The organism is Gemmatimonadota bacterium, assembly GCA_009838845.1.
Lineage (GTDB): Bacteria > Latescibacterota > UBA2968 > UBA2968 > UBA2968 > VXRD01.
Genome location: VXRD01000026.1, coordinates 1 through 57,671 on the forward strand (window position 1 = coordinate 1; position 57,671 = coordinate 57,671).

The following is a 57,671-nucleotide window of genomic DNA, read 5'->3' on the forward strand; positions in this document are numbered from 1 at the left end:
GCGTAACACAGACCCTCATAAAGGGCAAGAGAAATTTCTTGCGCGATAGCAACCTTCAAGTTTTTACACAGGCTTTAAATTTACCTATTAAACACGAAATCGGGCATATCGTATGACTTGATATGCCCGATTTATCATTGTACAACAGCTTATTGCATTCAAAAAGCCGTGGGTCTTCCCTGCGCGCCGTCAACGGGAATGGATGCGCCGTTGATCCAACTCGCGCGGTCTGATGAGAGAAATACGACGACATCGGCGACTTCAAAGTCCGTGCCGAGTCGCTGTGTGGGAAATTCGCGCGTGCGGAATATTTCGTATTCTTCTGGTGTTTCGTTTTGGAAGCGTTCCCAACCGCCGCCAGGGAAAAGGAGCGAGCCCGGGCAGACGGTGTTGACGCGAATGTTGTGTGCTGCCAATTCCCACGCGAGTGCGCCAGCGAGAAATATTTCAGCCGCTTTGGTTGCGCCGTATTGCGCGCCCCTGTTTGCGGGTTTCCAACCGGAGATAGAAGAGATGGTGACAATACTGCCGCCATTTCTTTTGGTCATGTGGGGAATAGCTGCGCGGCTGGCGCGAACCGCGTGAAAAAGGTTGAGGTCAAAGGTTTGTTGCCAGTCGGCGTCTGTGGAGGTGAGCAGTTCGCGCGATCCGGCTGTGCCGCCTACATTGTTGACGAGGATATCAACGCCGCTGAGAGCATCTGCGGATGCATTGACGAATCGCTCGGTTTCGCCGGGTTCGGCTACATCGAGCGCGAGTCCGAATGCCTCGACGTCGTGTGCGCGAATTTCTTCGAGTGTTTTGTCTATGCCCGCTTGCCCGCGCGCACACAAGGCGATGTTGCAACCTTCTGCGGCAAATCGCAATGCGGTTGCGCGACCAATGCCGCGACTGCCCCCGGTGATGAGGGCGACTTTATTGGTGAGATTGAGGTCCATGATTAATTCCTTCAATCCTGTTCAACCTTCGGTGGGTGGGCGAAGTCGTGATACCGCTCGCGGATATTGCCATCGGTGGCGTCGCCTTTGTGAAAATAATAGCGATAAATGCCGACGAGTGACTCGCCCTGCGAGAGTGTGTGATGCCCACGCCGGCTTTCATCGCCGTAAAAATACGAGTGTCCAAAAGGATTGGCTGTCATCAACCCGTAATTGCGTACGTGCCAGTGCGTGGGATGTCGAAAGCTGTTGGGATGATCCATGATGGCAACGCCCGTTATATTGCCATTTACTGGACCTGAATAATGGCACCACGGCGCGCGTTTTCCCCAGGTCTCATCTTCATCAATGCCGCCAATGCCGTTCTCGATTTTGCCGCCCAGGTCGCGTTTTACCTCCATTGTCTCTTCCACGCGAATAGACGCCAGACCGCCTTCTTTTGTGTCACCGAATAACACATCCATATTTCGGGCGATGAGCGTGAGGTGCAAATCCATGATTCGCACAGAAGAGGGTGTGTTGTACACAACCCACTCTGCACGCTGATCCAAAATCTCGCGATTTCTGCCCGGAGGCCCTGTCCAACCATCCATGCCCACCCAATCGCTATTTGATACAATGCGCCCCAGGACAGGTCCGCTTTCGAGCAATTCAAAGTCACGGTGCAAGATCCGTCCGTGAGATTCACCTTCTGACCAGTTGTCCGCACCGTTCACTTCTCCGTGTGCAATCCAGATTGATCGGTGGTGATGGTGATCCATTTCCCGTCCGTCTGCTGGCGTAGCCAACCGTCGCGTTACCGGATCGCCATAAGGCCCGATGACGGGATACAAAAGTGGTCGCGCGAGTTCTGTGCCATGACAATAGGTCGTAAAATGCTGGCCGCCAATCGAGACAGATACTTCATTTTCACCTTGTGTGACTTCTACACCGCGTCCGGAGTCTGCTGGTTCTTTTCCCAGTGTGAGTTCGTACTCGGCGGTTTTGCCCGCTTCGAGATGCTCGACAATGAAATTGACCTGCAAACCATCGCCCGCGGGTGTCACCTGACAGGGAACTGCGCCATTTCCCGCGCTCAAGGCCGCCGTTGTCACGCTTTCTGGCGTTTCGACCAACGCTGAAACCGGACAGTTGATCCGATTGTGAGGGCCTGCGTGAACAGTTAGTTTTACTGTTGCCATTGTTGTCCTCCGTAATAGTGATATAAGAATACATGTCGCGTATGAGGTTACGAAATCCATTGCCAAAGTCAAGCCTTTCGCACAAAGCCGTTGACATCCCCCATGGGGGCAATTATCATAGAGTCGAAAAACCGTCATTTTTAACCCTTCTGGAGATTAATATGTCCATTCTCGTCACTGGAGGCTCTGGCTTTGTCGGTTCATGGGTCGCCAAACTCCTCGCGGAAGAGGGCGAAGACGTCATCGCTTTTGATATGTTCGAACGGCGCGATGATTTTTTGTCACATGTGTCTGATCGCATCACCTTTGTTGAAGGCAATATTCTGGGGTTTGCACATATCAATGAAATTGTGCGCAATAATCCGGATCTCACGGGTATTGTTCACACGGCCGCGCTTTTGGGGGGAGATGTGCGCGATAATCCCCATTTTGCGACACAGGTCAATGTGGGGGGGACACACAATATTCTCGAAGTTGCGCGACAGGTGGGCGGGCTGAAAGTGGTATATGTATCCAGCGGCGCGGTTTATGGAAAGCAAGACGGACCGCTGACGGAAGGGACGCCCATGATTCCCAGCGATCCCTATGGCGCGACCAAGGCCATGTCGGAACATCTTTGCCACCAGTATTATGCGACTTATGGCGTCGATGTTCTGTGTGCTCGCCTCTTTTTTTTATATGGTCCTCCCAATGCCCCCGGTCCGGACGCGGGCTTTAATACGCGCATTTTTGCCGGGCTGAGTGGACAGGATGTAAGTCTGCCCAAAGGCCGCGAGCAAAAGGCCGATTGGACTTATATCGAAGATGCCGCGCGGGGTGTTTTGCTCATGCTCAGGGCGACAAATGTCGCCAGTCGATCTTTTAATATTGCCACGGGTACGTACAATCCCGTTGACGAAATTATCGAAGTCGTGCAGCGGCATTCGCCGGGCAATCCCCGGTATGAAGTTGGACCGGGCGTCAATCTCGAGCGCGGCGCGCCACTCGATATTACCCTTGCCAAAGACCAACTCGGTTACGAACCCAAATACGACCTCGAATCCGGCGTGCGGGCTTACCGCGCCTGGTTTGATCAACGGGGTGTGTAAATAACAGGAGAAGACAATGTCAAACAAAACGCTTCGTTACTTAGACGATGGCAGTATTGAACTGTTTGAAAGGGAAGTGCTCGATCCCGGAGAGAACGAAGTTCAAATTGAAGGCGGCGCGTGTGGGATATGTTCGTGGGATGTGGTTACGGCCAAACTCGGCAATCAGATGCATCCCATGGCACCGCCGGGACACGAAGGCGTTGGTTATATCGCCAAAATCGGTGCTGGTGTCACGGATTTCAAAGAGGGTGACCGGGTCGCTGGCGGTGGTTTTGCCAATATCCGCAACTTATCCGCTCAGCGCGTTTTCAAAATTCCGGAATCCGATTTGCCGGATGAATACTGGATTGTCGAACCCGTGTCCTGTGCTGTTACGGGTATTGACCATTGCCAGATTCAGCCCGGGAATCGCATTGTGGTCGTCGGCTGTGGATTTATGGGCTTGTTGATCCTGCAAGGGCTTCTGCGCTATCCCCTCGACGATTTGATCGTTCTGGATATTGTTCAAAGTCGTCTGGATCTCGCGCAACAACTCGGCGTTGGAGAGGTGTATAACACGGCTGAGGCTGATCTACAAGAACTATCGCGCGAACTCAAGAGCAGAGAGATTGACGTGGTTGTCGATACCTCAGGTAGCCAGGCCGGGTTGGATCTATCTACAGATATTGTGAAACGCGGCGGGCGCATCAATCTCTTTGGCTGGCTCAAAGGTCAGACCGCCTCTTTTGATCCCACAAAGTGGCATTTGGGGGGATTTACCGTTGTCAATTCCGCGCCGGCTTCAAAATTGCGAGATACTTTTGGCCCTGCGATTCGCCTTATTCACAAAGGTATTATTGATCTCAAACCGCTGGTGACACATACGGCAATGCTCGAAGATTATCCTGCTTTGATGGCGCAAATTTTGGCGGGTGATGAGAGCTATATCAAAGGGGTTGTGACGCTGAAATAGAATATGGGATGAGATTATGAATGCATTGCTGTACAATGGGATTGTGTTGCCAGAGACCTGGCCTCCTCGCGATGTGGATGAAGGCGGCACGGCACCTGTTCCCGTTCCCTATTTGGACGATCCGCCAGAGGTGATTTGCATCGATCTGGGCAGGCAGTTGTTTGTGGATGATTTTCTGATTGCATCTACTTCTCTAACGAGGGTTTTTGGCGAGGCAAAAATCCATGAGGCGAGTCCCGTTCTGAGTCCCGAGACGGATGAGGAAATGGACAATGGGTATTGTCCAATGGCTGCACCGTTTAATGACGGCGCGTGGTACGACCCCGAAGATGGGTTGTTTAAGCTGTGGTACATGCCGGGCTGGTTTCACAGTACGGCACTGGCAATAAGCCGGGATGGTATTCACTGGGAGCGCCCAGATCTCAATGTTGTGCGCGGTACGAATCTCGTATGGCCCAATCGGGATAGATACGATAGAGATGGGTGTCTGGTGTGGTTGGACCACGATGCGGAAAGACCCGAAGAACGCTTCAAGATGTTTCAGTATTATCGGTATGACACAAGGGGAAACGCGACTGTATCAGAAGGCTGGTTGCACACTTCGCCCGATGGGATTCACTGGTCTGATCCTGTTGTGACAACACCCGTGGGCGATAATACGTCATTTTTTTACAACCCATTTCGCAAAAAGTGGTGTATGAGCATTCGGCGGCAGAGTGCCAATTTACGCGCGCGATTTTATCGGGAGTGCGATGATTTTTTGCCTACGTGGGATCGGGATCGAGATGAGGTTCTCTGGCAGCGCATCGACAGTCTCGCTTTGCCCGATCCTGCACTGCCGGATCACCGGGTCGCGCTTTACGATGTGAATGCAACGCCTTATGAGAGTTTGATGCTGGGGATGTTCGCAATTTTTCGCGGGCCTGAAAATGATATTTGTGCGGAAAAGGGCGTGCCCAAAACAATGGACTTGGAACTGGGGTATAGTCGCGATGGGTTTCATTTTAGCCGCCCAAATCGCACGCCTTTTCTCGCCTCGTCGCGTCGTATTGGCGATTGGAATCGGGCGTATTTGCACGCGGTGGGCGGCGTTTGTATGGTGGTGGGGGATGAGGTGTGGATTTATTTCACAGGTTTCTCCGGCCAGTCGCCAAAGCTCGGCAAGACAGATGCGGGAGCGATCGGGCGAAGTCGGCGCGTGATGTATGCGGGCGCGAGTACGGGGTTGGCAACTATTCGGAGGGATGGTTTTGCATCTATGGATGCAGGGACGGAAGGCGGTGTGCTAACCACGCGCCCTGTGGTTTTTAAGGGGCATCGATTATTTGTGAATGCGGAGGTGCCGAAGGGTGAATTGCGGGTGGAAGTGCTTGAAGAAAATGGGCGGCCGGTCGAGAGTTTAAGTGCGGATCAGTGTGTACCCCTTTGTGTGGATCGCACCTGTTGCGAGGTTTTGTGGACTTCTGGCAAAAATCTGTCTTCGATTGTTGGGCGTCCTGTGGTGTTCAGGTTTTATTTGCGTTCGGGGCGATTATTTTCGTTTTGGGTTACAGATGATCCCAATGGGGCGAGTTCTGGATATATGGCGGCCGGTGGACCCGGTTGTATAAATGGCCGGGATTTGCCCGGAGGATGATCAGGTGGGCTTTGTCCAGTAGGATTCGAGTTTGTCCTGGGGCTCAAAGCCGAGTATTGTGCGCAGGCGTGTATTTGGGAAGCGGTTGTGCGGCAGGTCTGTGGTGATAAAGAAGACTTCAAAGCGCGATGGGAGCGTTTGAAGATCGACTTCTATGGCGGACTTAACGGCTTGTGCGGCATCTCTGGCCGATATGCTGAGGGTGCTGTCATCGGTGTTGTGCGGATCGGCGGTGGGATCTCGAAAGCGCGAGAAGATGAGCGAGAGGACGTGTAGCGGATGGTGTTCGCTGAAGAGTCGGCAGATTTCGAGGCCGAGGCCTTTGCTCATCGCATAGAGTTCCGTGCCGGGTTGTGGGGGGATTTTTTCAGAAATGGTATGGTCGTAATCGAGGTAGGAAGGGCCGACGAGTGAGAAGCGCGGTCCCGTGTTGATAAAGCGTTTCATGCCATACGCAACGGCGGCGCGGAGTGCGTTGTGCGTTCCCATTGTGTTCACGCCAAAAGCAATTTTGCGATGGGTGCGCTGAACAGAGCAGTTGATGATGACGTCCATGCCCTCTGCAGCGGACATGACTTGAGCAAAATCGGATACATCGACCTGCCGCGTGTCGTGCGGTGTATCGATGGGCATGAGGTCGGTGACGCGAAGCTGGTGGTGGTCTTCGAGGGCTTTGACGACATAAGGACCGAGAAAACCATTGCCACCGAGGATGAGGATGTTCATGGGATTATTGGGTGACGCGCGGGCGATTTGTGCGGTAAGGCGGCTCGAGCAGCGCGCGTTGTGTGGGTGTGAATTCATCGAGCGCGTTTTCAACATCCGGCGGCAAATACCGCGCTGAATAGGTCAGGGTGCCAGGCGAGTATTTGTAGAGAATGGATCTGCGTTGATGGTCGGCTGTCCAGGGGAGCGTGCCATGTGCGAGTGCTTCTGTGAAGATGATGGCCGATCCCGCTTTTGCCGAGACCTGTTGTACAACACCCATATTCCGGTCGAGAAGTGCGACATCGCGGGGTGTTTTGTAATTGGATTTGTGGCTGCCGGGAATGCAGGCAAATCCGCCCTCGCCGGGGTTGCAATCGGTGAGTACCCACGAGACGACGGTGAGGCCACAGCGCATGCGCCCGTTGTGAAATTGGTAGAAGTGCGTCAGGTCGTCAGCCGTGCCCCCGCCATGGATGACATGGCCCTCGGCTCCTTTTTCCATGATGATGCCATAGAGGTGGTCGAGGCGACAGTCTTCGCGTAGCAATTCCGCGAGGTAGGGCACGATATTTGGGTGGGCGAGTAAATCGCGGAAGGGTTGGCACCAGGGTTTGGGCCAGGTGAGCATGCCGCCCAAATCGGTGCGCCCGTGTTTGCCCTTGAGTGTTTTGGACTCGCCGGAGAGGGATTGCTCTGGCGGGCGAATGCGCATCCTGTCTGGGTTGTTGTCAATGGCTTTGTTACACGCGGTAATTTCGTCGGGTGTTAGAGCGTTTTCGACGACGAGGTAGCCGTTGAGGTCAAAGAAGAATTTTTCGTGTTCGTCCATGTTCGTGAGTCCTATTTGGTTTGGTGAGAAGGTCCCTTAATCGTCATCACCCTCATCCCGTCTCATCCGATAGCGACCAATCCGCCGTATCAAAATCCACACCAGTCCAATGAGTGCGATATACTGCACCATATCCCAGATCCAACCCTGCCAGCCCAGGATACCCGGCCAGAGTGCTCCAATGCACAGGATGATAAATGCGTCTTCCAGAATTAGCCACAGTGGTCGCTCATTCATTTTTGTATCCCAATGATATTTCTACCTCTGACTGCGCATCGTTGAGGTAAGAATAAACGCGATAATTGCGATATACGAGTTTCACATAATTGCGAGTTTCTTTATAGGGAATGCGCTCTATAAATTCATCGACGTCGTGCCTTGTCAGGGCTTTTGCCCATCGCTTTGCAGCATCCAGACCCGCATTATAAGCCGATAGTGCCAAACTGAGTTGCCTGTGTTTATCTTTTCGAAATGCCCTCATGTGGTCGGAGAGATGTTTTCCGCCCAATAAAATTGACGTTTGGGGATCGTAGAGGTCTTCGATTGAAAAATTTTTGAGCTTGACAAGTCGGGCCATGTCCCGTCCCGTTTGCGGCATTACTTGCATCAGTCCACGTGCGCCAGCGCGAGATACAGCGGTTGTATTAAACGCGCTTTCCTGTCGCATGATGGCGATCATGAGATTGGGATCCAGATTCATTTTTCGCGCTATCTGGTTGATCTCGCCCCAATAATACGTTGGATACAATCGACGGAATGAGGCCCGCGTCATGGATATCCCCTGTGCGCGTTCTAACATTACGATCTGTGCGGAAATTTGAAGTGCCTTGTGCATGGCGCGAACGCGCTCATAGCGCGGCTTCAAATCATCCAGCGCGAATAAATTGCGCCCGAGAATTTGCCGCGCGCGGTCGTATTCTCGCTCGGCATCTCGATACAACCCGATAGACGCCAATAGATCTCCTTTTGGGATATGCACCGAAGGCGTATAGGATTGACCAATCGATAGGTGTTCGCCCGGTTGGGGCGCTTCGATATAGGCATGTTCTGTTTTGCCCAGGACCGCATGTGCGCGTGTTGAGTAATAAGAGGTGGGAAACCCTTCTGAGGCGCGTTCAATCCAGAATCGCGCTTCTGATTTTTGTCCCAATTTTTGATAACTTTTGCCCGCCCAGTAATACCCCTGATCACGTAGATGACTCGCAGTGGTCTGGCGCGATAGACGTAAAAAGGCTTTGGAAGCAGCCGTGTATTGCCGCGTTTGATAAAGCGCGAAGCCCGCACGCCACGCAGCCTGGTCGGCATAAGTGCTTTTGGGGTAGGCCTTTGCCAGTGCTATAAATAGTTTGCGAGCATCGCTGTGCCGTCCCCGTCGCTCGTAGGCCATGGCCGCTTGCCAGAGTGCTTCGGGTGCGGTCTTTGCATTGGGATAGCGGCGCACAAATTCTCGAAATCGCGTTGTTCCCGTTAAATCGTGCCCGCGCTTGATGGCACATCGACCCAGGTAAAACAGTGCTTCGGAGATGTGATATACTTTGAAGGCGCGGTCAAATGTGTTTTCGGCTTTGAGATATTTTCGACTGCGATAATATACATGGCCCAGTTCGTATTGCGCTTTCCCGCGCCATGTGGCATCTTGAGATTCATCGATCACGCGACGCAATAAAGCGATAGCCTGTTGATATTTTCCGGCGTGCATACAGGCCACACCCGCGTAAAACAGTTCTTCAGCATCGCGCATATCACTGAGCGCGGGGAGCATTTTGTAAGCGGATGGATGTTTGGGATAATTTTTGATCAATTTCAAGCGCGTCTCGCGCGCAGCAACAGAATCGCCCAGAGCCGTCCAGGCCTCAACCATTCCGGCAAGTGCATCGCCTTCGCGCGGATGCTTGCCAACAAGTGTTTGATAATATGCGATAGCACCTTCTGCATTGCCCTGTGCAAGCGCGGTCCGCGCGGCATTGAGTGTCGCCTGACCGCCGAGTAAACTCACTGGTTTCATGTGCAGAGTTTTTGCATAGTGATTTTCAGCGTCTTTGGCTTGTCCCAAAGCCTCGGCGCATTGTCCCATCCAAAAAGCCACGTAATCGGCAATTTCTGGGCGCGTGGTGCCTGAAGACTGAAGAATTGTCAATGCGTCTGAGTATTTGCCCAGGTGCATCAGACAAATCGCGCGTTGTAACGCGGCGGTGTGCGTATCCCAGGTATCGCGCTGGGTAGTATCCATATTGTCGAGTGCAGATAATGCTTCGGAAAAGTTTTGCTGTGCAATTAGTTCTGCAACTCGGAAAATGGGATCGCGTTGTTCTCCTATTCCCAAATAGTCCACGATTACAAATACGGCGATAAAGGGGAAGGCGAATAACGCGATACGACTCACTAATTCGTTTTTGAAAAATGGCATTGTGAAAGCCTTTGCGATGAGGTCCTGAAAAAAATTGTAGTCCATAACGCACGCAATGTCAAGATACAAAAGACAGGGGCTGGGGGCACTTCACACTTCATTCCGGAGTTTTTATGAAAGCACTTATTCTTGCGGCAGGAAAAGGCGAGCGATTTTTTCCATTTAATGTCTTTCGTCCCAAGCCGATGTTTCCAATATGCAATCGTCCGCTTTTGGAGTGGACGGTTTCGCGTCTGGTCGATGCGGGTATTTCAGATATTGGCATTGTGGTGGGGCATAGAGGCGGTCGGGCGCGCAATTATTTTGGCAGTGGGCAGCGATTTGGCTGTAAAATTACTTATATTGAGCAACCGCAGCCAAAAGGCACGGCGCAGGCGGTGGGGCTGGCGTCTGATTTTATTGGTGCTGATGATGTTCTGATTATTTTCGGAGATGTTTTCTTTGGTGCGGATGCAGTCCCACACCTGTTAGATGCGTTTAGAGATAGAAACTGTTCTGGTGTCGCTGGCATTGTCCAGGTTGAAGATCTCACATCTCATATACGCGCACATGTCGAAAAGGACCAGAGCTTGTCTTCTTACACCTATAAACCCCGTGGTGGATCGGGACAGGCACTGTCAGGTCTCTATGTTTTTAAAAATGAAATTTTGTCCGATCTGGGCAATACCTCCGATTTTGTGCCGCGAACCCAATTTGGTATCTTTCCGCCTGAGGGTCAGGAAATTTGCGATGTTATCCCATTGCTCTACGGCGAGGGACGCGCGCTTATCGCGGTTGATTTGCCCGGACCGTGGTTCGATATGGACCTGCCATGGCATCCGAAAAATGTCTCGCTTATGGCACTTTCCGAAATGGCTGATGGACTTACAGAAGCGGTTGTTGCGCCAACGGCTACGGTCGATCCCGACGCCCGCATTCGCGGTCCCATCTTTGTCGATGAAAATACCACGATTGCCCGAGATGCTTATATTGAAGGACCGGTCTGGATCGGGAAAGATACGGAGATATTGGAAGGCTCTCACATCGCATCCCGTACTGTGATCGGCGATCGCTGCAAAATAGGTCCTTTTGCCAAAGTATCGGGTACAGTAGATACCAACTGCCACATTACCTATTTGGGCGAGTTTGGCGGTATTATGCTGGAAGAGGGGCGCGTGACCCATCAGATTCAGCTTTCGGGCATTTTTGGCGAGCGCGCAGAAATAGGCGCGGGTACACAGGTGGGCACGCTGCGCTTTGACGATGCGGAGATCGAGGTCGAGGTTCAGGGGATTCGTCGAAAAGCACCCGGTTTTACCGGGGTGTTGTTTGGGGATTACTCGCGCACGGGTATCGGTGCGATGATTATGCCCGGTCGCATTGTAGGACCATGTGCGATGGTGGGTGCGGGCGTGGTGCTGATGAAAAATGTTCCGCCGTACAAGGCCGTGCTCGTCAAGCAGGAACTCGATGTCGTTGACTGGTCGCCCGCTATTTATGAGCGATGAGCGATTTTAGATCGACTGATCGCCCGATGTTCACCAAACAAATATCCCCTGTCTGATTATTTTGGACAGGGGTATTTGTTTGCTTGCCCGCCTATCTGCTGACAGACAGCAGGCGGGCGGGATAGCGCGATCACAGATTGACCATTTCAATTTATCTTATTGGCTCGCCTCTATTTTTTGCCATTTTCCTCTTTCAATACAGAACGGATGGCTTCCATGTCAATATCTGGATACGTCTTTTGAATGGCTGCAAATATTTCTCTATGACCTTCTTCTCGGCCTTCTTCTCTGGCTTGTTTCATGATGTATTGTGCAAAAGATGATTCGCGCATAATCGCATCCATAAGACCCTCCTGGGATAAAATACGACTAATCGTGGCTGGCGCATACGCTAACCCACTCAATATCGTCAACCCACCCCAAATGTCAACCTTTATTGAGTCTTCCAACGGCAAAGCTCTCGCAGCATCAATACACGACTTTAACCACTCTTCAGAATCCATTTCATCAGGACGTTTCATCAATGGCGCAAATGGAAGCAAGCCTGCATGTCCTTCATTGAGAATGTGCTGTCCTTCAATCTCGATCAGTCTGATCACACTGTATTGGAAGATAAGATGGTGACCAGGCAGGTTTTGGATATAGTGTCCCGGATCGTTCTTTCCCGCATTGGGACGCAAGTAGATCACGCTGGAATAGATCGGCAAGTGATGCGTCTCAATGGCTCTGACGGTATAGCCAGCCATTCGGATGGGCATTGTCGGATCGGTAGTGGTTTGAAATTCGTGATGTACCAATGCCTCTTCGCCTGCAATCTGAACTTTGATGAGGCTGTCCATGTGGTGTGTTTGTGTTGTTGGTTGTTCTGTGTCGAGGATGTCGAGAAATTGGACGTCGTCTCGTTGGAGAGAGAGTTGGATGAAGTCTTGAGGGTAGGTTTGGATGAAGTGTTTTGAGATGGTGTCGTATTGGGGCATGTGCTTGCCTTTGGTCTGTGTGTTTCTGAGGCGGGCGAAAGATGTTTCGCCGCCACTACATGTAACCCTCAGGCCTTATGCAAACCTTATGCCAATGACTTGGAATTGGGCGATGAATGGCAGGATAAGACGCGCTAATCTCCTTATTTTTCTCCAGTTATTGATCACTCAAATTTAAGAATTATCTGTTGAAGTGGATCAGCCGCAGTGCAAATGTGAGGCAAAAAAGTGTACATTTTGAGCGATGAGTGAGTAGAGAAGTGAAAGATATGTGTTCGAATGTAGGGCGAAAAATGCCAGCCTTTATTGATTCATATTGTGCTGATATAGCGCAATGGCCTGTTGTTTTTTCCTATGACTATCGGGTTTATTTTTATAGGTTTATCATTATATTGCCTACCTTCATGTACCTTTATGCCGTGAACTGGTCTGGACTGCGACCAGTTGTACACCGCGCGTGGATAATTATCGCCATGCCAGAACTCGATCCCATTACATTAAACGCACGCCAGCGCGAAGCCGTTATTGCGCCAATAGGTCCCGTTCTCGTGCTGGCGGGGCCAGGCACGGGGAAGACGCGGGTGCTGACTGAACGCATTGCGTATCTGGTCTCGCGGCGCGGCGTCCATCCGGAAAATATCCTGGCGCTCACATTTACAAATAAGGCGGCGGCAGAACTGCAAATCCGCTTGTCGCGCACGTTGAGCAAAGAAACTGCGGAGGTTATTACCGCAGGTACATTTCACAGGTTTTGTATCTCAATTCTGCGGGAGCATCGAGAAACGGTTGGGTTGCCACCGCATTTTGGCATTGCCGATGAAGACCTTCAGCGCACGCTGATCTATCGCGCATTTCCTCGCCTGAGTCCCAATGAAAGCAATTTGAATAATGTGATGCAAAATGTGAATCGCCTGAAGTGGCAGCGGCGATACAAGGCGCATGTTCCGATGAAAAAAGGGGATGCGGCATTGCTCGATCAGTACGAAGCCGAACTGAAGAAAAATCGATTGATCGATTTTGACGATCTCATATTTCTCGCGCATGATTTGCTGCATTCGCATCGCCAGATTCTGGCGGATTATCGCGCGCAATTTCAACACATCCTCGTCGATGAGTTTCAAGATACCGATCCCGTGCAATACGCCCTCGTTTATTTGTTGGGCGCGGCTCACCGGAGTGTTTTTGTGGTTGCAGATGACGAGCAGTCCATTTACGGGTGGCGACATGCCAGGCCAGAACATATCGAACAATTTCGGGATGATTTTCTCAAAGGTCGTTCGCCCATTTTTTTGGAGGAAAACTACCGATCATCCGCAGAAATTTTGCGGCTGGCGCGCGTGTTTATCGCCAATAATGACGTGTTGTTTGAACGCAGCATCCATACCCAGAGATCGGGACGCCGCGTGCGGGGGATGGCTTTTGATACGTTTGAGGAAGAAGGCCAGTTTATTGCGGGCGATATCTGGGATCGCATCCGGGAAACGCCCGATCTGGTTCACCGGGATATTGCGGTGCTTTATCCCCAACACGCAATAGGCAGCGAGCTCGAGCGCATTTTTATGCGCGCCAATGTTCCCTGCCTGATGGCTCATCGCAGGGGCTTGTTCGACCAGCCCGTGATCCGTCGTGCCCTGTCCGTGTTGCGCTATGCTCTCGATGGCGCGAATGACGCGAGTCTCGAGTTGTTTTTGCGGCGCGAACTCGAAGCGGTGGATCCCAAATTATACCCGGCGGTGCGGGGATTTCAGAAACAAAAAAATATTGGGAGTTTCAAACAGGCGGCTTTTCTGTATCCGCGAACGGTTTCGGAAGAAGAGGGCGTGGATGTGGAACGCGCGCTGGGTCTGGCAGGTGTGGTACACAATGCCGTGCAAAGAGGCGCGGTCGCATCTTTGCCCCATCTGGTGGATGATATTCTGGACCAATTGAATACATCGGAGTTGCCATCTCTCAAAAATCATCTCGATGACATTGTAGATCCACTCGAACTTTCGGTTCTCAATATCGCTCTGAATCGCGTGTTGCCACTCTGGCGCAGGGGCGGCACCTTGTATGTGGCGTGTCGAGACGAGGTGCTGCGGCATATGCTCACAACTCTGATCCGGGATGCACTGGCGCGGCCGGGTCTCATCATACGAGAGGCTGTGCCCGGCAGCCGATTGGATGTTTTATCCGATACTCTAATTTTATCCTTTGACGAAGATCCGCCGAAAACCCCCGAACACTTTTTACATTTGGGAGGCATGGCGTGTGGTGCAATGCTCGCTGCTCTCAAATTGTGTCAGGCGATCCGCTGCGCAGATTTGCCAGCGTATATGCCGGAATACACTGCATTTGCGTTGGAAACGGCGGATGACGATCCCGAGCAAGCACAGATCACAGCTCTGGGTGCTGTGCGCGTGCGAGATGGGCGTGCTGTCGATACATTTTATTCGCCCGTACGCCTGCGAGAGGACAAAGGCACGGCTCCTACATTTCAGGAAATTTATCTCGCGTTTCAGGCGTTTGTCGGTATCGATATTCTGGTCGCACACAATGGCTATGCGTTCGATTTTCAGGTTTTGCACCGCGAAGCCCGCCGCAATGGCAGGTCTCGCATGCCCAATCCGACGGTTGATATATTGCCTATGGCGCGAAGCTATGGCGCGACTGCTACACGCGATTTGCGCCCTCTTTGCGAGCGGTATGATATTGCGTCAGATCCAAACGATCCGCCGGCACGCGCGCGTGCATTGGCCTTGTATCGCGTGTTTGAAGCTATGAAGAAAGAGCGCGCCTCTCGCTACCGGCGTATGACGCATGAACGCCTTTTGGATCACGTTGCTCTGGGCTTGCTTTTTCGCACGCGCGATGGGGTAAGGGATACGGAATTTTCCCGCGAAGAACACGTGCATTTCAATCTGGGGGCGCAGCGTCTTTTGGGGCCGGCCAATTTGTGCATTCGCAATCTCGTGCAGCACTACCCTCGATTGGATGCCGACCGGCTGCGGGGACAGACGCGGATGTTGCTCGGCGAAGATCCCCGTCCCGATGTGCTCGCGTTGCACGCTCCCGATCAGATTCAGCGCTTTCGAGACCTTTGCGAACGCCACGGTGCTGCTGCGCCATCTCTTCAGGAGGGCATTCGCAATTTGCTCGATTTTGCCGATCTCTACAAAGTTGAATTGGATACCCAAGACCGCGATGCTGTGCATTTGCTGACGTTGCACGCGGCAAAGGGGCTTGAGTTTCGAGAGGTCTATATTTGCGGTCTCGAAGATCGCATTTTGCCCAATGCCCGCGCCCTGAACAGCGCGGATTTAGCCGAACAACGCAGGTTGTTGTACGTGGGGATCACCCGCGCAATGGATCGCCTCACGCTTTCCTGTGTGCAGCATCGTCCGGGCCGAAATATGGCGCCTTCTCGATTCTGGGATGAACTCGGATTAGAACGCGATGATCGCGGTGTGGATGCCGCTCCAACGGCGTAAAATCTCTTTCTCTACTCTGCCGATGAAAAAAGACAAAGTTTATTTTATTTCTGACGCGCATATAGGCGGGGGCAAATATATTCGTCCACCGCGCGTTCGGGAAGATGCGTTGATCGATTTTCTACGCGCTATTCGCAAAGATGCCAAATGTTTGTATATTGTGGGGGATTTGTTCGATTTTTGGTTTGAATATCGTTCTGTCGTTCCCGCACACGGAGCGCGTGTGATCTTTGAGCTCTACCATCTCGTTCAAAGTGGAACGCGCGTCATTTATCTGCCGGGCAATCACGATAGCTGGCTGGGGGGCTATTTATCAGAGCAGGTGGGGGCGGAGCTTCCCGGGCCTTTTTGCGACATCTCACACCAGAATTGCCGTCTGTATGTGACACACGGCGATATTTTTCAGCAAAATTGGAAATTTGAATTGCGGCGGCGCATTTTGAAGCATCCACTGTGTATCGCCTTGTTTCGGTGGTTACATCCAGATATCGGCGCTTATCTGGCGCGTATTGTGTCGCGGTCTTCGGATCTCGATATCAGAGAAGGAACGCGAAAGAAAAAGAAAACATATTTGCCTTTGTATTTTATTAAAAGCGCGGCAGAGAAATTTGCCGAGGGATTTGATTTTGTGATTTGTGGACATTATCACGCGCTGAGTGTTGAGCCGATGGACGGCGGGACACTTGTTGTGTTGGGCGATTGGCTGAGATACGATGCTTATGCTGTGCTCGAAAATGGCGAGATTGCATTAAAGCACTGGCATACAGCACCGGAAAAGCCGCTGCTGACCGATGATACAGGAGATCTCAAATGATTTTGAGTATTGATCAGGGCACAACGGGGACAACTGCGTTGGTGTTGGATTCTCAGGGGGAAATTTTGGGGCGAGGATATTCGGAGTTTCGACAAATTTTTCCACGTCCCGGGTGGGTATCGCACGACGCAACAGAAATATGGGATACGACACTGAAAGTTATTGGCATCGCAATCTCAGAGGCGGGGATAGACGCCTCAGACGTAAAAGGTATTGGCATTGCCAATCAACGCGAGACGACCGTCTTATGGGATTGGAGAACAGGTGAACCCGTACACGACGCGATTGTCTGGCAGTGCCGACGCACGGCGGATTTGTGTGCCCAATATCGCGCAGATGGTCTCGAAGACATGGTGCGTGAAAAGACGGGATTGGTTATTGACGCTTATTTTTCGGCGAGTAAGATTGTGTGGTTACTCGACCGCGTCTATGGTCTGCGTGCGCGTGCGGAGCGGGGCGAGGTGTGTTTTGGCACTGTGGATAGTTTTTTGTTGTACAAACTCACAGGAGGGGCTGTTCATGCGACTGATTATACCAATGCATCGCGCACAATGATTTACAATATTCACGGGAGAGCATGGGATAGCAGATTATTGGAAATTTTTGACATTCCCGTGGGCATACTCCCCAAAGTGCGATCATCGGCTGGTGACTTTGGGACTACTGTGGATTTGGACATCTTGCCTGCGGGCATTCCAATAGGGGGGATTGCGGGCGATCAGCAAGCCGCGCTTTTTGGGCAACGCGGTGTTTTCAAAGGTGATATAAAAAATACGTATGGCACGGGGTGTTTTACACTTTTTCAAACGGGTGATCGGGCTATACAATCCGCGCATGGTCTGTTGACGACGCTTGCGTGTGGGCCTTCTGGGCGCGTATCCCACGCGCTTGAAGGTTCGGTGTTCAGCGCGGGGGCGACGGTTCAATGGCTGCGCGATGGCCTGGGGATTATTGATACTGCCGCTGAGACGGAGGCCTGGTCCCAGGCGATTGACGATACAGGGGGTGTGTATTTTGTTCCCGCATTTACCGGCCTGGGCGCGCCGCACTGGGATGCGGAGGCACGGGGGACGATTGTAGGGATTACGCGGGGCACAGGGCGCGCTCATCTCGCGCGCGCCGCACTGGAGTCCATTGCCTATCAGTCCGCCGATCTCGTCCACGCGATGGCTGCCGATGCCGGTCAGCCTGTGGCGAGTTTGCTCGTGGATGGAGGGGCTGTGGTGAATGATTTTTTGATGCAGTTTCAAGCGGATATTCTGGATGTGCCGGTGATTCGTCCAAAGCATGTGGAGACGACTGCATTGGGGGCGGGGATGCTGGCGGGATTGGCGACGGGGGTGTGGGATGATGCTGACGCGCTTGCCGATATTAACCCACCGCAACGCACCTTTGAGCCTGCGATGTCGCAGGATCGCCGCGAGGCATTGCTGGCGGGCTGGCACAAAGCAGTAGAGAGAACCTTGTTGACGTAATCTACAGACTTCTCACTGTATTTGTTCCAAATAGGCAAGATGGGTTTGGGCGGCTTTGTTTTGAGGATCAATGGCGAGCATATCGCGGTAGTGCTGACAAGCTACCGCGATATCGTTTTTTTGTTCAGCAATGATGGCCAATCCGTGTAGAATGCGGGTATTTTCCGGGTGCTGTTCTCGGATGTGTAACAGCAGCATTTCAATATCATCAATATAGTCGGGATAATGTAGCTGTTCATTATTTTCACGAGACAATGCCACGAGACTTAGCAACGGATTCACACTGCCAGCAACGCCACTGCCTCGACGCGGTTTGAGATCAATTTTATCCCCAATTTCGGGAAGGCCGAGAACGATGGCTTCGATCAGGGATTCAACCGCTTCATCTAACCGATCCAGTTCTATTAAAATATTGCCTCGGTTATAATGCACAGCGAGATTATCGGGCACCAGTTCAGATAAGATGTCGTAAATCCTCAGTTCCTGTTCAGAATTTTTTGTCTCGGCCAAATATTCAGCCCGATCGTAGAGTTGCTCAATTTTGGTATGATTTCTATCCGCGACCTCTTGCGCTTGCTTCTCAAATTCTGGATGCACCAGCAAGACGAGTTGTCCCTTTTGGTCTTGTGAAAACAGGGGCGTTTTGACTGTATGCAAAATATCGCCCAATTCCGAAATAATTTTGTTCAAAAACGCAGGGGATCGCGATTGAAAAATGGGTTTCCAGGTATTGAGATCATGCGAGACATCAACCGTCCACAATTCGAGAGATAAAAAACGTCTGAGCGTTGACTTCAACTGTTCTGTGGTTTCAAAAAAAAACGATGTTAGGTAACCTTCTTCTACATAGTGGTGAACGAGCCATTGACGGAATTCGCGCTGGATAACCCAGGCGTCCTCCAGGCAATTGGCGAGCGTGAGTATCGACCAGAGCGGAATATCCGAATGTACTTTTGCAAGCGCCTGATCAATAGTACACGACTCGCCTTCCTCATCATTCTGAGCCAGATGGACATCGTCGATAAAGTTTTCTATGGACAATGCGCGTTTTTCTCGTTCGCTTTCTGCGATAACGAGAAAATTCCCCTGGAAATTTTCCCGGTCAATTGTCAGTGTGCGCACAAGTTCTCGATCGCTCATCACAGCACACTGTTGTATAACCCGATCACTCATGTTCGTAAACTCAACGGTGATATTCGCGCAAAGACAAACGCTTTCGCGGTCGTTGGATCTCAATGGGTTTTTCAGAGACACTGACGTCATTGCGCATCTTGCGACCGAGCTTGCGAATCAGATAAACACCCCACCAGATTAGCGCCCCGATCACAGCCAGCACCATCCCAATGCTGCGACCGCTGGCACTTTCAAGACTCTTGAGCAAACTGTTAATCAGGTCTTCCACTGTTGATCGCTTCTTTTAAAAATACGGCTCGATATTTTTTTCAATGCGCTCGAGTATGGGCGTATCATCCACTTCGGTTTCAAATGGTTCGCCTGTTACGCGCTCGAACAGGTCTATGTATCGCGCGGAGACTTGTGTGCGAATTTCGTCATCTAATTCGGGAATATTATCGTCGGATATCCCCTTATCCACGAGCCAGAGGCGCAGGAATTCTTTGTCCAGACTCTCGGGTTCTTCGCCGCGCGCATGGAGGTCTTCATAAGAATCCAGGATCCAGTAGCGCGAGGAGTCGGGCGTGTGGATCTCATCGGCAACGGTTAGATTGCCATCTGGGTCCAGTCCCATTTCGTATTTTGTATCCACCAGAATCAATCCGCGCTGTGCGGCTAATTCTGTGCCGCGCGCGAATAATTCCAGAGCTACTTTCTCGACTTCTGCCCACCTGTCTGCATCGACCAAGCCGCGTTCGACAATTTCCTGTGGCGAGATTGATTCGTCGTGATCTTCTGCTTTTGTGGTCGGCGTAATAATCGCTTCGTCAAATTTTTGATTTTTTATCATGCCATCGGGCAAGTCAACGCCGCAGAATTTCCGTACACCGTTATTGTAATTCGTCCACACCGAGGTGTCCGTACTGCCGGTCAGGTACCGTCGCACGACGATTTCGACGGGTAACATATCGAGTTCGCGCGCAACCGTCACATTGGGGTCCGGTACGTCCAGCACCTGATTGGGCACGATATCTGCGGTCTGATCAAACCAGTATTTTGCCGTTTTGTTCAAGACCTGTCCCTTCAGGGGGATCGCACCGAGTACGTGATCAAACGCGCTTTGACGGTCTGTGGTGATGAGAATGCGCTTGTCTTCGAGCAGATAGATGTCCCGCACTTTCCCTTTCTGGTATTGATTTGACCAGCGGTCAAATTTTGCTTCCAGCAAACAGTTATTCAGTTGTGAACGGATTTGTTCTTGAGAGATCATGGATATACACTCCTTTAAAAAAATAAATGCAACCACCGATTAACACAGATGGACACGGATAATACGCATGAATAGTTAGTGGGGGAGGGAATTGGTTTCATCTTCCAGCCAATCGTTAGAGTGCCAGCACCGCACGGAGTAGTCTATCTACTTCGACTTGCAATTGCGGACCAAGACTTCCGAGACGACGGATGATGACTGATCGTTCTACTGTAGCTAATTTGTGCATCCGGATGACGGACGTAACGCGCAAGCCTGTCAAGCTAAATTCCGGGTGGTTAGACTCAACGGTATAGTCGGTGGGAGCAAGCGTACCGCGTACGACGCTGGAAATTGCCACGAGCACCAAATCGTCTCCGAGTTGTCCTTGGGACACGACCACTGCGGGACGAAGGGTAGTACCGGTCAAATCGGTAAATGGAAACCGCGCCAGGACCACATTACCGCGAGAGAGCTTTGGGTGCGTCACACGGGTTCCCCATCCTTGGAGGAGTAAATGTTTTCTCCTTCTTCCTGCCAGAAGTCAAATGCGCCACTTTCTTCTGCGAGGCGCATAATATCCTCTGTTGTCACATCATCTTCCTGCCTTTGCACGGTAATCTCTTCATAGCGCTGTGCCAGTTTTACCAGCAGTTCGAGTTCGCTTTGCGGAACCAGCACCTTCTCACCTATACATTGTATGTGAATCGTTGCCATTTTGGCTCCTCAAGCGTAGAGATTAACGGATGTTTTGCCTTCTATCTGTGTCCATCTGCGTCCATCTGCGGATGCTCTTTAAGCCGCGCGGAAATGCACGGCGTGGCCCCTTTCGGGGAACCAGATTACATCCAGCATCAATGACAGGGCTACGCCCAGGACATAGCCGACGAGTAAACCGATGAAAAAGGGCCGCGATTTGTGATAGACAGAGGGACCGCCTACTTTGAGCATCACCAGCTTGATCAGCCAGGCGATAAATAATGTGAAACTGCTGGCGCGAATCAACGGGGTTCCCGAAAGCGCGAGACCCACCGGGTGCAGGGGCCACCACACAAATCGATGGCGCATAAAAATGAGACCGATCATCGCCAGACCGCCTATGCCGAAAAAGACCAGATTTTCGGGGTTATCCACGTAAAAGGGCGGATTATCGGCATTCTTGACCGCGTTGGCGGAATTCCTAAAATAGTTGCGCGCACTTCTGGGAATCTCGGCGACATTAAAATTAAAAGCGCCTTCATTATAGCCCAGGTTCAAAGTGAGAAAAATGCTCGTTACAAAACTCACTGCAAAAGCCATATAAAGCGCGGCTATTAACTTGCGGCGGTTATCGGTGATGCCCTCGGACAACTTGCCTACCTGTGCGGTAGCTGGCAAAAATAAGCCCTTGGCATTCCCCGTAATTAAATTGGCGAATCGAAACGCCACATGCGTGGTGGGTGGAATCCCGACATTGCCGAAAAAGGGCGCCACATAATTCCACGCAATTCCCGGTATCTGCGTGTAGGGCATGCCCGTATCTGATAAAATTTTCGCCATTCCAATATATCCACACACACACGCCATCAGCAGCAGGGCGCTGATGATGGGATCCATGTTCATCTGCATCATCCAGATAAACAAAAACGCGAGGCCCGCCACCACGCCGACCACAGCGGCGCGATAGGACAATAGCTCATCGCGGTCATCCACGCTGTCGTCTTTGCCAAGGGCTTTCATTATCACATCCCGTAAATGCAGCCGCGCTACCCAGAACATCGAAATCACCAGCACGACGAACGCGCCGCGCGTCTGCCATTGGTACACGCCGCGATAGGCAACGGGAACCATGGATTTATATCCCAATTTATTGAGCCAGCCACCCTCGACAATGAAGAGGAGATCGAATACCCATAAGCTGAGCAGCACATCGAGGCTGGCAAAATAGGAGAAGAAGATGGAAAACAAGCCCACCGATGCCCGTATGCGCGGAAACTGTGGATCAATGATATGCCATCTGCCTCCGTGGATGGGAAAGCGCGGGAAATTTGGCAAAAAGTAATTGATACAATTCCAGGCGATCATGCCAAATGCCAGGGCGAATCCAACCCAGAACAGGCGATTGTACATAAAGCCCGGCAATGTGCGTTTGTCACCTCCCGGTTCGGACATCATATTGATCAGGGGGGCCATGGCCGGATATGCCAGGCGTTCGTTTTGCACCCACTGTTTTCTAAAAATGACGCCTATACAGGTCAGTACCACAAACGCAGCCGTAAAAGCCATGAACCACCAGAATAGCGGTAGTACCCATATATCCCAGGGAATGGCCGCGCCTTCGGGGCGACCTTCAAAAAACCACGCTATTCCATTGCCATCATTGGTGGGGATTAAAAAGTCGGGCAGATGTGGGTGCAGCAATTCGGCCCAGTTGTTGTCTTCGGTCGCATAGAAATACGGCGCAGAAATATATCCGATCAAAAATCCCGTACTGCCCCAGATCGGCATGGTTGCACCCACGAGGCCCATCGACAAAATGGTGTGCCATTCCCCGGATTGAAGTGAGAATCGCGCAAGCCTGCCCATCACTGCGAGCGCAATCAGCATGGTAATAAACACGATGAGCATGGCCATTGGAATGTGCGATAGCACCATGCGCGAGCCGTGATAATGAAATCGTACATATACCGCAATCACATCCAGCAGCACGACCAGGAGCAGTCCCAAGCCGATGGCCCGCGGCGTAATGCCCCCTCGAGGAGATTGTTCGGCCTCGCGGCCAATATTTGGTACTTGTGTTGCCATTCTCAGTTTCCCTCAAAAAATACGTACCTACAGTGCGCGTCCGCGCAAAACCTCGCGGCACTGTCCTTCGCTATTGCCCGTCACATTGTAGGCAAAGGTATTCATACGGCGGTCTCGATGCGATGTATTCGGTCCCGATCCGTGAATGGTCAAGGCACTGAAAAACACGCCATCGCCCGGTTCCATCGCCACGGGTACCGCGTCTTCTCGCTCGCGATAGTGCCCCGGCAAAAATACGCCAAAACTCGTTTGTGCGCGTTCGTGTTCTTGCAGACCCCATTTGTGGCTGCCGGGGATGAACTGAATACAGCCATTTTCGTCATCTGTCCCGTCAATGGCGAGTTGACAATTTACCATCAGAGGCCGATTGTCTTCGCGTTTCCAATACGCGTAATCCTGATGCCAGGGTATTGCCGTGCCATCGCGCGCGGCTTTCATCAATAGCTTGCTGTGATACAGTGAGATATTTGGTCCAATCAGGGATTCTATAATATTCAACATATCATCACAGCGCAATGCGCGATTTAACCCTGTGCTGATCACTTCGCTGTGCATCAATTGTCGGATGCGCCTGGGCAGGTATTCATCCTCAAATTCTTCCCATGAGATCCCGACTCCTTCGTGTGCGTTTTCTGCCATTCGCTCGTGCAAGCCAGCAATTTCGCGTTCGATGTGGGAAATTTCTCCAGATGGAATCAATCCCTTTTTCAACACATATCCATTCTGGTCGTAGAATTTTTGTTCTGCATCCGTTAGCCCCATGGGACACTCCTTTGTAATTTCACAGCATCTAATTTACAAATTATGACACGCTCTTGCAAAATCATTTATATTGTATAGCGTGCAAATTAGAAATAGGGAACAGAAAGAGAATGATTAACGTCATAAATTGATGCGTTATGATTATTTTAAAGAAAAAATCGACCTTTTTTCACCGCCCTTTGGGCATTAAAATAAGGAAAGCCGATGAAAATACGTATTCTTTTTGCTTTGTTGTTCTGTATCTCTCTTTTGGGAAGTATTTCCGAGGCGTCTGATTGGACGCACTGGCGCGGTCCCATGCAAAATGGTGCTTCGCCGGAGACGGGGCTTATTTCTACATGGTCTCTGGAGGGCGAAAATCTGATCTGGCGCCGTGATTTTATCGGCAGATCTACACCGATTATTGTAAATGGTCGGGTCTATGTTATCGGGCGAACCGGCAAAGACATAACCGAGCAGGAGCACATCGCGTGTTTTGATGCGGAAACAGGTGATCTCATTTGGGAAAAGAAATTCAATGTCTGGCACTCAACCATAACCTTCAATCGTCTGGGATGGGCAAGCCTGGGGGCCGATGGCGAGACCGGTAATATTTACGCCCATCTCGTCAGTGGATTATTGATCTGTTTTGATACCGATGGCTATGTCCAGTGGCAGCGGTCTCTAACCGAAGAATTTAACCGATTCTCCGGTTATGGCGGACGATTGCACACGCCCGTTGTCGATGGCGATCTGGTTATCATCAGCATGGGCAATCGCGGATGGGCTGGTGTACCTCCTTCTCATCGGTATGTTGCCTTTAATAAACATACGGGTGAAACCGCGTGGATGGCTCGTCCAGGCGGCGGTGGGCAGGTTGATTTAACCGTTTACTCTACGCCTGTTGTCACGACAATTGACGGGCAGCGCGTGTTGGTTGCCGGCAATGGCAATGGCGGTATTTTTGCCTTCAAAGTCGCAACGGGCGAAAAAGTATGGGGTTTTTCATTCAGTAAGCGCGGCATCAATACCTCGCCTGTTGTGGCTGATAATCGCGTTTATGTCGCACATAGTGAAGAAAATGTCGATAATACCTCTCTTGGTCGCGTTGCGTGTTTGGATGCGCGTACGGGCAAAGAAATCTGGCGACAAGACGGTATGACCGCGGGCTATGCTTCGCCAGCGGTTCACGCGGGACGCGTCTATGTGATCGACAATTCGGCCAATGTGCATTGTTTAGACGCTAAAACGGGAAAGCAATATTGGGAGCAAAATATCGGCACTGTGGGCAAGGGATCGCCGACCTGGGCCGATGGAAAACTCTATGTTACTGAAGTCAATGGCGGCTTCCAGATTCTCAAAACGAATAATATGAACGCTGAAGTGCTCGACAAAAAGAAAATTGCAATGCCCGAAGGTGGGCATGCCGAGATCTACGGATCAGCCGCTGTTGCGTATCGCCGCATCTATTTTGCGACCGAAGCCGGGTTGTTTTGTCTGGGCGATAAAAACGCGCGATTTGAAGTCACGCCTTCTCCCCATACAAAGCACGAAAGCGCGCCTTCGAGTGCTGAACCAGCATCTATTCTTTCTATTCCGGCTGAGGCGACCATACAACAAGGCGAGGTACTGCCTCTGCGGGCAGAGGCTTATGACGAGAAGGGCCGCTTGATCGGCAATGCCGACGTCGAGTGGTCGTTGAATGGCCTGGATGGAGAAATAAAGAATAATCAGTTTGTACCATCCCGACCGGGACAGGGCGGGTGGATCACGGCCAAACTGGGGGAATTAACCCGACAAACCTGGGTGCGCGTGGTGCCCGATGTGCCCTGGACAGAGGATTTTGAAAATGTCGAAGTCGGCACAAATCCATTGCACTGGGTGTGGGGGGGCAGGGGTTTTGTGGTGGAGGAAAAAGATGGCAACATGGTGCTGGCAAAACCGCCAGCTGCACGCGGCTTAGACCGGTCAAATCTCTACGTGGCGCCATACAACTTCAGTGGCTATACGATTCAGGCCGATCTTATGGGTACGCAGAACAAGCGCCGACGTCCCGATATGGGGCTTGTAGCGCATCGCTATATCCTCGACCTTCAGGGCATTCACCAACGCCTTGAAGTGCGATCGTGGTCGTCGGATTTGCGCATGGCAAAACGCATTGATTTCCACTGGGACATGGGGGTGTGGTACACCATGAAAATGAGAGTTGATATCGAAGGCGGTAAAGCTATCGTTCGGGGCAAAGTCTGGAAAAAAGGCGATCCCGAACCCGATGCGTGGAGTATTGAAGTAGAGGATCCCCTGCCGATAGAAGAGGGCAGTCCCGCGCTTTACGGCTATTCACCCGCCACGATTTACTACGATAATGTGAAACTTTGGTAATCTTCATAAACCCTTACAGATAAAGGAATAAAATGAAATTGAAACGACTTTTTAGCGGATGTGCCATCGTTGGTTTAATCGTATCGACTGGTATTGCTGAAGAGGTTATGTGGGGATTTACTCCAGATCGCAACCTCGTGTCAGACGCAAAAAATTTGCCGATGAACTGGAATGTAGAAACGGGTGAAAATATCGCTTGGAAAGCAGATCTCGGTTCGCAGTCCTACGCCGGTCCCATCAGGATTGGTGGAAAAATATTCATGGGTACAAATAACCAGATTGAGCGCAATCCCAAAATTACAGGTGACAAGGGCGTAATCATGGCTTTTCAGGAATCCGATGGAAAATTTCTCTGGCAAGCAGCGCATCCCAAGCTGCCCGCGGGGCGCGTCAATGACTGGCCACAACAGGGCATTTGCTCCACGCCTTATATTCGCGGAGATCGGATGTATTATATCTCGAATCAATGTCGCGTGGTGTGCGCGGATACAGAGGGGTTTTTGGACGGGGAAAATGACGGTCCATATACCGGGGAAGAGGATACGAGCAATATCGGTGTGGATATTATCTGGGAATACGACATGATGGAAGAACTGGATGTGTTCCCTCACAATTTGGCGACCTGTTCGCCCGTGGGGGCGGGCAATCTCCTGTTTGTCATCACTGCCAATGGTGTTGACGAGGGTCACATCGCCATCCCTTCGCCTCTATCACCCAGTTTTATTGCGGTCGATCTCAATACGGGGGAACTGGTATGGGAAAAAGCCTATCCGGGTGAAAGTATCTTGCACGGGCAGTGGTCCAATCCCGCTTATGGCGTTATCAATGGCAAGCCGCAGGTGATCTGCCCTGGGGGCGATGGCTGGGTTTATTCAGTGGAAGCCGAGACTGGGGACTTGATCTGGAAATTTGACTGCAATCCAAAAGACTCTGTGTGGGAGTTGGGTGGGCGCGGTACGCGCAATGCGATTATTTCCACTCCTGTTATTTACGATAACAAGGTTTTTATCGGCGTTGGGCAAGACCCGGAGCACGGCGAGGGCATTGGACACCTGTGGGCTATTGATGCAACGGGTACAGGCGATGTGACGGGAAGCCATGCGGTGTGGCACTTTGGCAATGAAAATTACAACCGAACTATTTCTACGGTGGGCATCAGCGATGGCCTGCTCTATGCGGCAGACCTGAGTGGTTTTGTCTATTGTCTCGATCTGAAAACTGGCACACAGCACTGGAAATACGATACATTTGCCGCGATATGGGGATCGCCTTTTGTGGCTGATGGGAAGGTGTACATTGGGGATGAAGATGGCGATGTGGCGATTTTGAAAGCCGGAACACAATTTGAATTGATCAACGAAATCAATATGGGCAGCGCGGTATATACCACGCCTATTGCAAAAGATGGCATGCTCTACATTGGCACGCGCAATACGCTGTATGCGATTAAAGGCGAGTAGAAGAGGTCACAATATGGAAGTTCTGACAACACCTGTGGCCGATAAGGTCAAAGAAGCGCGCGATACCCTCGATACCCATGTGCGAGATATGGTCGCGTGGCATTTTAATCCCACTACGGGATGTCCATTCTGGCTGGAATTTGCAGGGGAATTGGATTTTGATCCACGTCGAGAGATCGGTGGGTACAGCGATTTGAAATACCTCGGGCATTTCCAGGATGAATGGCTGCGCGGCGGTCCCGTGCGGCGATGGATCCCGAGGGGCAGCGAGGGGCAGCGGACTTATGTATTTGAAACGGGCGGCTCAACCGGTGTGCCCAAATATCGGATCAGTCAAAACGATTTTCAGATCGACTACGAAATGTTCAGCGAGCACCTCTCAGAAGAAACATTTCCAAAGGGTGCGGACTGGTTGATGCTGGGGCCAACAGGTCCACGGCGATTGCGTCTGGCTGTGGAATATCTCTGTCAGATTCGCGGTGGGATTTGCTTTCTCGTGGATCTCGATCCCCGATGGGTCAACAAGCTGATCAAGCGCGGCGCACTCCAGGAATTGGAACTCTACAAAGCCCATGTGATTGATCAGGCACTCACGATTCTGCGCGCCAATGACAATGTGAAATGCATGTTCACGACCCCCAAGCTTCTCGAAGAATTGTGCGAAAAAATTTCTCTGCAAAAAGCCGGGATCAGCGGCATTTTTTGTGGTGGCACAGAGATGAACGCACAATTCAATCGGTTTGCAAGAGAAGAGCTTATCCCGGGCATCGATTTTGTTCCTACCTACGGCAATACCCTGATGGGGCTGGCTTATTCCAAGCCTCTGGAACCCGGAGATAACTACGCGATTACGTATTATCCTCCCGTGCCCCGCGCGTTTATCGAACTGGTGAATCCAAATAATCCCGATGAAGTGGTCGATTACGACGAAGTCGGGCGCGTGATGCTGACGACGCTTACAAAAGAATTTTTTATGCCCCGCTTTCTCGAACGCGATGAGGCCGAACGCGCCAAACCGATTGAAGCCTATCCCTGGGATGGCGTGAGAAATCTGGGTCTGCTCTCCGAGTTGCAGGAATCAGTCGTCGTCGGGGTGTATTAAGTAGTGTCTGACGAGAAAGATGATGGACAACGGGCTTGACATAGAGAGAGCCATAATATTTTTTCAAATACATACGTGTGCATAATCTAATGGGAGGTAACGATATGCGATCTATAATCGCACAAATTCTGGTTCTTGGGCTGCTATTTTACGCGGGCCCACTTCTGGCGCAGGAGTGGGGGGATGTATCTGAAGAGGTTCTGGGCATGACCGGCATTCCCGAAGACTCTGAGGCCGATGCCGTTATTCTGTTCGATAAGGTTACTATCGCTATTACACTGCGATTCCAGCTTGTGATTCAGCGACACACCCGAATTAAAATTCTCACCGAACGCGGTCTGAAATACGGCGATGTGTCCATCTATCTCGGCTCTGATGACGAGATAGATGAATTGCGGGCACAGACTATTTTGCCCAATGGCAAAAAGGTCACGCTTTCAAAAAAAGACATTTTTACAAAAAAGCGCAGAAGTGGGTCTGAAAAGGTGTTCGCCATACCCGGTGTGGAGGTGGGGGCTGTTATTGAATACGCCTATGAAATTACCAGCAGACGACTGACATTTCTCGCCCCCTGGCAGTTCCAGCATGGCGTATTTACCAGGCTGAGTGAGTTGATCTTGATTATTCCAGAAGGTTTCGATTATCGGGCCTTTGCCAGCAATGCTTACGTGCCAGATCCCCAGAGAGAGTCCTTCCAAATTGCCGATCCCCAAATGGGTACCTCTTTTGTCGGCAGATTTGTATGGCGTGCTGAAAATTTGCCAGCTCTTAAACGGGAACCTTATATTACGACGCTCAAAGATTATTGGGCCACGTTATTTTTTCAGATTGTCGCTTATCGAAATCCCAAAGATACAATGGCCGATCCTGTCATATTCATTAAAACATGGGACGACCTCGCGGAAATTTTGCAAAAGAGTTATAACCCTTCTATAAAAAAAACCAGGACCTTGGAAAGACGAACACTTGCTCTGGTATCCGAGATACAGGATGACCGCACTCGGGCTGAGGCTATTTACGGCTATGTGAGAGACTCGATTGAAACATCTGCGTCGAGTGGAAGTCGCAAAAAACCCAACGATGTGCTTAAAAGAAAAAAGGGCAGTTCGTTGGAAAAAAACCTGTTGTTAATCGCGATGCTGAAAGCAGCTGGTCTCGAAGCCAGTCCGCTGCGTATTTCCACCCGCATCAATGGGCGTTTACAAGAGAACTGGCCTCAATTGCAGCAACTCAACTACACGATTGCACACCTGTCCATAGACGATGACGTTTATTTTTTGGATACAAATGACAGTCAGTGTCCGTTTGTACTGCTACCACCCAGGTTATTGTCTGGAAAAGGGTTTTTGATTGGGGAGGAAGAAGGCAAAATTGTCGAAATTCCCATACCGAAAGATGCGAGCACAAGTAGAGCAAATACTCAGGCGAAGCTGACCGAAAACGGCGATCTCTTGTGCCAAACAACACTACAATTTGAAGGGTATCGCGGGATTTCAGAACGAAAGGATCTGGACGAAGAGAAACCGGGGAAATACGTCAAAGATATTCTGGAAAACCGTTTTGGAGATGTGGTGATCGATACATTTCAGATCGGTCAGGACAAAGATGTCGATATGCCTTTGGAAGTTAAGATCGACTATCGGGTTCAAAATTACGCCCAGGTGGCTGGCGATATGGTCTATTGTCCATCGAGTTTGATCCATCGACGTCAGTCTAATCCCTTCAAGAGCGAAAAACGGTTTTTTCCCGTCGAGTTCAACTACGGCTTTGCATCTGAAGAAATAGTCGATCTGACTCTACCGGAGGGATTCGAGGTTGTCGAAATACCCGAAGTACAAAAGGTTACATCCCTCGGGGTCAGGTTTCAGTCTGATTGTCAGGCAGACAGCAATAGCGTGCGTGTCCAGCGGACATTTTCTGTGAACCGCGTTTATTACACACCGGCGCAATATTCCCGGCTGCGAAACGCGTATGCAAAGATTGTGAGTGCCGATCAAGGACAGATTGTCTTGCGCCGAAGGCCACTGGAAGCCGAAGAATAAGACGGGGGTGGAGAGATGAGAACCATATCTTTCATAAGGTCGGCACTTGTGGTCTTGCTAATTGCAGCCCATGTGCAGGCAGATGCGGACTGCGTTGGGGAGGATGTTGATGCGGTTGTTGTGCTGGATGAGAACGAATTTGTCATACGAGGCAAAAACAAGGCGACATATCGCAAACATCGGATTATTAAAATCAACACTGAAGCGGGTAGGAAGTACGGACAGGTAGTAGTTCGCGAAAATAGATACATCAAATGCACCCATATCTCTGGAAAGATTTTAGATGCAGAGGGTAAGTTGATTCGCAAATTGGGCAAAGGAGATATTCGGAAAAATCCGTACTTTCCCGAGTACATCCTGTACCAGGATAAGAAATATCAGGCATTTGAACTGAAGGCCAGCACGTTTCCCTATCTGGTAGAATATACCTATGAAGTGGAATATGAAAGCCTGTTCTTCTGGCCTTCGTGGTTTCCACAGACAGATGTTCCCGTTTTACAGTCAACCTATACTGTTGTGGGACATGACAAAATTGATTATCGAATCCATGCCGTTGGGTTGATAGAACCACCTGTAATGGAAAAGGCGTCTAAACGCAAGTGGCAGTTGACGCATATTAAACCCAGAGCCAGCGAGCGGTCTATGCCTCCTGAAGACAGAATCCAGATGAGGCTCTTTTTTGCGCCTGTTGCCTTCGAAATTGGAAAGTCTCCAGGATCGTTCGCCTCATGGGACGCGGTGGCAAAATGGTACGGGATGCTGGCTGATGGTCGATATGACCTGCCGCCAACTGCGGTACAGAAAGTCCGAGAGTTGGTATCTGAAGCCAGCAGTGACCGGCAGAAAGTGGAGATTCTCTATCGCTATCTCCAGGATCATACGCGGTATGTGGCTATTGAACTGGGCATTGGGGCGTGGCAACCGTATTCGGCAGAATGGGTTTTTAAGAATAAGTATGGCGACTGCAAGGATCTATCTACATTCATGGTTGCGATGCTCAAAGCTTGTGGTATCTCGGCATATCCAACCTTGATTGGCACGCGCGACCGCGGCATGTTGATTCGGGAATTTCCTTCCAATCAGTTCAATCACTGTATCACATTTGTCCCCTTGCAACGCGATACGCTCTGGTTGGAATGCACGGCCGACCTTATAGCTGCGGGGGAGTTGCCATCCGCAGATGAGGGATGCGATGTGCTCGTGGTTAAGGAGAACGCCGGAGAAATCGTTCGGACGCCGCAGAGTAAGAGTGGGGATAACTGCCAGATTAGCACTATAAAAGGCCATCTCACAGCATCAGGTAAACTTACTTTTTCGGGGCAGCTATCGGGCACAGGTAATATTGCAACGCGATTGAGACACAGTCTGCGGGATAACAAGGGAGAAGACCGCAAGCGTTATTTAGGCGGAAGATTGGGCAGGTATTTACCCGTGTTGGATCTGGCAACTTATGAGATTGATCATCTGCTCCAGAACTTTGATCAACCACTTGAGGTACGCGTTAGCGGTACGTCCGGAAAATTTGGTGCTCGAAGCGCGAAGAGACTATTTGTGAATCCCAACATAGTGAACCGCGCCAGGCCGGGAAGTGTGCCGAGAGCGAAAAAACGGCAATTCTCTGTGTACCATTCCTATCCATATACGTACATTGATTCCCTATCTATTGATATACCAAAAGGTTATGTGCTGGAAACTGCGCCTGAGCCAGTGGAAATTACAACGCCATTCGGCTTTTTCAAAACCACCAGTCATTTTTCAGATGGCGCATTGCACTATACCCGAGTATTCAGGCTGGATAAAAAACAAATACCGCGGTCAGATTACGAGGCCTATGTGTCTTTTATGAAGGATATTGTGCAAAACGATCAAGCCCCTTATGTTTTTGTGGCAGAGACAAAGAGATGAATAGGACTGCGATAATCGCTACGGTAGCCCCATCTCACCACAGAAGGTAGAAAACGGTAGAACGCGGGTGTTGGTTGTTGCGTTGCCAAAATCCTTTGTGCCCAGATGTACCTGGTAGAATCGCGGAATATCTGTTCTCTCTCTGAAGTACCTGCAGGCGGGAGAAGTGCCGCGCTCACCGGTTTTGCACTCGACGGCAAATTCAGCATATCCATCGCGGAGAACGACAAAATCTACCTCGCGTTTGTCGATATCTCGGATGAAGCGCAATTCCATGTCATATCCCTCTGTGTCTTCTATATAGTGGCAGTACTTCAACAAGTGTCCGGCTACCATGTTCTCAAACCGGGCACCGCGGTCTGCTACGCGCGACCAGTCCCAAAAATACAGCTTCTTTTCCTTGCGTACAGCTCTTATCCTCTTTGCTCCAAATGGTGGAATGCGATAGCACAGGTACAGCCTTTCAAAGATTGTGAGCCAGCGTTCGACGGTTTCGTAAGCCACTTGTAAGAGTTTGCTGAGGCTGTTGACCGAAAGCGGGGATCCCACGCAGGCGGGCAGGTGAGACAGTAGCAGGTCCAGCATGGATACCTCTCGCACATTTTCCAGATCGCGGAGGTCTTCATAGATGACTCTTGCGGAATGCTCGCGCAGCCACCTGCGGTGAAATCGCGTCTCCCCTCTGAGAAGAGGCTCGGGAAAACCGCCAAATCTGAGCAATTGCGCCATGAGCGCGTTATCTGACTTCCATCCGCATTCCATCAGTGTGAAGGGATGCAGACGGTAGTAGTGATATCGTCCCTGCAAAGAGTCGCCGCCTTTGCGGTAGTAGTCCAGCCGTGCCGAACCGGTAACGATAAAGGAAATGGATGTCTTGTTTTTGTCGAATAATCCCTTCATTAGATTTCGCCATTGCGCGTACTTGTGAATTTCATCGAAAATGATGCGGGTCTGTCCAGAAGGGAGTCTTCCCGCCAAAATATCCTCGCGATCGGCCAGTACATCCCAGTTCAGATAGGCAGGTGACGATTCATTTTGGCTTTGTCCCAGCAGGGAGATTGCGAGTGTTGTTTTTCCAACCTGACGCGGCCCTCCGATGAATATCATCCTGTCTGCGATATCTGCTTCAATATGATCCGTGATGTAGCGGGGTTCCATACTTATCACCTTTCTCGTATGTCGTGAGTATTTTAGACTATACCTTAATATACTCGTGAGTATTTTAGAGTCAATGTGAAAATACTCATATTATTGCGCTTGCTTTTATTTGGGTGAAAAGCTACTTTTTATGTTCTGCAATGCGATTTAAAGCCACACTTGGGGATGGACGGTTATAAATCTCTTCCCTACAATGTTTCAGGGAGGCGATAATTAGTCTTTCAAAGAGGCGAGATATTATGATTCACTTACCCATTTTACGTGCGGGGGAACCGTACACGAGTTTGAGCGTTCAGGAAGTGTCGCATATTCAAACTAGCGAGCCGCTCGTTCAGGTCAGTCAGGCAAATCGGGGGCTGGTCGCGAAAGACTTAAATGGGGCGGCGGCGAACAAACAGGTGCTCGACAGGCTGAGTGTATCCGAACTCGTAGGTATAACCCGCGAAGCTGCGCGCTTATTTGCAGAAGCCGATTTGCCAATTGGCGATCATATCCAGACGCCCGATGATTATGTCAAACAGGTGTCTGGTACAACGGGTATGCCCGAAGCCCTCTGCCGCACGAATATGGAAAAGATTCAACTCGTGTGTACGGAGATAGAAGCTATTTTGGGGGGGCTCACGCGTGGGTTGGATCTCTCTGTGCTCGATGAGGGTTGGTACAATCAGGATGGTCGCTCTCTCAGCTACATTTGTCAGGCCAATGCTCTCGGGGCTATATTGCCGAGCAATTCGCCGGGGGTACACGCACTGTGGGTTCCATCCATACCGCTCAAAGTGCCCCTCGTTCTAAAACCCGGGCGCGAAGAGCCATGGACGCCTTTTCGAATTGCACAGGCGTTTATCGAATCGGGGTGCCCGCCAGAAGCATTTGGGTTTTATCCTACGGATCACGGTGGTGCCACTGAAATTTTGCTTCGCTGCGGTCGCTCCATGCTCTTTGGAGGCGGGGCGACGGTCGCGCCCTGGCTGGACGATCCCCGCGTGGAAATCCACGGGCCTGGGCAGAGTAAGGTTATTATTGGCGAAGATGTGATAGACCGGTGGGAAGACTATCTCGACATCGCGGTTGCCTCAATTGCTGCAAATGGCGGTCGCTCTTGTATCAATGCGTCGGGCGTGTGGGTTCCCGCGCATGGTCGAGAAATTGCCGAAGCACTCGCAGAGCGATTGGCAAAAATTGTCGGGAGACCTCTGGATGATCCAGATGCACAGATCGCGGCATTTACCAATCCCACATTCGCCGATCAAATTTCGACGACTATAGACATTCATCTGAAAACCTCAGGGGCCGAAGATCTGACCGAGAAATTGCGCGGTGATCGGCTGGTCGAGATCGATGGCTTGAAATTCTTAAATCCCACGGTTGTATGGTGTGATGATTTTGAACATCCTCTTGCAAATACCGAATATTTGTTTCCATACGCGAGCGTGGTCGAAGTTCCGCAGTCAGAAATTCTGGGCAAGATTGGACCGAGTCTCGTGGTGACAGCAATAACAGAAGACCGTGTATTTATCGACAAATTGCTCAATTCGCCCCATGTAGAAAGACTCAATGTGGGTGCGATTCCCACGCCTCAGATTTCATGGGATCAACCACACGAGGGCAATTTGTTCGAACATCTGTACCGTCAGCGCGCGCTGCAATGGGCTAAACAGGCTTAGGAGATGAAAGCATTTGATTTTTGTCCCACTACGCGCGTGGTATTTGGGGAGGGCACTCTCGCGCAATTGGGGAAATTATCAAAAGAGTTGGGCGGAAGCCGCATACTTTTTGTTACCGATCCAGGGATTGTAAGTGCCGGGCTTGCAGACCGTGCGATTGCGCTACTTCAACGCGCTTCCCTGGATTTTTTTGTATTTGATGGTGCGGACGAAAATCCCACGACTGCGCATATAGATGCCGGTGTCGCGTTTGCAAAAGCGCATGGGACTATTGATCTGATCGTCGGGATGGGAGGAGGCAGTGCGATGGATTGCGCCAAGGGGATCAATTTTATCCTGACTAACGGCGGACAAATGGCAGATTATCGGGGTATGGGACATGCGACAAAACCCATGTTGCCCTCTATTGGAGTTCCAACCACTGCGGGCACGGGGAGCGAAGCGCAGTCCTACGCGCTTATTGCCGATACAAAAACGCATGTTAAGATGGCCTGTGGCGATCTAAAGGCGAGATTCAGGAGTGTTATTCTCGATCCTTCGCTGGTTGAAAGTGTGCCAAAAGATGTCGCAGCAGCAGCGGGTATAGACGCCATCGCACACGCTATCGAAAGTTATGTTTGCACGCGCCGCAATGCTATTTCTATGATGTTCGCACAAAAGGCGTGGCAATTGCTTTCATCGAGTTTTGAAAGCGTGCTGAAGGATGCTTCCGATAGCGAGGCGAGAAGTAAAATGCTTTTGGGCGCGCACTTTGCCGGTGCGGCTATTGAGAATGCCATGTTGGGTGCAGCCCATGCGTGTGCCAATCCATTGACCGCGCATTTTGGTATTGTACATGGTGTCGCTGTGGCACTTATGCTGCCCGCTGTCGTCCAATTTAATGGAGAAACCGCAGGCACGCGCTATCGTGGACTCGGATCCGATGTTGATGAACTCGTCGAGCAGATCGCTTTTTTGAAAGGATGTGCAAATCTGCCTTCTCGATTGCGCGATCTCGGTGTATCGCGTGACAGCCTCCCCATGCTGGCAAAAGATGCCACTGAACAATGGACGGGTACTTTTAATCCGAGGCCCGTGGATGAAGATAATTTTCTCGCGCTTTACGAATCTGTGTATTGATACGCAATGAGAGTGCTTCTTTTTTTTCTTATCTTTTATTTATTTTTAATTCCCGTCCATGCAGAAGAATGGAGCCGATTCCGCGGGGATGCACAATCTACGGGTGTTGCAAATAGTAGCTTGCCCGCTGAGCTGGATGTGTTGTGGACGGCACAGATCGAAATAGGGATTGAATCCACCGCCGCAATTTGGCAAGACGCGGTGTATGTGGGCGGGTTGGATGAAAAGCTGTACGCTTTTGATTTTGATAGTGGTGCGATCAAGTGGACGTATTCGGCTACGGGTGAGATCAAATCGTCGCCATTGGTTTTTGAAAAAGCCGTGTTTTTCGGCGATGGCAATGGCGTTTTTCACGCTGTTGATGCACAGACAGGTAACGCACTTTGGACGTTTCAAACGGATGGGGAGATTATCTCTTCGGCAAATGCAACCGGGGACCGCGTCCTGTTTGGGTCTTATGATCAGTTCTTATACTGCCTCGCGCCGGACGACGGGTCTTTGCTGTGGAAAATAGAAACGGATGGTTATGTTCACGGTATGCCGGCTATCGCACAAGCGCATACGCTGATCGCGGGGTGTGATGGCCTCTTGCGCGTTATCGATATTGCCAGTGGAAAAGAACAATCGCAAATTGAACTCGGTGCTTATGTGGGGGCCAGTGCCGCCGTTCATCAGACGCGCGCTTATGTGGGGACTTATGAGAGCCAGGTTTTGTGCATTGATTTAAACGCAAAAGAGATTGCCTGGAGATACGAACACCCGCAGCGGAAATTTCCCTATTTCGCATCGCCATCTACGACTCCTGAACGGGTTATTGTTGCAGGGCGCGACAAGATGGTTCACGCGCTTGATCCCGATACGGGGGATATTTTGTGGACCTACACATCCCGCTCTCGATTTGAAGCGTCTCCCGTTGTGGTGGGAGATCGCGTTTTTGCAGGTACAATGGATGGAAAAATTGTGGCGTTAAATCTCGAGACTGGAGAATCCGATTGGGAGTTTGTAACCGGATCGGGATTTATTGCTTCGCCGAGTGTGGCGCGCAAGCGGCTGATTATTGGCACAACAGATGGGACGTTATATTGTTTTGGAAAGGCGGAAGAATGAGCGAGCAAATTCAGATTCCAGAGCCAGCGACAACCCGCAAAGTGTGGAAGGAGACAGATGTTGGTAGCGTGTTTGTTTCCAATTATCCGCCTTACTCTTTCTGGCGCGATGAAAATACGGCGCGCATTGAAGAGATGTTGCACACATCTGATTCGGGGGATAGAGAAGTTCCTATGGGCCTTTACCTGCATATTCCATTTTGCCGAAAACGGTGTAAGTTCTGTTATTTTCGGGTTTATACAGATCGAAATAGTACGGAAATTCAGACGTATTTGGATGCCCTGGCAAAAGAAGTGGAAACTTATAGCGCATTGCCGCGTATTGCAGGGCGAAAATTGCACTTCGTTTATTTTGGCGGTGGCACGCCGTCTTATATTAGTGTCAAACACTTGAAGGTATTGGTTGACCGGGTCAAGGCTGTGATGCCATGGGATGATGCGGAAGAAGTGGCATTTGAATGCGAACCGGGTACGCTGTCAAAATCCAAAGTGGAGGCTATTCGAGAGATTGGCGTCACGCGCTTGAGCCTGGGATTGGAGAATTTAAACGACGGTATATTGCAGGAGAATGGTCGCGCACACGTCAGCAAAGAAATTTACAGGGCTATGCCCTGGGTCAAGGCGCAGGAATTTGCACAGGTCAATGTAGATTTAATCTCCGGTATGGTTGGGGAGACATGGGAGACGTGGCGAGATACGGTGCAGGGCACCATTGATCTCGACGCGGATAGCGTCACTATTTATCAGATGGAGTTGCCGTTTAATACGACGTATTCAAAAGCGATACGCGATGGAGGGGGGTTGCAGGTCGCGGATTGGGCTACCAAGCGCGCGTGGCACAATTACGCGATTGAAGAGTTTGCCAAAGCGGGCTATGAAACATCGAGTGCTTATACGCTGGTGAAAAAAGGTCGCCTGAACAAATTCGTCTATCGAGATGCTCTGTGGCGTAGTGCGGATCTCATCGGTACGGGTGTGGCTTCTTTTTCACATGTGGGAGGTATGCATTTTCAAAACCAGACGCACTGGGATCCCTATATCGAAACTATTGATAAAGGACAACTTCCGCTCAATCGATCTTTTGTGCCGACAAAAGAAGAGCGTCTGATAAGGGAAATGATTTTGCAACTCAAGCTCGGGCGGATTGAAACAGCGTATTTTCAGGATAAATTTGGTGTCAATATTTTGCAGCAATTTGGTGATGCCTATCAGAAGCTCAGGGAATACGAGATGCTGGATTTCGATTCGCAGAGTATCACTCTGAGCCGGGAGGGACTTTTGCGCGTCGATCAGTTGCTGCCCGAATTTTACCACGAAAAATATCGCAATTCGCGCTATACATGAGTGATCACTACCACTAACTATGGGGGATATATGATATACAGGTATTATTTTTTACTCGCTGTTGTGCTGTGCTTTTCTTCCGCACATGCGGATTGGCCCCAATGGTTGGGACCCAACCGAACGGGTATTTCTTCTGAAACGGGGTTGTTGACAACCTGGGCAAAAGATGGTCCAACGGTTGTGTGGGAAAAAGAACTCGGAGAGGGGTTTTCCGGTATCTCGGTCGCAGAGGGACGGGTCTATACTATGTTCTCTGCCGGTGAAGATGAATTTGCCGTTTGCCTCGAGGAAAAAACGGGTGAGGAAATATGGCGTTTCAGGACCGGTGCCAAATACTATGAGCGGCAAGGTGGGAATGGTCCCCGTTCTCAGCCCACTGTGGATGGCGATCGGGTTTTTGTGCTCAGTGCCGAAGGCTGGTTGTACGCGCTCAATGCAAAAGATGGCAAAAAACTTTGGCTGGTCGATCTCTACGATGGATTGGGCAGTCGCGTGCCAAAATTTGGTTTTTCGACGTCGCCGCTGGTCGAAGGCGATTTGTTGCTCTTAGAAGTGGGCACACGGCAGGGGACATTTATCGCTTTGGATAAGACAAATGGCACTGTCAAGTGGGCGTCTCAACGAGATGTAGTGTCTTATTCATCGCCTATTGCTGTAGATATTGCGGGTATTCGCCAGGTGGTTTTTGTTTCGGGCGAAGCCGCGGTTGGGCTTTCTCCCGCGGATGGCTCGCTCTACTGGCGATTTCCCTGGTACACATCTTATGACTTGAATGTTGCTACGCCAATTTTAGTGCCTCCAGATCGCATATTTATTTCTTCGGGTTATGACCACGGGGCAGCTCTGTTGCAAATATCCCAGGAGGGAGATGGTTTGAGCGTTAAAAAGGTGTGGGAAAGCCGCGGTATGAAAAACCATTTTGGAACATCGCTCCTGATCGGCGACTATATCTACGGTTTTGACAATGCAATTTTGAAATGTATTGAAGCAGAGACTGGCAAGGAGCAGTGGAAACGCCGGGGGTATGGCAAAGGGACGCTTATTTATGCCGATGGACATTTGATCATTTTGAGCGATAAAGGCAAACTCGCATTGGCAGATGCATCGCCTACGGGTTTTCGGGAAAAGGTCAGTGCGCAAGTGCTTTCGGGCAAATGCTGGACACCACCAACACTTGCCAATGGCAAAATTTTTGTGCGCGATATGCATAGGATTGTATGCATGGATGTATCGGGCACGCAGGCGAAACCTGCGGACACGGAGAGCGAATAATAGTCGGAAGAGGCCGGGGGACAACCGATAATCGGAGAATTGCTATGCGTTATTTTCGACAGCTTTTGATTTTTGTCTGTATTCTGGGCCTGACGAGTAATCTTATTTTTGCGCAAAATACAGAAGAGGATGAGAAGAAGGAAGAACTGCCCGTTTATGCGGGGGAAGAGATCGTGGTGACGGAGAGCAAGGAAAAAGTGCCTACCGTGAGCACTATCGCGACCAAGGTCCCCGTCCCAATTCGTTTGACACCGGCGAGTATCGGTGTAGTTAATCACGGGTTATTTCAACATCAAAGCGGCGTGGTTTTGGGGGATGCACTGCGGAATGTGAGCGGGGTCAATATTCAGACCGTATTTGGCGTTACGGATTTCTTCGTCATTCGCGGGTTCGATTCGCTTTCCAGCGGGCTGGTGCTCACCGATGGCGCATCGGAGCCAGAAGCCACGTTTTACAATCTTTACAATCTGGAGCGCGTAGAGGTGCTCAAGGGTCCGGGGGCATTTTTATACGGGGGCAATCCGCTTTCTGGATCGGTGAATCTGAATCGCAAACAACCGATTTTTACAAATGCGTTCCAGGTCGGGGGTTCTTACGGTCCGTACAAGACAGGACGAGGAACAGTAGATGCAAATTGGGCGGATGTCGATCAGGGTATTGCTTTGCGCGTCAATGCACTACGGCAGGTATCTGATAGCTATCGAGACGATAAAGACAGCGGCTTGTGGGCTGTAAATCCCGCGGTGACATGGCGGCCCAGTGACAAAACCACAGTGACCGCCAATTTTGAATATGTCACCAGCAGGTACAAATCGGATTCAGGCCTGCCCATTATTAATGAGGCGGTCGCAGATGTGCCGCGCACACAATCGTATCAATCGCCTTTTGATGCGTCAGATCAAGATATTTATCGGGCGCGCGTCGATCTTCAGTCGCGCTTATCGCAGCGGGTTACGCTTCGCAACAAGCTCTATTATACCGATTTTTCATGGGTGTCTCAGGGCACATTGTTCAACGGCGTTTTCCCCAATGCCCAGGGCAGTCTGGACATCTTGCGCTCACTTGTTCTATTGGACGACCATCAGAAAGTGTTGGGCAATCAGTTTGAACTGCTTTCTACATTCCGCACGGGCCACGTAGAACACACGCTGCTTACCGGACTGGAACTGATGCAGTGGAGAGACAAATTTACCTTAGATGTGGCTGCTTTGCCCAATATCGACGTGTTCAACCCCGTGGAAACCGCGAGCCAGCCTTATTTTTATATTCCAGGGCAATCGCAGGGAGCAGATTCAAAAAGCCGCGTTGTCGCGCCCTATGTCGTGGATCGCATTGTCTTTTGTCCATGTTATCAGGCATTTGTAGGTGTGCGATATGACCGTATTGATTACGATGATCCCGTGACTTCCACGACGCGCAATTACAACAAACTGAGTCCTATGGCTGGCATGGTGTTTTCGCTTAAGGAGGATCTTTCGTTTTACGCCAATGCGGGTAAAGCATTTGCGCCTCCTTCGAGCCTGGTCGCAGGTCCGCGAGAAACAGAAGAGAGTTTCCAGATGGAAGTGGGCGCGAAAAAATACCTGTTGGATAACCGCCTACACGCGAGCCTTGCAGTTTATCATTTGACAAAAAACAATATTGGCATTCCCGATGCAACAGGCGTTACAAAACAAGATGGGGATCAGAGGTCTCGCGGTGTTGAGCTTGAAGTGATGATGCGCCCCGTGAGAAATTGGCACACATTTTTGTCCTACTCATTTTCCGATGCCACACTCACGCGCTTTGCCGAATTTGTTCCCGTGTTTACGCAAACGGGTATTACATACCAGCTTATGGATCGTTCGGGAAATAGGGCGGCTTTTTCGCCGCGTCATATTTTTAATGTGTGGACGGCGAGAGGATTTGACAATGGATTGGAATTTGGGATTGGCGCGCGCTATGTTGCCAGCCAGTTTATTGCCGAAGACAATCAATTTCAGATTGGGAATGTGCTGACGCTGGATGCCTCGGTGTCTTATGCGTACAGGCTGATAAAATTTCGCATTAACGCCAAAAATTTGACCAATCAGGAATACGAAACGCGCGGCTTTGGCTCCGCTTCAATTATTCCGGCCAATCCATTTGGCCTGTACTGTGCTTTTGAAGTCAATATTTGAACTATGCCCGACTTGACCCCAGATCGAAATGCGCTTTGGCAGCGGCAGTTGAAGCGGTTGCGAGGTATGCTGTCTTCAGTGCTGAATGGCAATGATTTTTATCGCAATAAGTTGAATCGAGCGGGTATTTATCGACCCGAGGATATTCAGACGCGCGATGATTACAGGCTGTTGCCCTTCACGACCAAAGAGGAATTATCAGCAGATCAGATGGCGTATCCCCCTTATGGCAGTAATCTGACGTTTCCGCCAGATCACTATGTTCGCGTCCATCAAACATCGGGGACTACGGGAGAGCCTTTGAACTGGTTGGATACGGTAGAGAGTTGGGATTGGTTTGCGCGTTGCTGGACTTATGTGTATCGCGGGGCGGGCGTGACGGCAAATGACAGACTGTTTTTTGCCTTTTCCTTTGGCCCTTTTATCGGATTCTGGACCGGGCATGAGAGCGCGCGTTTAATGGGTGCGATGTCCATCTCCGGTGGGTCTATGTCCACAATTCAGCGTTTGCAGGCGATTCAGGATCATCGGGTTACTGTTCTGATCTGTACGCCGACATATGCCCTGCATCTGGCAGAGGTGGCTCAGGCCGAAGGTTTTGATATTGCAGGTGGGAGTGTTCAGACTACAATTCACGCAGGCGAACCCGGCGCGGGGTTGCCTGCGACCAGACGACGCATTGAACAGGTCTGGGGAGCGCGTTGTTATGACCACGCCGGAGCGACTGAGGTGGGTGCGTGGGGATTTGAATGTGCGTTTCGAGATGGCATGCATATCAACGAAGCCGAATTTATTTGCGAAGTGATTGATCCCGATACGGGCGAACAAGCGAGAGAGGGGGAGTTGGTGCTTACCAATTTGGGACGCGCTGGCATGCCCGTTATCCGCTATCGCACGGGAGATCGCGTAAAGCTGAATGCAGAAATCTGTGGTTGCGGTTCGAGTTTCTCGCGTCTGGAAGGGGGCGTGATTGGACGTATCGACGATGCGTTGATTATCCGCGGCGTCAATTTTTATCCCAGCGCGATTGAAAATATCGTGCGGGGATTTCCCGAAGTGACAGAGTTTGCGGTAGATATTTATCGACAACGCGAAATGGACGATATGAAAATTCGCATCGAATTAAATGGCGGAGAGGCGGGTGCAATTTCCGATGCGATAGGTAGAGAGGTGCGACATATTCTGGGCATACGCGCCAGCGTTCAAACCGTGCCACACAATACGTTGCCGAGATTTGAACTTAAAGCGAGACGGTTTACAGATCATCGAGTTTAATTTAATAGAAAGCATTTCTATGATTGCAGATCAATACGATGTTGTTGTTATAGGCGGGGGACCTGCGGGGAGTACGACAGCCGCGCTTGTCGCTGAATATGGACACCGCGTACTATTGCTGGAGCGGGAGGAGTTTCCCAGGTTTCAGATTGGCGAGTCCCTGATGCCGGGTACTTACTGGTCATTCAAGCGGTTGGGGCTGCTGGATAAGCTAAAAAAAAGTGCGTTTGTGAAAAAATATAGTGTTCAGTTTTTCAGCGGATCGGGAAAAGGCTCTGCGCCATTTTATTTTCATTTACACGATCCTCACGAGAGTTCTATCACCTATCAGGTGTTGCGCAGCGAATTTGATCTTATGATGATGGATAATGCCCGCGAGAAAGGCGCCGAGGTCGTGCAGGGGGCGAGTGTGCATCAGGTGCATTTTAGTGGGAAGCGCGCAACGGGTGTTCAGGTGAGATACCGCGATGGACAGATCAGTGATGTGTCTGCCAGTGTCATCGTAGATGCGACGGGACGAAGCGCGCTTATTTCGAGGAGGCTAAAGACCAAGACGATTGAGCCAAAGCTCAAAAAGGCGTCTATTTTCACGCACTACAAAGGCGCGTTCCGCGATGAGGGGATTGACGAAGGTGCAACGCTGATTTTACATACGCAAGACAAGGACTCCTGGTTCTGGTACATCCCGCTGGCAGATGATGTGGTCAGCGTGGGCGTTGTTGGGGGATTGGATTATTTGCTGCAAAACCGCAAGAGAACCCCACAGGAAATTTTCGAAGAAGAGCTGGATAAGTGCATCCGCATGCAAGAACGGCTCGCCGGGGCAGAGCAGTTATTTCCGATGAAAGTCACGCAGGACTTTTCATACCGATCCAATACTGTCGCGGGTGAGGGATGGGTGCTGGTGGGCGATGCTTTTGGTTTTATCGATCCCGTTTATTCCTCGGGTGTGTTCCTCGCGCTCAAATCGGGCGAGATGGCCGCCGATGCGATCCACGAGGCCATTGAAAAACGCGATTTCTCCGCCGAGCAACTCGGCAAATGGGGATCAGAATTTCTTCCGGGCATGGAGGCGATTCGCAAATTGGTCTATGCTTTTTATACTAAAGATTTCAGTTTTGCCAAATTTTTAAAATCGCATCCGGAATGTATAGATGGCATTATCAATATTTTAAAAGGCAATGTCTATCGCGAGGATGTCACTCCTATTTTTGAACCTATGGGACAAATGTGCGATCTGCCCGAGACTGTGGATCACTACGCTGAGGTATCTGCTTAAACGGGATTGCTGTATATGCGAATTGCTTATATTGCCGCAGGTGCGGCGGGCATGTATTGTGGCAGTTGTATTCACGACAATGCGCTGGCCTCTGCGCTTCAGCGCAAGGGAATAGATTTCGCGCTTATTCCGACGTACACACCGCTGCGGACCGATGAACCGGGCGCGAGTATTGATCGAGTGTTTTACGGCGGCGTAAATGTTTATCTCCAGCAGAAAATGGGTATTTTTCGGCACACGCCCTCTTTTGTCGATAGATTATTGAATAGCCGAGCACTGCTCAATAGTCTCGCCCGTTTTAGTGGATCAACGCGTGCGGAAGACCTCGGCGCGCTCACTGTATCGGTTTTAGAGGGGGAAGATGGCGCACAAAAAAAAGAACTCGCAAAGCTGGTGCGCTGGTTGAAAGAGGATTTTAGACCAGATCTTGTGCAATTGACCAATTCGATGTTTTTGGGCATGGCGAGAGAAATGAAACGGGAACTCGGTATTCCCGTTTTGTGCTCTCTGCAAGGGGAAGATATTTTCCTCGAAGGATTGATAGAACCGTATAAATCGGAGGCGCGGCAGTGCTTGCGAGATCGAGCAAGAGATGTCGATGGATTTGTAGCCACTTGTGATTATTATGCCGATTTTATGGCTGGTTATCTCGATGTACCGCGCAATCGCATTCACGTTGCGTCTTTGGGTATCAAATTAGACGGACATGGAGAAAGCGATGTAAAGCCAGACCCGTTGCCTTTTGCGATTGGTTATCTCGCTCGCATATGTCCCGAGAAGGGGTTGCATGCGCTGGTTGATGCGTTTCATCAATTGGCAGAACAAGTCGGCAAGGAGAATGTAAAACTCAGTGTTGCCGGTTATCTCGGACAAAGAGATGCGCCGTATTTTCAGCACGTATGCGAACAAGTCGCATCCCGGGGACTTTCCGATGTTTTTGATTATCGCGGGGAAGTCAATCGAGAAGAAAAAATTGCATTCCTGAATAGCATCCATATCTTGTCCGTGCCTACGCCTTATAAAGAACCCAAAGGGCTATCGTTGCTCGAAGCTATGGCCAATGGCGTTCCCGTTGTTCAGCCCCGGCACGGTATTTTTCCAGAATGGATTGAAAAAACGGGTGGGGGAATTCTGGTAGAGCCAGATTCTTCAGAGGCACTGGCGGCAGGGTTGCTGCGGATGATGAACGACAAAGAGGGGCGGGAGGCGATGGGGCAAAAAGGGAAAGAAGCTGTACATCAAAATTTTAGCGACGACGATATGGCGGAAGCAACACTGGCGGTATATCGTCAGTATGTGACGGATTCAACTTAACACGGGGGGGCAAATGCCGACTTCATCTTCTGGACTTACGTGGTTGATTTTTGCGTTGTTGACTGTGGGCGCGTGGGGTTTGTACGGGATTTTTCTGCACACCGGGCAGATCGCTATGGGCGATCCCGAAAATGGACGCTATAAGGCGTTTCTGTTTGTGGGTATTGCCTATCTTGTGACGGCTGTTATTGGATCTCTCATCGTGCTGGCGATCAACGGGTCGGACTGGTCATTTCCGACAAAGGGGCTGACCTGGTCGCTGCTGGCTGGTACTGTGGGTGCTATTGGCGCGTTTGGTGTGCTCCTCGCCTTTGGTGCAAAGGGGACGCCGCCCGTGGTTATGTCCATTGTTTTTGCTGGCGCGCCTATGGTCAATGCCGTCGTATCCCTCATCTTGCATCCGCCAGCAGGTGGGTGGGGCGGTTTGAACTGGCAATTTGTGTTGGGCATTATACTGGCCGCGCTGGGAGGTTGTCTGGTGACCTTATTTAAACCTTCGTCTTGATTGAGCACTATGCACAGTGAATTTCACACCACTCGCAGGGTAGAATTTTCCGATACGGACATGGCCGGGATTGTACACTTTTCCCGGTTTTTTGTCTTTATGGAAGCGGCCGAGCACGCTTTCTTGCGCGCGTTGGGGACGAGTGTTTCAACAGAATGGGATGGAAATAAAATTGGATGGCCGAGGTTGGAGGCGACGTGTACATATCTCAGTCCGGTCGTATTTGAAGATGTGCTGGATATTCATCTGAAGGTGATACGCAAGGGCACAAAATCGCTGACCTATCGGTTTGATTTTTTTCGCGGAGAGACGGCGATTGCCAGTGGAGAATTGAGTACGGTATGTTGTATATGCAATCCCGGCGAAAAAATCAGGTCCATACCGATTCCAGATTTTATTGCGGATCAAATACAGGTCTCGGAATAGTATATCTAAGAGGTCCAGAATGGCACTAAAAGTTGAGCAGCTTTCTAAACACTTCGGCGATGTAAATGTTCTGCAGAATATATCCTTTGAAATGGCGGCGGGGCAATCGCTGAGTGTTATGGGACCTTCGGGGTCGGGGAAAAGCACCTTGTTGCATGTGCTGGGTACGCTGGACCGACCATCTGAGGGTAGCCTCAAAATTGAGGGAGAGGATCCCTTTGCATTATCTGAAATCGAACTCGCGCGGTTTAGAAATCAGGGGATTGGATTTGTGTTTCAAGAGCACCATCTTTTGCCGCAATATTCGGTTCTGGAAAATGTTTTGATTCCGACGCTGGCATTTAAAAATGGCGATGCGCGAGACCGCGCCCGAGAGATTATTGATCGCGTGGGCTTGTCGCATCGCATTGATCACCGGCCCGCTGAATTATCCGGCGGCGAGCGACAGCGCACAGCTGTTGCGCGTGCCCTCATCAATTCCCCAGCATTGCTCTTGTGCGACGAACCAACGGGTAGCCTGGATGGGGCGCGAGCAGAAGAAATAGCCGATCTGCTGTTTGAATTGCACAAGCGAGAAAATAATATTCTGATCTGCGCGACGCACAGCTCGGTACTCGCTCATCGCTTTGAGCGGCGGTTTGATCTACAGGGGGGAACGTGCGTCGAAGTCTGATCTATTTCTGGCGAATTAATCTGGCTGTTATGCTCGGCGTGGCAGTGGCGACAGCTGTTCTGACAGGTGCTTTGATCGTGGGTGATTCCGTGCGCGGCAGCTTGCGGGATTTGTCGCTGAGTCGTCTGGGCAAAATTGACCACGCTCTGATATCCGAGCGATTTTTTCGCGCACATCTGGAGCGCGATCTCGAGCGTGAACTCGACACTCAGGATGTTGTATCGGCTATCAGTCTGAGTGGAACGGCTGTTCACGCAAGATCGAATACGCGGGCTTCTCGCGTTCAAATTCAGGGTATTGACAATCGCTTTGCAAATCTGTTTGATCAAATATTGCCCGAGTTGACGATTGAGGGAATATTTCCATCGGTTGTTGTCAACGAATCCCTCCAAAAAGAACTCAATGCACAGATTGGCGATGCCATTCTGTTGTCTTTTGAACAATCAGATGATATTCACCGCGAATCGCTATTTGGACGTGCTGATGGTGCAGTTCAAACAATTCGACTGACGCTCGCAGGCGTACTACCCGATAGGGGAATGGGGCGCTTTGGTCTTTTCGCCCGCCAGACCGTTCCGCTCAATGCATACCTATCGCTGCCGGTTTTGCAAAAAGCGTTGGGGCAAAGAGGCCGCGTGAATACACTGCTGGTGTCGGGTGATTCTGATACAGACGTTCAGGAAGTACTTTCCCGCGTTGCAACGCCCGATGATCTCGGCATTATCATCCGCCGAGAGACCGATTATTTCGCTATTGAGAGCGCGCAGTTTATTCTCAAATCCCATATTGCGGAAACTATTCAACAAGTATCTGCCGAATTAAACGCGCCCCATATGTCCATTCTCACCTATCTGGCGAATACCACGCAGGTGGGGGAGAGAGAATTGCCCTATTCTACAATTTCTGCGTTAGATGTTGGGAATTTGGGGACTTTTCAGCTTGTAGATGGATTACTACAACTCGGGGAAGACGATATTTTGCTGAATACCTGGGCGGCTGAGGATTTGAACGCACGGGTTGGCGATGAAGTGAAAGTTGCCTATTACGAAGTCGCTCCTGGGGAAAAACTCCTGACCCGTTGGGCGATATTTCAGCTCAAGGGCATTGTTGCAATGGCGGGATTGGGCGCAGATGAAAAGTTGTCTCCCGATTATCCTGGCCTTGGTGATGCAAATAATATGGCAGATTGGGAAGCCCCCTTTCCCATAGATCTGAGTCGCGTTCGTCCCGAGGATGAAGATTATTGGGATACCTATCGCGACGCGCCAAAAGCCTTTGTATCCGCCGCGACTGGGCAGCGATTGTGGAAAAGTCGATTTGGCGTATTAACCGCCATACGCATTGGGGCTATTGCGGGAGAGGATATCGAAACAACGGCGAAGCGATTTGAGGATCGCTTGCTGAAAAATATTGCGCCCGAATCGGTTGGTCTGACATTTCAGCCCGTCAAACAACAGGGTCTGGCCGCTTCTGCGGGGGCAACGGACTTTAGCGGGCTGTTTATTGCATTCAGTCAATTCCTGATCATCTCCGCAGCTCTTCTGGTCGGATTATTATTTCGCCTGAGTGTGGAGCAGCGAGGCAGAGAAGTCGGGATGCGGATGGTGTCGGGATATACGGGAAAAAAAATTCGCCGACTCTTTAGTTGCGAGAGCCTTGTGCTGGCCGGTGTGGGCGGTATCACAGGGCTAATAGGCGGTGTTTTCTATGCCTATCTGATTATAGTGGGATTGCGCACTTATTGGGTTGGCGCGGTTGGTACGTCTGATCTCGCGCTCCATATCCACGCATCGAGTTTGTTGCTGGGCTATGCTATTTCACTGATCGTGATCCTGCTGGCAATCTGGCTCACGCTGCGCCGTTTGGGCAATATTTCTGTTCGCGCATTATTATCGGGTGTTACGGAAGCGGTGCGCGCAAAGCCGCGCACAAAATGGTATGCCCTGAGTAGCCTCATACTCGCCGCGTTTAGTCTGGGGGGTGCTGTGGTGGTGGATCCATCGGCGGGTACGGGTTTGTTTTTCGTTAGTGGCGCGCTGTGGATGGTTTCGGGATTGTGCTTTCTCTCGCTCTGGTTTAGACGCGGGCATCGCTCTGTGAGAGAAGGTATTATTGGGATGGGGGTGCAAAATAGCAAGCGGCAACCCGCGCGAAGTTTGCTGTGTGCCTCACTCATCGGTTGTGCGTGTTTTGTCATTGTTGCAGTAGGCGCGAACAGGCGAACTGATCTGACTCAAAATATCGCGCAGGACAAAGCCTCTGGCACGGGTGGCTTTGCTCTCATCGCCGAAGTTGATGTGCCGATTTATCGGGATTTCAATTCAAAAGAAGGACAATTTGAACTCGGGTTTTCGCAAACAGATGCAGAACTTTTGAATCAGGCGCAGTTCATCCCGCTGCGCGTTTTGCCGGGTGAAGATGCGAGTTGCCTCAATCTTTACAAGCCCGACAGCCCGCGCGTTCTGGGTGTTCCCGAAGCTTTGCGTCAGCGAGGTGGTTTTACGTTTCAGCAAACGAGTACCGAAGTGGAAAATCCCTGGACTCTATTATCCGAGGATTTGGGTGCAGATGTGATCCCGGCAATTGGGGATTACAATTCGGCTATGTGGATCTTGCACAAGCAATTAGGCGATGATATTGTGTTGCAGAATGAGATGGGGGGAACAGTCAAGTTGAGACTGGTGGGCTTGTTAAAGACGAGTATTTTTCAAAGTGAATTGCTGATTTCCGAAGACAATTTTTTGCGGCACTTTCCCGACCAGAGTGGGTATGGTGCTTTTCTCGTTGAAACACAACAACCCGTTCAGCTTACTGCGCTTGTGGAAAGCCGATTAAAAGATATCGGGTTAGACGCCGTATCTACAACACAAAAACTCGCGCATTTTCAGGAGGTCGAAAACACGTATCTCTCCACCTTTCAAACACTGGGGGGATTGGGACTGCTGTTGGGCACGCTCGGATTGGGAATCGTTCTATTGAGAAATGTTATTGAAAGACGCGGTGAATTGGCGGTTCTGCGAGCCTTTGGCTTTCGCCGCGCTGTGCTGTCGCGCATGTTGCTCGCGGAGAATGGGTTTTTAATGCTCGTGGGTCTGGCTATTGGCAGCGTCTCCGCGCTTATTGCAGTAGCGCCCCATGTCATGAGCTATGGTGCGTTAATTCCCTGGGGATCGCTGGCTCTCACGCTTGTCATCATATACGGCGCGGGCCTCATCGCAAGCGCGATAGCTGTTTTCTTCGCCCTGCGAGCACCTTTATTGCCCGCGTTGAAACAGGAGATGTGAGGCGCGTTAATTTATTTTTTTAAGTGAAAGTTCATAGCACGCTGCTTCTCGATCATTTCGCACGAGGAGATAGGGTGCGGCAAATGTGGGTGCGTTCCAGGTGTGGTTGTCCAGAGCGGGAAAGCGCGCGCGTTCATTGTGTTCAATTGGCGAGGCATCGACGAGCACGACATCGCCCGATTCGGTCTGGATGAGCAAGAGGTCATCTACGAGAATGAGTTGCCCGTGCCCGTAGCGCCCTCGCTTCCATTTGCGTTGCCCATCCGCCAGATCCAAACACACGAGGACGCCGTCGTCCAGTCCGTAAATATACCCGTCTTTATAGACCATATTGGCAAATTTGGCTTTGAGACGAGGGCTTTTCCATATCCGTTTGGCAGTAAATTCATCTCGACTGTTTTTCGCAATTTGAATCAATTCACTGCCGATACCATAACCTGTTGATACAAAGATGCTGTCTCCGGGTAGTGGAATGGGTTGGGCAACGTGTTGCGTCATCCCACCAGTCCAGGGATATTCCCATAGCAAGTTGCCGGAGGTTGGATCGTGACCCGCGACTTGCCCCCTGTTAAAAATGAGTAATTGATCCATTCCCGCTATGGAGGCCAAACTGGGCGAGCTATGCCCTGCTCTTGTACGGCCACTTCCCCAGATAATAGCACCGGTTTCTCTGTCATAAGCCATCAGCGATTGCTCATTTCGTCCGCCCGGACTCACGATTACTTTGTCGTCTAAAATGAGAGGTGAACCGCTCATGCCCCATTCTTTAACGCGCGCATTGGTTTCTTTCACGGTGTCGCGTGACCAGATTTCTCGACCGGTTTCCAAATCGAGACAGGTGAGGATGCCGGTTGCGCCAAAAGAATAAACGCGGTTGTCCGATATGGTTGGCGTGGCTCGCGGACCAATTCCGGCAATCGCGGTTTCATATCGCGCACGCGTGCTGTGACGCCATTTCTCTTTTCCGGTTAAGAGGTCGTAACAGGCAACGGTTTCGTCTTCGCCTTTTTGCTCTTGAGTCACGGCAGAGCGGCCAACAACGGCAAAGGCGGAATAGGCCTCACCGACGGGTACGCGCCAGAGTAATTTGGGGGGATTTTGAACCCAATCGGACTCCAGTTTTATTCCATTGAGTATGGCGTTGCGGTGTGGACCCAAAAATTGAGGATAGTCTGTATCGGGACCATCTGAAGACTGTCCCGACACGGATATCGCTGTAACAGAAGACCAGCGCCACTCTATCTTGGGAGCCAGATCGCCCGTAAAACCGCGAATTTGAAATAATGAAACTGTCAGGATGATCAGGAGTATAAGAATACTTAGACCCCGCAGGCGGATTTTTCGACTCGCTCGGGAAAAAGCAAAGAACCAGAGACAGAGCAAAATAGAGCCGATTGAGCAGACGAGTATGGTCGGCATAACCTGCATCTGGCGGTTTGGCCTGTCGGGAATCCAGATTGCCGATAATACAATGATCATCAATGCGGCGATCGCAATAGCGGGCCACCATCGAATGGGTTTGGGATAAAGAGGAGCAGGCATAAAATTCCTTTTTTTAGTTGTTAGATGTTAGTCCGCCAGATCTCTATCTCCAACGTAAATAAAAAAGAAAGGTTTGACAACCATTCATTAAACAGATATTTTGAATCTCTAAATTGCAAAATATCACATCACAGAAAGGAGTTTGCGATGAAGAAATGGATTTTGATTTTGATGGGTTTTTGTCTCATTCCGATTCTGGTTCAGGCAAAACACCATGCGGCGAAGGAAACACAGAATTGGCCCCACCTGCGGGGACCGAATGTAAATGGACTGGTGGATACGGGCAATCCTCCCGTGGAATGGAGCGAAGATACCAATATCCGATGGAAAGTAAAAATTCCGGGTACGGGTCACGCCACGCCCATTATATGGGGCGATAAAATTTTTGTTCAGACTGCGGTTAAGACCGACAAAACCGTAGAAGTTGCCCAGACAGCCAGAAAGCCGTTGCCCACTCATATCTATCACTTTAAGCTGCTTGCACTGGACCGCAAAAGTGGCGATGTGGTGTGGGAAAAGACCGTGCGCGAGGCGCTGCCCCACGAAGGCACCCATAAAACGGCTAATTATGCTTCCACATCGGGTGTTACGGACGGCGAACACCTGTACGCATTTTTCGGTTCATGGGGGCTTTACTGTTTTGACTTTGATGGCAATTTGAAATGGGATAAGGACCTGGGCGATATGAGAGTTGCAGGCTCTTTTGGAGAAGGCTCATCGCCGACGATTCACGGCAATACGCTGATTATCAACTGGGATCACCAGGGCAATTCGTTTATTGTCGCGCTGGATAAGCGCACGGGTGAGGAAATCTGGCGCACGGCGCGACGGGAAAGAACGACGTGGACCACACCGATCGTTGTCGAACACAAGGGTACGCAACAGATTATTGTGGGCGCGAGTGGAAAGACCCGAAGTTACGATCTCAAAACCGGCGATGTCTTGTGGGAGTGCGCGGGACTGGGGTCAAATGTCATTCCCACCGCTGTCTATGCCGATGGCATCGTCTATGTTACAAGTGGTCATAGAGACCCGGCCATGCAGGCGATTTCACTCGACAAAGCCAAGGGCGATATTACGGGTACAGATGCCGTTCTGTGGACTGTTACTGGCAACTTCACCCCTTATGTTTCCTCGCCTCTTCTTTCCGGGAACAATATCTATAGCATGAGAAAAACTTCTAACATTTTGTTCTGTTTCAATGCCAAAACAGGCGAAATGGTTTTTGGTCCCGAGAGACTCCAGGGCCTGAATCGCATATACTCTCCGCTGGTTGGCACAAGCGACCGCATTTACCTCGCCGGGCTGGCTGGCATGACATTTGTGATCAAGAACGGTAGCGAATTTGAAGTACTCGCTAAAAATAAACTCGACGAGGGCACTGGCGCATCTCCCATTATCGCGGGCGACGAGTTGTATTTGCGCGGCACTGAACATCTCTATTGTATTGCTGCAAATTAAAAGAGGATAGCTATGCGGCACAAAGCATTACTCATCTTTGCGGTAGCCATGTTCATCGGCTGTGGCGCGCCTCAGGATCGAGAGGATAAATTTCTCAGTGTGGGCACGGCGCCGCCCGGTGGTGCGTTTTTTGTTGTGGGGGGTGCGATTGCCCAGGTTGTCAACGATCACATGCCCTGGGAGGTTTCTGCCGAGGCCACCAAAGGTACGCAGGAGAATATTCGCCGCCTTTCGAGTGGGGAACTGGATTTTGCGCTGGCCAATGCCGCGATTTCCTATTTTGCCGTGCGCGGAGAAGGCGCCTGGGGAGAGAAACAGAATATCAATGCGGTTATGACATTGGCGCCGAATGTCGCGCTTTTTATTGCGCCACAAAGCGCGGGTGTCAATGGTTTGGGCGATCTCAAGGGCAAGCGCGTTGTCGTTGGGCCAGCGGGTGCGGGATTTGAGTATTTCTTAAGACCCATCCTGAATGCGCACGGGGTCACTTATGACGATTTCACACCGCTTCACAATACGCAGGCGGGAACGGTTGACATGCTCGCTGATGGATCGGCTGCGGCTGCTTTTTTAGGGGGCGCAGTGCCCACGGCTTCTATCACTCAAGCCAGCGCGTCTCAGGATATTTATTTTATTCCCTACGATGAGTCGGCCAAACAAAGCCTTTTTGAGACTTATCCTTTCTTTTTTGCCGCAACGATTCCCGCCAATACGTACCGGGGACAAGCAGAGGATTTCGCCGGGATGAATGTCGGTTCTATGCATCTCATCACGCGGGCGAGTTTGAGCGAGGATACGGTTTACAATTTTACCAAAACGCTCTATGAACGCCGCGCGGAAGTCGTAAAAAAACACCCGGCGGGCAGGGCGATAAATCCCAAGAATATCGTTCGAGATACAGGGACGCCTTTTCATCCGGGTGCGATAAAATATTTCAAGGAAATTGGTATCTGGCAGGATTAAATGGTTTTGAAAATTAGTCAGGCTCTATGACGCGCCTCCATTCCCACCTGTTTCGCATTATCTCTGCCCTACTCGGCCTTTTCATTCTGGTCGAAGTTAATTATCCGCAACTCTCACCACAAGCCCAGCTATCGGTTTTTGCCTTGCTGGGCTTGAGTCTTGTGTTTCTGAAATATCCTATCCATCCCAATAAATCTCTCCAGATCCTCGATCTCTTTCTTGTTCTGGCAGTTGTGTTCTGTTTTGGTTATGTCCTGACCCAAACCGAATCCCTCTTTCAATTTTCCTGGATCAATGGGCAATCTCTGGGCAATCGCGCGGGACTCGAACACGCGCTTGATCACGTCGTCGGCCTCATCGGGCTTATCCTGGTTCTCGAAGCCACCCGTCGCGCCATTGGCCTCACCCTGCCCTTGCTCGCACTCGCTTTTCTGATTTATGCCGCTTATGGATATATCCTGCCCGATTGGCTCTTTCCGCACCGCGGATATAATTGGGAGCGCATTGTCTCTCAGACCTATCTCCACTCTCAGGGCGTTTTTGGCATCGCGTTGAAAGTGATGTTTACCTACGTTTTTCTTTTTGTACTTTTTGGCACTGTGCTCGAAGAGACCGGAGCCACGGGGTATATTCTGAATACGGCTCGTCGCATCTTTCGCCATAGCACCGGGGGACCAGCCAAAGTGGCTGTTATTTCTTCGGGTATGATGGGGTCTCTTTCGGGCAGTGCTGTGGCCAATACGGCGACCACTGGCACGTTTACTATTCCGCTGATGCGCTCAACGGGCTTTCGTCCAACTGTTGCCGGCGGCATTGAAGCCGCAGCGAGTTCGGGTGGTGCGCTCGTTCCGCCGATTATGGGGGCGGGTGCATACATGATGCTCGAAATCGTCGAACCGGCTGTCACGTATTTGGAGATCATCAAAGCCGCTCTGGTTCCGGCGATCCTCTATTACGCGGCTCTTTTGCTGATTGTCCATTTTCACGCTAAGCGCATTGGCGCGTCTGCAAGTGATCGAGAGGCTCCTGAGCGCCCTCCCAGATTCCGGGGTCTGGTATTTCTCGTCGCTTTTATCACACTTATTGTATTTCTCATTTTGGGATATACACCTTTTCGCGCCGTGAGTATCGCCCTACTCTTTGTGCTCATTGTCGGTGCGTTCAGCCCCACAACGCGCGTTGGTCCCCGCGCTATGGTCCGCGCATTGGAAAAGGCCGCGCACGGCGGTGTTTCGCTTATTGCAGCGGCTTCATGCGTGGGTATTATTATCGGCGTTGTGACGCTCACTGGTATTGGCACAAAACTTCCGAGCACTTTGTTGCCACTGGCGCAGAATAATATTATTCTGGCTTTGATTCTGCTGATGATCTCCACCATTATCCTGGGTATGGGCTTGCCTTCAGCCGTGTGTTATTTGCTTATGGCGACTCTGGTGGGCCCCGTTCTGAGCGACCTCGGCATTGTGCCATTGGGAGCGCATCTGTTTATTTTTTATTTTGGCATGATGTCTATGGTTACGCCTCCAGTCGCGCTTGCTGCGTACACGGCTGCCGCGATTGCAAAAGCGAGTATTATGCAAACTGGCGTTACGGCTTTCCGCTTTGCCCTTGTGGGCTTTGCTTTGCCCTATGCCTTTGTTCTGCATCCCGAAATTTTGCTCTTGTCCTCTGATTTTACTGCGATAGTCGCAAATATTCTCATCGTTTTGCTCGGCATTTTACCTCTATCAGCCGCCGCGGCCGGGCATGCCTTTGCCCCTTTGCCCACTTATCAGCGGATCCTTTTACTCGCCGCGGCTCTTTTCTTATTTCTCACCCCATCAGGCGATGCCCGCCTCTTTTTGCAGGGTATCGCGCTGCTCATCGCTGGTGTTATCGCGGTCTTAAACTATCGGTCTGCTCATCAGGACTGAATGGTCAGATCTTCTGATCCGGATGATAGAGAAAGAACGGTGCTTTCATCGGGGGACAGGTTGATTTGCGCTGTTGTATTTTCCACAGAAAGCGCGATTTGATTTTCCGATGCAGTTATTGAAAAGTCGGGATCGCTCTCTCCGGGACCGCGAACAGAGAAAATCGCGGCAATCCGACAGCGTTCTACGCGCTCTGTCTCTGCTGTGAGATGCCATCGCTTTTCAGGCAATTCTTTATCAAGAGTTGGATATCCTTTATCTGGCGGTACGGGCCATTCGTCGGTCTGGCTGAGGCGAAGATCTGTTGATGCAAAAATCTGACCCTTTAATGATGCGCCCTTGCGACTGGATGTGACAGTCGTCGCATTGAGATCGAATTTTTCGAATGCGTGTAGCAACCACTGGAATGTCGATGCTTCGGGGGCTTCCAATTCATCGACGAGAATCGTGATCGAAGGGCGGATCATCACG

General features: G+C 50.7%; 45 protein-coding genes (1 of these 45 running past the window's edge). 28 read left to right on the top strand and 17 right to left on the bottom strand.

Annotated features, from left to right (window positions below; all coding sequences use genetic code 11):
- Positions 1 to 158: 158 nt before the first annotated feature.
- Together F4Y39_03935 and F4Y39_03940 are read right to left on the bottom strand one after the other, a co-directional pair.
- Complete coding sequence (locus tag F4Y39_03935) at positions 159 to 938, bottom strand: SDR family oxidoreductase (protein ID MYC12855.1); 780 nt, start codon at positions 936 to 938, stop codon at positions 159 to 161.
- A gap of 11 nt (positions 939 to 949) precedes the next feature.
- Positions 950 to 2,257, bottom strand: coding sequence for a hypothetical protein (locus F4Y39_03940; protein MYC12856.1), 1,308 nt, complete (start codon positions 2,255 to 2,257; stop codon positions 950 to 952).
- Here F4Y39_03940 and F4Y39_03945 point away from each other — a divergent pair.
- Genes F4Y39_03945 through F4Y39_03955 form a run of 3 tightly spaced genes read left to right on the top strand, consistent with a single transcriptional unit; the run spans position 2,152 to position 5,798 of the window.
- Positions 2,152 to 3,207, top strand: a complete 1,056-nt coding sequence (locus tag F4Y39_03945) for an NAD(P)-dependent oxidoreductase (GenBank protein ID MYC12857.1) — start codon at positions 2,152 to 2,154, stop codon at positions 3,205 to 3,207. The genes F4Y39_03940 and F4Y39_03945 overlap by 106 nt on opposite strands.
- Before the next feature lie 16 nt (positions 3,208 to 3,223).
- Positions 3,224 to 4,162 carry a zinc-binding dehydrogenase gene (locus F4Y39_03950; protein MYC12858.1) on the top strand — a complete coding sequence of 313 codons (939 nt, stop codon included), beginning with the start codon at positions 3,224 to 3,226 and terminating at the stop codon, positions 4,160 to 4,162.
- Between the two features lie 16 nt (positions 4,163 to 4,178).
- On the top strand, positions 4,179 to 5,798 hold the full coding sequence (locus tag F4Y39_03955; GenBank protein MYC12859.1) for a glycosyl hydrolase family 32: 1,620 nt from the start codon (positions 4,179 to 4,181) through the stop codon (positions 5,796 to 5,798).
- Here the strand turns inward: F4Y39_03955 and F4Y39_03960 are convergent, their stop codons facing one another.
- Genes F4Y39_03960 through F4Y39_03975 form a run of 4 tightly spaced genes read right to left on the bottom strand, consistent with a single transcriptional unit; the run spans position 5,799 to position 9,787 of the window.
- On the bottom strand, positions 5,799 to 6,620 hold the full coding sequence (locus F4Y39_03960; protein MYC12860.1) for an NAD(P)-dependent oxidoreductase: 822 nt from the start codon (positions 6,618 to 6,620) through the stop codon (positions 5,799 to 5,801). It abuts the gene before it with no gap.
- Positions 6,529 to 7,335 carry a phytanoyl-CoA dioxygenase family protein gene (locus F4Y39_03965; protein MYC12861.1) on the bottom strand — a complete coding sequence of 269 codons (807 nt, stop codon included), beginning with the start codon at positions 7,333 to 7,335 and terminating at the stop codon, positions 6,529 to 6,531. The genes F4Y39_03960 and F4Y39_03965 overlap by 92 nt, the downstream gene beginning before the upstream one ends.
- 36 nt (positions 7,336 to 7,371) lie before the next feature.
- Positions 7,372 to 7,572, bottom strand: coding sequence for a hypothetical protein (locus F4Y39_03970; GenBank protein ID MYC12862.1), 201 nt, complete (start codon positions 7,570 to 7,572; stop codon positions 7,372 to 7,374).
- Entirely contained in the window at positions 7,565 to 9,787 is a 2,223-nt protein-coding gene (locus F4Y39_03975) for a transglycosylase SLT domain-containing protein (GenBank protein ID MYC12863.1), read from the bottom strand. The genes F4Y39_03970 and F4Y39_03975 overlap by 8 nt, the downstream gene beginning before the upstream one ends.
- Positions 9,788 to 9,855: 68 nt before the next feature.
- On the opposite strand from F4Y39_03975, the gene F4Y39_03980 reads away from it, so the two are divergent.
- Positions 9,856 to 11,229 carry an NTP transferase domain-containing protein gene (locus tag F4Y39_03980; protein ID MYC12864.1) on the top strand — a complete coding sequence of 458 codons (1,374 nt, stop codon included), beginning with the start codon at positions 9,856 to 9,858 and terminating at the stop codon, positions 11,227 to 11,229.
- 170 nt (positions 11,230 to 11,399) lie between these two features.
- Here F4Y39_03980 and F4Y39_03985 read toward each other — a convergent pair whose 3' ends face one another.
- A complete protein-coding gene (locus F4Y39_03985; GenBank protein ID MYC12865.1) occupies positions 11,400 to 12,206 on the bottom strand; it encodes an Rpn family recombination-promoting nuclease/putative transposase in 807 nt (268 codons plus the stop codon).
- Between the two features lie 269 nt (positions 12,207 to 12,475).
- On the opposite strand from F4Y39_03985, the gene F4Y39_03990 reads away from it, so the two are divergent.
- The 3 genes from F4Y39_03990 to glpK are packed head-to-tail and all read left to right on the top strand — an operon-like array spanning position 12,476 to position 17,965.
- Positions 12,476 to 15,676, top strand: coding sequence for an AAA family ATPase (locus F4Y39_03990; protein MYC12866.1), 3,201 nt, complete (start codon positions 12,476 to 12,478; stop codon positions 15,674 to 15,676).
- Positions 15,642 to 16,490: a UDP-2,3-diacylglucosamine diphosphatase gene (locus tag F4Y39_03995; GenBank protein MYC12867.1), complete on the top strand. Its 849-nt coding sequence runs from the start codon at positions 15,642 to 15,644 to the stop codon at positions 16,488 to 16,490. The genes F4Y39_03990 and F4Y39_03995 overlap by 35 nt, the downstream gene beginning before the upstream one ends.
- Positions 16,487 to 17,965 carry a glycerol kinase GlpK gene (gene glpK, locus F4Y39_04000; GenBank protein MYC12868.1) on the top strand — a complete coding sequence of 493 codons (1,479 nt, stop codon included), beginning with the start codon at positions 16,487 to 16,489 and terminating at the stop codon, positions 17,963 to 17,965. The genes F4Y39_03995 and glpK overlap by 4 nt, the downstream gene beginning before the upstream one ends.
- A 12-nt stretch (positions 17,966 to 17,977) precedes the next feature.
- On the opposite strand, the gene F4Y39_04005 is transcribed toward glpK, so the two are convergent.
- The 7 genes from F4Y39_04005 to F4Y39_04035 all read right to left on the bottom strand — a co-directional run bounded on the left by F4Y39_04005 (position 17,978) and on the right by F4Y39_04035 (position 23,873).
- Positions 17,978 to 19,105 carry a hypothetical protein gene (locus F4Y39_04005; protein MYC12869.1) on the bottom strand — a complete coding sequence of 376 codons (1,128 nt, stop codon included), beginning with the start codon at positions 19,103 to 19,105 and terminating at the stop codon, positions 17,978 to 17,980.
- Positions 19,106 to 19,148: 43 nt separating this feature from the next.
- Complete coding sequence (locus tag F4Y39_04010; protein ID MYC12870.1) at positions 19,149 to 19,367, bottom strand: hypothetical protein; 219 nt, start codon at positions 19,365 to 19,367, stop codon at positions 19,149 to 19,151.
- A 15-nt stretch (positions 19,368 to 19,382) separates the two neighbouring features.
- Complete coding sequence (locus F4Y39_04015; GenBank protein MYC12871.1) at positions 19,383 to 20,348, bottom strand: phosphoribosylaminoimidazolesuccinocarboxamide synthase; 966 nt, start codon at positions 20,346 to 20,348, stop codon at positions 19,383 to 19,385.
- A gap of 115 nt (positions 20,349 to 20,463) precedes the next feature.
- Complete coding sequence (locus F4Y39_04020; protein ID MYC12872.1) at positions 20,464 to 20,868, bottom strand: type II toxin-antitoxin system PemK/MazF family toxin; 405 nt, start codon at positions 20,866 to 20,868, stop codon at positions 20,464 to 20,466.
- Complete coding sequence (locus F4Y39_04025) at positions 20,814 to 21,044, bottom strand: hypothetical protein (protein ID MYC12873.1); 231 nt, start codon at positions 21,042 to 21,044, stop codon at positions 20,814 to 20,816. Before F4Y39_04025 ends, F4Y39_04020 begins: the two co-directional genes overlap by 55 nt.
- A gap of 78 nt (positions 21,045 to 21,122) precedes the next feature.
- Positions 21,123 to 23,111 (bottom strand): hypothetical protein, encoded by a 1,989-nt coding sequence (locus tag F4Y39_04030; protein ID MYC12874.1) that lies wholly within the window; start codon positions 23,109 to 23,111, stop codon positions 21,123 to 21,125.
- Positions 23,112 to 23,138: 27 nt separating this feature from the next.
- Positions 23,139 to 23,873 (bottom strand): phytanoyl-CoA dioxygenase family protein, encoded by a 735-nt coding sequence (locus F4Y39_04035; GenBank protein ID MYC12875.1) that lies wholly within the window; start codon positions 23,871 to 23,873, stop codon positions 23,139 to 23,141.
- Between the two features lie 204 nt (positions 23,874 to 24,077).
- Between F4Y39_04035 and F4Y39_04040 the strand changes: the two genes are divergently transcribed.
- The 5 genes from F4Y39_04040 (at position 24,078) to F4Y39_04060 (ending at position 32,743) form a co-directional block, all read left to right on the top strand.
- The gene (locus tag F4Y39_04040; GenBank protein ID MYC12876.1) at positions 24,078 to 26,234 is read left to right on the top strand and encodes a PQQ-binding-like beta-propeller repeat protein; all 2,157 of its coding nucleotides are present in this window, start codon (positions 24,078 to 24,080) and stop codon (positions 26,232 to 26,234) included.
- 32 nt (positions 26,235 to 26,266) lie between these two features.
- The gene (locus F4Y39_04045) at positions 26,267 to 27,694 is read left to right on the top strand and encodes a PQQ-binding-like beta-propeller repeat protein (protein ID MYC12877.1); all 1,428 of its coding nucleotides are present in this window, start codon (positions 26,267 to 26,269) and stop codon (positions 27,692 to 27,694) included.
- Positions 27,695 to 27,707: 13 nt separating this feature from the next.
- Complete coding sequence (locus F4Y39_04050; GenBank protein MYC12878.1) at positions 27,708 to 28,796, top strand: hypothetical protein; 1,089 nt, start codon at positions 27,708 to 27,710, stop codon at positions 28,794 to 28,796.
- Between the two features lie 89 nt (positions 28,797 to 28,885).
- Positions 28,886 to 30,838 (top strand): DUF3857 domain-containing protein, encoded by a 1,953-nt coding sequence (locus tag F4Y39_04055; protein ID MYC12879.1) that lies wholly within the window; start codon positions 28,886 to 28,888, stop codon positions 30,836 to 30,838.
- 15 nt (positions 30,839 to 30,853) lie between these two features.
- Positions 30,854 to 32,743: a DUF3857 domain-containing protein gene (locus tag F4Y39_04060; protein MYC12880.1), complete on the top strand. Its 1,890-nt coding sequence runs from the start codon at positions 30,854 to 30,856 to the stop codon at positions 32,741 to 32,743.
- Positions 32,744 to 32,761: 18 nt separating this feature from the next.
- Here F4Y39_04060 and F4Y39_04065 read toward each other — a convergent pair whose 3' ends face one another.
- Positions 32,762 to 33,850, bottom strand: coding sequence for an ATP-binding protein (locus F4Y39_04065; GenBank protein ID MYC12881.1), 1,089 nt, complete (start codon positions 33,848 to 33,850; stop codon positions 32,762 to 32,764).
- A 290-nt stretch (positions 33,851 to 34,140) separates the two neighbouring features.
- Between F4Y39_04065 and F4Y39_04070 the strand changes: the two genes are divergently transcribed.
- The 13 genes from F4Y39_04070 (at position 34,141) to F4Y39_04130 (ending at position 51,321) form a co-directional block, all read left to right on the top strand.
- Positions 34,141 to 35,565, top strand: a complete 1,425-nt coding sequence (locus F4Y39_04070) for an aldehyde dehydrogenase family protein (protein ID MYC12882.1) — start codon at positions 34,141 to 34,143, stop codon at positions 35,563 to 35,565.
- Positions 35,566 to 35,568: 3 nt separating this feature from the next.
- Positions 35,569 to 36,684, top strand: coding sequence for an iron-containing alcohol dehydrogenase (locus F4Y39_04075; protein ID MYC12883.1), 1,116 nt, complete (start codon positions 35,569 to 35,571; stop codon positions 36,682 to 36,684).
- Between the two features lie 6 nt (positions 36,685 to 36,690).
- The gene (locus F4Y39_04080) at positions 36,691 to 37,791 is read left to right on the top strand and encodes a PQQ-binding-like beta-propeller repeat protein (protein MYC12884.1); all 1,101 of its coding nucleotides are present in this window, start codon (positions 36,691 to 36,693) and stop codon (positions 37,789 to 37,791) included.
- A complete protein-coding gene (locus tag F4Y39_04085; protein ID MYC12885.1) occupies positions 37,788 to 39,134 on the top strand; it encodes a coproporphyrinogen III oxidase family protein in 1,347 nt (448 codons plus the stop codon). The genes F4Y39_04080 and F4Y39_04085 overlap by 4 nt, the downstream gene beginning before the upstream one ends.
- Positions 39,135 to 39,164: 30 nt before the next feature.
- Positions 39,165 to 40,406, top strand: coding sequence for a PQQ-binding-like beta-propeller repeat protein (locus tag F4Y39_04090; GenBank protein MYC12886.1), 1,242 nt, complete (start codon positions 39,165 to 39,167; stop codon positions 40,404 to 40,406).
- Positions 40,352 to 42,565 (top strand): TonB-dependent siderophore receptor, encoded by a 2,214-nt coding sequence (locus F4Y39_04095; GenBank protein MYC12887.1) that lies wholly within the window; start codon positions 40,352 to 40,354, stop codon positions 42,563 to 42,565. Before F4Y39_04090 ends, F4Y39_04095 begins: the two co-directional genes overlap by 55 nt.
- 3 nt (positions 42,566 to 42,568) lie before the next feature.
- On the top strand, positions 42,569 to 43,840 hold the full coding sequence (locus tag F4Y39_04100; GenBank protein ID MYC12888.1) for a phenylacetate--CoA ligase: 1,272 nt from the start codon (positions 42,569 to 42,571) through the stop codon (positions 43,838 to 43,840).
- A 19-nt stretch (positions 43,841 to 43,859) separates the two neighbouring features.
- Positions 43,860 to 45,119 carry an NAD(P)/FAD-dependent oxidoreductase gene (locus F4Y39_04105; protein MYC12889.1) on the top strand — a complete coding sequence of 420 codons (1,260 nt, stop codon included), beginning with the start codon at positions 43,860 to 43,862 and terminating at the stop codon, positions 45,117 to 45,119.
- 15 nt (positions 45,120 to 45,134) lie between these two features.
- Positions 45,135 to 46,433, top strand: a complete 1,299-nt coding sequence (locus F4Y39_04110) for a glycosyltransferase family 4 protein (protein MYC12890.1) — start codon at positions 45,135 to 45,137, stop codon at positions 46,431 to 46,433.
- Positions 46,434 to 46,527: 94 nt separating this feature from the next.
- On the top strand, positions 46,528 to 46,938 hold the full coding sequence (locus F4Y39_04115) for a hypothetical protein (GenBank protein ID MYC12891.1): 411 nt from the start codon (positions 46,528 to 46,530) through the stop codon (positions 46,936 to 46,938).
- 9 nt (positions 46,939 to 46,947) lie between these two features.
- On the top strand, positions 46,948 to 47,364 hold the full coding sequence (locus F4Y39_04120; GenBank protein ID MYC12892.1) for an acyl-CoA thioesterase: 417 nt from the start codon (positions 46,948 to 46,950) through the stop codon (positions 47,362 to 47,364).
- 19 nt (positions 47,365 to 47,383) lie between these two features.
- Complete coding sequence (locus F4Y39_04125; protein ID MYC12893.1) at positions 47,384 to 48,037, top strand: ABC transporter ATP-binding protein; 654 nt, start codon at positions 47,384 to 47,386, stop codon at positions 48,035 to 48,037.
- On the top strand, positions 48,022 to 51,321 hold the full coding sequence (locus F4Y39_04130; GenBank protein MYC12894.1) for an FtsX-like permease family protein: 3,300 nt from the start codon (positions 48,022 to 48,024) through the stop codon (positions 51,319 to 51,321). The genes F4Y39_04125 and F4Y39_04130 overlap by 16 nt, the downstream gene beginning before the upstream one ends.
- Before the next feature lie 6 nt (positions 51,322 to 51,327).
- Here F4Y39_04130 and F4Y39_04135 read toward each other — a convergent pair whose 3' ends face one another.
- The gene (locus F4Y39_04135) at positions 51,328 to 52,863 is read right to left on the bottom strand and encodes a PQQ-binding-like beta-propeller repeat protein (protein MYC12895.1); all 1,536 of its coding nucleotides are present in this window, start codon (positions 52,861 to 52,863) and stop codon (positions 51,328 to 51,330) included.
- Positions 52,864 to 52,887: 24 nt separating this feature from the next.
- Between F4Y39_04135 and F4Y39_04140 the strand changes: the two genes are divergently transcribed.
- The 3 genes from F4Y39_04140 to F4Y39_04150 are packed head-to-tail and all read left to right on the top strand — an operon-like array spanning position 52,888 to position 57,200.
- Positions 52,888 to 54,324, top strand: a complete 1,437-nt coding sequence (locus tag F4Y39_04140; protein MYC12896.1) for a PQQ-binding-like beta-propeller repeat protein — start codon at positions 52,888 to 52,890, stop codon at positions 54,322 to 54,324.
- Positions 54,325 to 54,336: 12 nt separating this feature from the next.
- Positions 54,337 to 55,287: a TAXI family TRAP transporter solute-binding subunit gene (locus F4Y39_04145; protein ID MYC12897.1), complete on the top strand. Its 951-nt coding sequence runs from the start codon at positions 54,337 to 54,339 to the stop codon at positions 55,285 to 55,287.
- Between the two features lie 26 nt (positions 55,288 to 55,313).
- Positions 55,314 to 57,200 (top strand): TRAP transporter fused permease subunit, encoded by a 1,887-nt coding sequence (locus F4Y39_04150; GenBank protein MYC12898.1) that lies wholly within the window; start codon positions 55,314 to 55,316, stop codon positions 57,198 to 57,200.
- On the opposite strand, the gene F4Y39_04155 is transcribed toward F4Y39_04150, so the two are convergent.
- Positions 57,191 to 57,671: the 3' portion of a DUF4962 domain-containing protein gene (locus tag F4Y39_04155; protein MYC12899.1), read on the bottom strand. 1,787 nt of this gene lie beyond the right edge of the window; 481 of the gene's 2,268 nt are visible here — the last part of the coding sequence; the start codon falls outside the window, past its right edge; it ends in the stop codon at positions 57,191 to 57,193. The two genes, F4Y39_04150 and F4Y39_04155, sit on opposite strands and share 10 nt — an antisense overlap.

Excerpts from the sequence above, each read along its gene's own strand:
- F4Y39_03935 (MYC12855.1), bottom strand. The coding sequence starts at position 938 with ATGGACCTCAATCTCACCAATAAAGTCGCCCTCATCACCGGGGGCAGT.
- F4Y39_03945 (MYC12857.1), top strand. The coding sequence starts at position 2,152 with ATGTCGCGTATGAGGTTACGAAATCCATTGCCAAAGTCAAGCCTTTCG.
- F4Y39_03940 (MYC12856.1), bottom strand. The coding sequence starts at position 2,257 with ATGACGGTTTTTCGACTCTATGATAATTGCCCCCATGGGGGATGTCAA.
- F4Y39_03950 (MYC12858.1), top strand. The coding sequence starts at position 3,224 with ATGTCAAACAAAACGCTTCGTTACTTAGACGATGGCAGTATTGAACTG.
- F4Y39_03955 (MYC12859.1), top strand. The coding sequence starts at position 4,179 with ATGAATGCATTGCTGTACAATGGGATTGTGTTGCCAGAGACCTGGCCT.
- F4Y39_03960 (MYC12860.1), bottom strand. The coding sequence starts at position 6,620 with ATGTTGAAAACGCGCTCGATGAATTCACACCCACACAACGCGCGCTGC.
- F4Y39_03965 (MYC12861.1), bottom strand. The coding sequence starts at position 7,335 with ATGGACGAACACGAAAAATTCTTCTTTGACCTCAACGGCTACCTCGTC.
- F4Y39_03970 (MYC12862.1), bottom strand. The coding sequence starts at position 7,572 with ATGAATGAGCGACCACTGTGGCTAATTCTGGAAGACGCATTTATCATC.
- F4Y39_03975 (MYC12863.1), bottom strand. The coding sequence starts at position 9,787 with ATGGACTACAATTTTTTTCAGGACCTCATCGCAAAGGCTTTCACAATG.
- F4Y39_03980 (MYC12864.1), top strand. The coding sequence starts at position 9,856 with ATGAAAGCACTTATTCTTGCGGCAGGAAAAGGCGAGCGATTTTTTCCA.
- F4Y39_03985 (MYC12865.1), bottom strand. The coding sequence starts at position 12,206 with ATGCCCCAATACGACACCATCTCAAAACACTTCATCCAAACCTACCCT.
- F4Y39_03990 (MYC12866.1), top strand. The coding sequence starts at position 12,476 with ATGTGTTCGAATGTAGGGCGAAAAATGCCAGCCTTTATTGATTCATAT.
- F4Y39_03995 (MYC12867.1), top strand. The coding sequence starts at position 15,642 with ATGATCGCGGTGTGGATGCCGCTCCAACGGCGTAAAATCTCTTTCTCT.
- glpK (MYC12868.1), top strand. The coding sequence starts at position 16,487 with ATGATTTTGAGTATTGATCAGGGCACAACGGGGACAACTGCGTTGGTG.
- F4Y39_04005 (MYC12869.1), bottom strand. The coding sequence starts at position 19,105 with ATGAGCGATCGAGAACTTGTGCGCACACTGACAATTGACCGGGAAAAT.
- F4Y39_04015 (MYC12871.1), bottom strand. The coding sequence starts at position 20,348 with ATGATCTCTCAAGAACAAATCCGTTCACAACTGAATAACTGTTTGCTG.
- F4Y39_04025 (MYC12873.1), bottom strand. The coding sequence starts at position 21,044 with ATGGCAACGATTCACATACAATGTATAGGTGAGAAGGTGCTGGTTCCG.
- F4Y39_04030 (MYC12874.1), bottom strand. The coding sequence starts at position 23,111 with ATGGCAACACAAGTACCAAATATTGGCCGCGAGGCCGAACAATCTCCT.
- F4Y39_04035 (MYC12875.1), bottom strand. The coding sequence starts at position 23,873 with ATGGGGCTAACGGATGCAGAACAAAAATTCTACGACCAGAATGGATAT.
- F4Y39_04040 (MYC12876.1), top strand. The coding sequence starts at position 24,078 with ATGAAAATACGTATTCTTTTTGCTTTGTTGTTCTGTATCTCTCTTTTG.
- F4Y39_04045 (MYC12877.1), top strand. The coding sequence starts at position 26,267 with ATGAAATTGAAACGACTTTTTAGCGGATGTGCCATCGTTGGTTTAATC.
- F4Y39_04050 (MYC12878.1), top strand. The coding sequence starts at position 27,708 with ATGGAAGTTCTGACAACACCTGTGGCCGATAAGGTCAAAGAAGCGCGC.
- F4Y39_04055 (MYC12879.1), top strand. The coding sequence starts at position 28,886 with ATGGGAGGTAACGATATGCGATCTATAATCGCACAAATTCTGGTTCTT.
- F4Y39_04060 (MYC12880.1), top strand. The coding sequence starts at position 30,854 with ATGAGAACCATATCTTTCATAAGGTCGGCACTTGTGGTCTTGCTAATT.
- F4Y39_04065 (MYC12881.1), bottom strand. The coding sequence starts at position 33,850 with ATGATATTCATCGGAGGGCCGCGTCAGGTTGGAAAAACAACACTCGCA.
- F4Y39_04070 (MYC12882.1), top strand. The coding sequence starts at position 34,141 with ATGATTCACTTACCCATTTTACGTGCGGGGGAACCGTACACGAGTTTG.
- F4Y39_04075 (MYC12883.1), top strand. The coding sequence starts at position 35,569 with ATGAAAGCATTTGATTTTTGTCCCACTACGCGCGTGGTATTTGGGGAG.
- F4Y39_04080 (MYC12884.1), top strand. The coding sequence starts at position 36,691 with ATGAGAGTGCTTCTTTTTTTTCTTATCTTTTATTTATTTTTAATTCCC.
- F4Y39_04085 (MYC12885.1), top strand. The coding sequence starts at position 37,788 with ATGAGCGAGCAAATTCAGATTCCAGAGCCAGCGACAACCCGCAAAGTG.
- F4Y39_04090 (MYC12886.1), top strand. The coding sequence starts at position 39,165 with ATGATATACAGGTATTATTTTTTACTCGCTGTTGTGCTGTGCTTTTCT.
- F4Y39_04095 (MYC12887.1), top strand. The coding sequence starts at position 40,352 with ATGCATGGATGTATCGGGCACGCAGGCGAAACCTGCGGACACGGAGAG.
- F4Y39_04100 (MYC12888.1), top strand. The coding sequence starts at position 42,569 with ATGCCCGACTTGACCCCAGATCGAAATGCGCTTTGGCAGCGGCAGTTG.
- F4Y39_04105 (MYC12889.1), top strand. The coding sequence starts at position 43,860 with ATGATTGCAGATCAATACGATGTTGTTGTTATAGGCGGGGGACCTGCG.
- F4Y39_04110 (MYC12890.1), top strand. The coding sequence starts at position 45,135 with ATGCGAATTGCTTATATTGCCGCAGGTGCGGCGGGCATGTATTGTGGC.
- F4Y39_04120 (MYC12892.1), top strand. The coding sequence starts at position 46,948 with ATGCACAGTGAATTTCACACCACTCGCAGGGTAGAATTTTCCGATACG.
- F4Y39_04125 (MYC12893.1), top strand. The coding sequence starts at position 47,384 with ATGGCACTAAAAGTTGAGCAGCTTTCTAAACACTTCGGCGATGTAAAT.
- F4Y39_04135 (MYC12895.1), bottom strand. The coding sequence starts at position 52,863 with ATGCCTGCTCCTCTTTATCCCAAACCCATTCGATGGTGGCCCGCTATT.
- F4Y39_04140 (MYC12896.1), top strand. The coding sequence starts at position 52,888 with ATGTTAGTCCGCCAGATCTCTATCTCCAACGTAAATAAAAAAGAAAGG.
- F4Y39_04145 (MYC12897.1), top strand. The coding sequence starts at position 54,337 with ATGCGGCACAAAGCATTACTCATCTTTGCGGTAGCCATGTTCATCGGC.
- F4Y39_04150 (MYC12898.1), top strand. The coding sequence starts at position 55,314 with ATGACGCGCCTCCATTCCCACCTGTTTCGCATTATCTCTGCCCTACTC.